The organism is Bradyrhizobium sp. MOS001 (genome assembly GCF_004634465.1).
Classification (GTDB): Bacteria; Pseudomonadota; Alphaproteobacteria; order Rhizobiales; family Xanthobacteraceae; genus Bradyrhizobium; species Bradyrhizobium barranii.
The window spans coordinates 1-50,184 of sequence record NZ_SPVJ01000052.1 but is presented as its reverse complement, the minus strand read 5'-3'; the positions used below and the strand labels follow the sequence as shown (position 1 = coordinate 50,184).

The 50,184-nt window shown below is 63.0% G+C and carries 52 protein-coding genes, 2 tRNA genes and 3 pseudogenes; 17 read left to right on the top strand and 40 right to left on the bottom strand.

The window, feature by feature from the left end; all coding sequences use genetic code 11:
* The coding region (locus tag CT676_RS37080) for a hypothetical protein (RefSeq protein ID WP_135216626.1) at positions 1 to 225 on the bottom strand (225 nt) is incomplete at its 3' end.
* A gap of 1,138 nt (positions 226 to 1,363) precedes the next feature.
* Between CT676_RS37080 and CT676_RS37070 the strand changes: the two genes are divergently transcribed.
* Positions 1,364 to 1,594, top strand: a complete 231-nt coding sequence (locus CT676_RS37070) for a hypothetical protein (RefSeq protein ID WP_135216624.1) — start codon at positions 1,364 to 1,366, stop codon at positions 1,592 to 1,594.
* A gap of 268 nt (positions 1,595 to 1,862) precedes the next feature.
* Here the strand turns inward: CT676_RS37070 and CT676_RS37065 are convergent, their stop codons facing one another.
* Positions 1,863 to 2,072, bottom strand: a complete 210-nt coding sequence (locus CT676_RS37065; RefSeq protein ID WP_135216623.1) for a hypothetical protein — start codon at positions 2,070 to 2,072, stop codon at positions 1,863 to 1,865.
* A gap of 795 nt (positions 2,073 to 2,867) precedes the next feature.
* Positions 2,868 to 3,125: a hypothetical protein gene (locus CT676_RS37060; protein WP_135216622.1), complete on the bottom strand. Its 258-nt coding sequence runs from the start codon at positions 3,123 to 3,125 to the stop codon at positions 2,868 to 2,870.
* An 802-nt stretch (positions 3,126 to 3,927) separates the two neighbouring features.
* Here CT676_RS37060 and CT676_RS37055 point away from each other — a divergent pair.
* Positions 3,928 to 4,647, top strand: a complete 720-nt coding sequence (locus tag CT676_RS37055; RefSeq protein ID WP_343287561.1) for a recombinase family protein — start codon at positions 3,928 to 3,930, stop codon at positions 4,645 to 4,647.
* 65 nt (positions 4,648 to 4,712) lie between these two features.
* Here CT676_RS37055 and CT676_RS44505 read toward each other — a convergent pair whose 3' ends face one another.
* The 11 genes from CT676_RS44505 to CT676_RS37000 all read right to left on the bottom strand — a co-directional run bounded on the left by CT676_RS44505 (position 4,713) and on the right by CT676_RS37000 (position 13,098).
* Positions 4,713 to 4,871, bottom strand: a complete 159-nt coding sequence (locus tag CT676_RS44505; protein WP_167768291.1) for a hypothetical protein — start codon at positions 4,869 to 4,871, stop codon at positions 4,713 to 4,715.
* A gap of 327 nt (positions 4,872 to 5,198) precedes the next feature.
* Positions 5,199 to 7,370, bottom strand: a complete 2,172-nt coding sequence (locus tag CT676_RS37050) for an AAA family ATPase (RefSeq protein ID WP_135216621.1) — start codon at positions 7,368 to 7,370, stop codon at positions 5,199 to 5,201.
* 50 nt (positions 7,371 to 7,420) lie between these two features.
* A complete protein-coding gene (locus tag CT676_RS37045) occupies positions 7,421 to 7,780 on the bottom strand; it encodes a hypothetical protein (protein WP_135216620.1) in 360 nt (119 codons plus the stop codon).
* Positions 7,781 to 7,812: 32 nt separating this feature from the next.
* Complete coding sequence (locus CT676_RS37040; RefSeq protein ID WP_135216619.1) at positions 7,813 to 8,115, bottom strand: hypothetical protein; 303 nt, start codon at positions 8,113 to 8,115, stop codon at positions 7,813 to 7,815.
* A complete protein-coding gene (locus CT676_RS37035; protein ID WP_135216618.1) occupies positions 8,112 to 8,297 on the bottom strand; it encodes a hypothetical protein in 186 nt (61 codons plus the stop codon). The genes CT676_RS37040 and CT676_RS37035 overlap by 4 nt, the downstream gene beginning before the upstream one ends.
* Positions 8,294 to 8,593, bottom strand: coding sequence for a hypothetical protein (locus tag CT676_RS37030; RefSeq protein ID WP_135216617.1), 300 nt, complete (start codon positions 8,591 to 8,593; stop codon positions 8,294 to 8,296). The genes CT676_RS37035 and CT676_RS37030 overlap by 4 nt, the downstream gene beginning before the upstream one ends.
* Before the next feature lie 417 nt (positions 8,594 to 9,010).
* Positions 9,011 to 9,235, bottom strand: a complete 225-nt coding sequence (locus CT676_RS37025) for a hypothetical protein (RefSeq protein WP_135216616.1) — start codon at positions 9,233 to 9,235, stop codon at positions 9,011 to 9,013.
* 105 nt (positions 9,236 to 9,340) lie between these two features.
* A complete protein-coding gene (locus CT676_RS37020; RefSeq protein ID WP_135216615.1) occupies positions 9,341 to 10,033 on the bottom strand; it encodes a hypothetical protein in 693 nt (230 codons plus the stop codon).
* A gap of 242 nt (positions 10,034 to 10,275) precedes the next feature.
* Entirely contained in the window at positions 10,276 to 10,566 is a 291-nt protein-coding gene (locus CT676_RS37015; RefSeq protein ID WP_135216614.1) for a hypothetical protein, read from the bottom strand.
* 64 nt (positions 10,567 to 10,630) lie between these two features.
* The gene (locus tag CT676_RS37010; RefSeq protein ID WP_244623392.1) at positions 10,631 to 11,785 is read right to left on the bottom strand and encodes a tyrosine-type recombinase/integrase; all 1,155 of its coding nucleotides are present in this window, start codon (positions 11,783 to 11,785) and stop codon (positions 10,631 to 10,633) included.
* A gap of 830 nt (positions 11,786 to 12,615) precedes the next feature.
* Positions 12,616 to 13,098, bottom strand: coding sequence for an anthrone oxygenase family protein (locus CT676_RS37000; protein ID WP_135216613.1), 483 nt, complete (start codon positions 13,096 to 13,098; stop codon positions 12,616 to 12,618).
* 94 nt (positions 13,099 to 13,192) lie between these two features.
* On the opposite strand from CT676_RS37000, the gene CT676_RS36995 reads away from it, so the two are divergent.
* From CT676_RS36995 to CT676_RS36985, 3 genes are all read left to right on the top strand, one after another.
* Positions 13,193 to 13,843 carry a TetR/AcrR family transcriptional regulator gene (locus tag CT676_RS36995; protein ID WP_135216612.1) on the top strand — a complete coding sequence of 217 codons (651 nt, stop codon included), beginning with the start codon at positions 13,193 to 13,195 and terminating at the stop codon, positions 13,841 to 13,843.
* Between the two features lie 104 nt (positions 13,844 to 13,947).
* The gene (gene argE, locus CT676_RS36990; protein WP_135216611.1) at positions 13,948 to 15,135 is read left to right on the top strand and encodes an acetylornithine deacetylase; all 1,188 of its coding nucleotides are present in this window, start codon (positions 13,948 to 13,950) and stop codon (positions 15,133 to 15,135) included.
* A 168-nt stretch (positions 15,136 to 15,303) separates the two neighbouring features.
* Complete coding sequence (locus CT676_RS36985; RefSeq protein WP_135216610.1) at positions 15,304 to 15,606, top strand: hypothetical protein; 303 nt, start codon at positions 15,304 to 15,306, stop codon at positions 15,604 to 15,606.
* A 192-nt stretch (positions 15,607 to 15,798) separates the two neighbouring features.
* Here CT676_RS36985 and CT676_RS36980 read toward each other — a convergent pair whose 3' ends face one another.
* From CT676_RS36980 to CT676_RS36965, 3 genes are all read right to left on the bottom strand, one after another.
* Positions 15,799 to 16,425 carry a LysE family translocator gene (locus CT676_RS36980; protein ID WP_135216609.1) on the bottom strand — a complete coding sequence of 209 codons (627 nt, stop codon included), beginning with the start codon at positions 16,423 to 16,425 and terminating at the stop codon, positions 15,799 to 15,801.
* Positions 16,426 to 16,634: 209 nt separating this feature from the next.
* Complete coding sequence (locus tag CT676_RS36970) at positions 16,635 to 17,693, bottom strand: phosphotransferase family protein (protein WP_063982562.1); 1,059 nt, start codon at positions 17,691 to 17,693, stop codon at positions 16,635 to 16,637.
* A 131-nt stretch (positions 17,694 to 17,824) separates the two neighbouring features.
* Positions 17,825 to 19,060 (bottom strand): acyl-CoA dehydrogenase family protein, encoded by a 1,236-nt coding sequence (locus CT676_RS36965; RefSeq protein ID WP_063982561.1) that lies wholly within the window; start codon positions 19,058 to 19,060, stop codon positions 17,825 to 17,827.
* Positions 19,061 to 19,269: 209 nt separating this feature from the next.
* Here CT676_RS36965 and CT676_RS36960 point away from each other — a divergent pair, with 209 nt between their 5' ends.
* On the top strand, positions 19,270 to 19,932 hold the full coding sequence (locus CT676_RS36960; protein WP_135216607.1) for a TetR/AcrR family transcriptional regulator: 663 nt from the start codon (positions 19,270 to 19,272) through the stop codon (positions 19,930 to 19,932).
* 212 nt (positions 19,933 to 20,144) lie between these two features.
* Here CT676_RS36960 and CT676_RS36955 read toward each other — a convergent pair whose 3' ends face one another.
* The 10 genes and pseudogenes from CT676_RS36955 to CT676_RS36905 all read right to left on the bottom strand — a co-directional run.
* Positions 20,145 to 20,537: a RidA family protein gene (locus CT676_RS36955; RefSeq protein WP_038942317.1), complete on the bottom strand. Its 393-nt coding sequence runs from the start codon at positions 20,535 to 20,537 to the stop codon at positions 20,145 to 20,147.
* 203 nt (positions 20,538 to 20,740) lie between these two features.
* Entirely contained in the window at positions 20,741 to 20,956 is a 216-nt protein-coding gene (locus tag CT676_RS36950; protein ID WP_014494475.1) for a hypothetical protein, read from the bottom strand.
* A gap of 233 nt (positions 20,957 to 21,189) precedes the next feature.
* Positions 21,190 to 22,419 carry a CaiB/BaiF CoA-transferase family protein gene (locus CT676_RS36940; RefSeq protein WP_085405399.1) on the bottom strand — a complete coding sequence of 410 codons (1,230 nt, stop codon included), beginning with the start codon at positions 22,417 to 22,419 and terminating at the stop codon, positions 21,190 to 21,192.
* Between the two features lie 177 nt (positions 22,420 to 22,596).
* The gene (locus tag CT676_RS36935) at positions 22,597 to 23,802 is read right to left on the bottom strand and encodes an MFS transporter (RefSeq protein ID WP_135216606.1); all 1,206 of its coding nucleotides are present in this window, start codon (positions 23,800 to 23,802) and stop codon (positions 22,597 to 22,599) included.
* A 133-nt stretch (positions 23,803 to 23,935) separates the two neighbouring features.
* Complete coding sequence (locus CT676_RS36930; RefSeq protein WP_135216605.1) at positions 23,936 to 24,763, bottom strand: 3-keto-5-aminohexanoate cleavage protein; 828 nt, start codon at positions 24,761 to 24,763, stop codon at positions 23,936 to 23,938.
* A gap of 120 nt (positions 24,764 to 24,883) precedes the next feature.
* Positions 24,884 to 26,281 (bottom strand): MFS transporter, encoded by a 1,398-nt coding sequence (locus CT676_RS36925; RefSeq protein ID WP_135216604.1) that lies wholly within the window; start codon positions 26,279 to 26,281, stop codon positions 24,884 to 24,886.
* 360 nt (positions 26,282 to 26,641) lie between these two features.
* Positions 26,642 to 26,845 carry a hypothetical protein gene (locus CT676_RS36920; RefSeq protein ID WP_135216603.1) on the bottom strand — a complete coding sequence of 68 codons (204 nt, stop codon included), beginning with the start codon at positions 26,843 to 26,845 and terminating at the stop codon, positions 26,642 to 26,644.
* A gap of 18 nt (positions 26,846 to 26,863) precedes the next feature.
* Positions 26,864 to 28,198 carry a sorbosone dehydrogenase family protein gene (locus tag CT676_RS36915; RefSeq protein ID WP_135216602.1) on the bottom strand — a complete coding sequence of 445 codons (1,335 nt, stop codon included), beginning with the start codon at positions 28,196 to 28,198 and terminating at the stop codon, positions 26,864 to 26,866.
* The gene (locus CT676_RS36910) at positions 28,195 to 28,647 is read right to left on the bottom strand and encodes a DUF2231 domain-containing protein (RefSeq protein ID WP_135216601.1); all 453 of its coding nucleotides are present in this window, start codon (positions 28,645 to 28,647) and stop codon (positions 28,195 to 28,197) included. The genes CT676_RS36915 and CT676_RS36910 overlap by 4 nt, the downstream gene beginning before the upstream one ends.
* A 63-nt stretch (positions 28,648 to 28,710) precedes the next feature.
* Positions 28,711 to 28,935 (bottom strand): annotated as a pseudogene (locus CT676_RS36905) (GDP-L-fucose synthase); the annotation flags it as partial.
* A 481-nt stretch (positions 28,936 to 29,416) separates the two neighbouring features.
* Here CT676_RS36905 and CT676_RS36900 point away from each other — a divergent pair.
* On the top strand, positions 29,417 to 29,773 hold the full coding sequence (locus CT676_RS36900) for a hypothetical protein (RefSeq protein ID WP_135216600.1): 357 nt from the start codon (positions 29,417 to 29,419) through the stop codon (positions 29,771 to 29,773).
* A 904-nt stretch (positions 29,774 to 30,677) separates the two neighbouring features.
* Here CT676_RS36900 and CT676_RS36890 read toward each other — a convergent pair.
* Positions 30,678 to 30,751 (bottom strand) — tRNA-Gly (locus CT676_RS36890).
* 330 nt (positions 30,752 to 31,081) lie between these two features.
* Positions 31,082 to 33,497 (bottom strand): annotated as a pseudogene (locus tag CT676_RS36885) (ATP-binding protein).
* Between the two features lie 319 nt (positions 33,498 to 33,816).
* Between CT676_RS36885 and CT676_RS36880 the strand changes: the two are divergent.
* A complete protein-coding gene (locus CT676_RS36880; protein WP_135216599.1) occupies positions 33,817 to 34,530 on the top strand; it encodes a transporter substrate-binding domain-containing protein in 714 nt (237 codons plus the stop codon).
* 10 nt (positions 34,531 to 34,540) lie between these two features.
* On the opposite strand, the gene CT676_RS36875 is transcribed toward CT676_RS36880, so the two are convergent.
* Positions 34,541 to 34,744 (bottom strand): hypothetical protein, encoded by a 204-nt coding sequence (locus tag CT676_RS36875; RefSeq protein ID WP_135216598.1) that lies wholly within the window; start codon positions 34,742 to 34,744, stop codon positions 34,541 to 34,543.
* Between the two features lie 26 nt (positions 34,745 to 34,770).
* A complete protein-coding gene (locus CT676_RS36870) occupies positions 34,771 to 34,980 on the bottom strand; it encodes a hypothetical protein (RefSeq protein ID WP_244623390.1) in 210 nt (69 codons plus the stop codon).
* Positions 34,981 to 35,147: 167 nt separating this feature from the next.
* On the opposite strand from CT676_RS36870, the gene CT676_RS36865 reads away from it, so the two are divergent.
* On the top strand, positions 35,148 to 35,528 hold the full coding sequence (locus CT676_RS36865; protein ID WP_135216597.1) for a YciI family protein: 381 nt from the start codon (positions 35,148 to 35,150) through the stop codon (positions 35,526 to 35,528).
* Between the two features lie 9 nt (positions 35,529 to 35,537).
* On the opposite strand, the pseudogene CT676_RS36860 reads toward CT676_RS36865, so the two are convergent.
* A pseudogene (locus tag CT676_RS36860) lies at positions 35,538 to 36,127 on the bottom strand (TMEM175 family protein).
* A gap of 128 nt (positions 36,128 to 36,255) precedes the next feature.
* Between CT676_RS36860 and CT676_RS36855 the strand changes: the two are divergent.
* A complete protein-coding gene (locus CT676_RS36855; protein ID WP_135216596.1) occupies positions 36,256 to 38,313 on the top strand; it encodes an ATP-dependent helicase in 2,058 nt (685 codons plus the stop codon).
* Positions 38,314 to 38,375: 62 nt separating this feature from the next.
* On the opposite strand, the gene CT676_RS36850 is transcribed toward CT676_RS36855, so the two are convergent.
* From CT676_RS36850 to CT676_RS36840, 3 genes are read right to left on the bottom strand one after another with little or no spacing between them, the layout of a single operon-like run.
* Positions 38,376 to 39,623 (bottom strand): amidohydrolase family protein, encoded by a 1,248-nt coding sequence (locus CT676_RS36850; protein WP_135216595.1) that lies wholly within the window; start codon positions 39,621 to 39,623, stop codon positions 38,376 to 38,378.
* Between the two features lie 12 nt (positions 39,624 to 39,635).
* The gene (locus tag CT676_RS36845) at positions 39,636 to 40,139 is read right to left on the bottom strand and encodes a GAF domain-containing protein (RefSeq protein WP_135216594.1); all 504 of its coding nucleotides are present in this window, start codon (positions 40,137 to 40,139) and stop codon (positions 39,636 to 39,638) included.
* The gene (locus CT676_RS36840) at positions 40,136 to 41,494 is read right to left on the bottom strand and encodes an MFS transporter (protein ID WP_135216593.1); all 1,359 of its coding nucleotides are present in this window, start codon (positions 41,492 to 41,494) and stop codon (positions 40,136 to 40,138) included. Before CT676_RS36840 ends, CT676_RS36845 begins: the two co-directional genes overlap by 4 nt.
* Positions 41,495 to 41,602: 108 nt before the next feature.
* Here CT676_RS36840 and CT676_RS36835 point away from each other — a divergent pair, with 108 nt between their 5' ends.
* Both CT676_RS36835 and CT676_RS36830 read left to right on the top strand, forming a co-directional pair.
* Entirely contained in the window at positions 41,603 to 42,532 is a 930-nt protein-coding gene (locus tag CT676_RS36835) for a LysR family transcriptional regulator (protein ID WP_275552137.1), read from the top strand.
* 144 nt (positions 42,533 to 42,676) lie between these two features.
* Entirely contained in the window at positions 42,677 to 43,708 is a 1,032-nt protein-coding gene (locus CT676_RS36830) for an LLM class flavin-dependent oxidoreductase (protein ID WP_135216591.1), read from the top strand.
* A gap of 25 nt (positions 43,709 to 43,733) precedes the next feature.
* Here the strand turns inward: CT676_RS36830 and CT676_RS36825 are convergent, their stop codons facing one another.
* A complete protein-coding gene (locus CT676_RS36825) occupies positions 43,734 to 43,925 on the bottom strand; it encodes a GIY-YIG nuclease family protein (protein ID WP_135216627.1) in 192 nt (63 codons plus the stop codon).
* Positions 43,926 to 44,354: 429 nt separating this feature from the next.
* On the opposite strand from CT676_RS36825, the gene CT676_RS36820 reads away from it, so the two are divergent.
* Positions 44,355 to 45,371 (top strand): hypothetical protein, encoded by a 1,017-nt coding sequence (locus CT676_RS36820; protein ID WP_135216590.1) that lies wholly within the window; start codon positions 44,355 to 44,357, stop codon positions 45,369 to 45,371.
* 109 nt (positions 45,372 to 45,480) lie between these two features.
* On the opposite strand, the gene CT676_RS36815 is transcribed toward CT676_RS36820, so the two are convergent.
* Positions 45,481 to 45,566 (bottom strand) — tRNA-Tyr (locus CT676_RS36815).
* Between the two features lie 206 nt (positions 45,567 to 45,772).
* Between CT676_RS36815 and rlmB the strand changes: the two genes are divergently transcribed.
* On the top strand, positions 45,773 to 46,603 hold the full coding sequence (gene rlmB / locus CT676_RS36810) for a 23S rRNA (guanosine(2251)-2'-O)-methyltransferase RlmB (RefSeq protein ID WP_167768290.1): 831 nt from the start codon (positions 45,773 to 45,775) through the stop codon (positions 46,601 to 46,603).
* Positions 46,604 to 46,726: 123 nt separating this feature from the next.
* Here the strand turns inward: rlmB and CT676_RS36805 are convergent, their stop codons facing one another.
* Entirely contained in the window at positions 46,727 to 47,263 is a 537-nt protein-coding gene (locus CT676_RS36805) for a hypothetical protein (RefSeq protein WP_135216588.1), read from the bottom strand.
* Between the two features lie 56 nt (positions 47,264 to 47,319).
* On the bottom strand, positions 47,320 to 47,805 hold the full coding sequence (locus CT676_RS36800) for a hypothetical protein (protein WP_135216587.1): 486 nt from the start codon (positions 47,803 to 47,805) through the stop codon (positions 47,320 to 47,322).
* A 307-nt stretch (positions 47,806 to 48,112) separates the two neighbouring features.
* On the opposite strand from CT676_RS36800, the gene CT676_RS36795 reads away from it, so the two are divergent.
* Positions 48,113 to 48,586 (top strand): hypothetical protein, encoded by a 474-nt coding sequence (locus CT676_RS36795; RefSeq protein ID WP_135216586.1) that lies wholly within the window; start codon positions 48,113 to 48,115, stop codon positions 48,584 to 48,586.
* A 122-nt stretch (positions 48,587 to 48,708) separates the two neighbouring features.
* A complete protein-coding gene (locus CT676_RS36790) occupies positions 48,709 to 49,413 on the top strand; it encodes a hypothetical protein (RefSeq protein WP_135216585.1) in 705 nt (234 codons plus the stop codon).
* A gap of 83 nt (positions 49,414 to 49,496) precedes the next feature.
* On the opposite strand, the gene CT676_RS36785 is transcribed toward CT676_RS36790, so the two are convergent.
* On the bottom strand, positions 49,497 to 49,760 hold the full coding sequence (locus CT676_RS36785) for a hypothetical protein (RefSeq protein ID WP_135216584.1): 264 nt from the start codon (positions 49,758 to 49,760) through the stop codon (positions 49,497 to 49,499).
* Positions 49,761 to 49,847: 87 nt separating this feature from the next.
* On the opposite strand from CT676_RS36785, the gene CT676_RS36780 reads away from it, so the two are divergent.
* Positions 49,848 to 50,084 carry a hypothetical protein gene (locus tag CT676_RS36780; RefSeq protein ID WP_135216583.1) on the top strand — a complete coding sequence of 79 codons (237 nt, stop codon included), beginning with the start codon at positions 49,848 to 49,850 and terminating at the stop codon, positions 50,082 to 50,084.
* Positions 50,085 to 50,184 lie beyond the last annotated feature (100 nt).

Below are 50,184 nucleotides of genomic sequence, written 5' to 3'. Positions count from 1 at the left end.
GAACCTGATATGCGAGCACCATCCCAGGGCGCTCTTCTCTGCCTCTTCCTTGGAGGGGCCAAACCCCACAAAGGTCTGAACGTGCCCGGCCTCGCCGTCCGCCGTCGATACGAGATTGATTTCCGAGATGTAGAAGGACGAACACTGGGCGGCCTGGGGCTCGGCGCGTGTCCCCTGGATCACCCCGAGAGCGACAATGGTCGTCATGAGGACGGCTCGCTTCATTTTCTCCTCCTACAAAGCGAATCCATTGCGGCTATCCATCTGATCGCGACAACTCTCCTGGCTGTCCGATCGGACAAGCCAACCAACGCCAATCGCCGCTCAGGGACTTGAGATAGATCAAGCTCGGCCCGACGACGGGACGCAGGTTTCGCTAGGGTCTGGTTGCCAAGGTGACAGATAATGAGTGACCGGATCCGCAGTCCTCTTTGCGTTGGCCTTGCCCTCGCGGCCAGCATGATTGGGTCAAAAGCGCCGTTTTGGCTACGGCCCGCGCACTTCCGGTCTGCACCGCTAATCGGACGTACTCGGTGTCGGCAGCCACTTCGCAAAAGGGCCACAACCGGGCCAATGCACCGCAGCGAATTGGAATGCTCGGCAGCAGCAGCGTGGGGTCATTTAAAGAATTCGGGCTGGTGATAAATCGGCTCCCAGCCCGAACTATTCGCAGGCTCCCCACATTACAGTGCCAAGGGGCACACCGTTATCGATCCAGGTTCATTGCCTGGGCCGTTCAGCCCGATGCGGCGCCGACTGATCAATTAAACGACGTGGGTTCGCACGGGGGTCTGGTGTAGGGGTCCGACGCATATGCGCCGACGTCCGGAGCGCGGACGCAGTCGCGCCCATCAAGGGCGCCACGCGGGGCGCTGACATCGGACCTCGCGACGTGCCGATATTCCCGAGCCATCAGGGGCGTGGTCAGTATGGATGCGGCGATCAGCCCAGCCGACAGAACTTTGAATCTGGTCAATTCAGTTTCTCCATTGGATACAGAAGCCAAAACATTTTGGCGTCTGCTTTGGAAATGGGTGGAGCGACCGGTGGCTTAAATTGAAATATTTGTTCATGGTCGTTTACCACTGCGCGAGGTCGGCGGAGGCATCGATCACAAATTCCGGCCCGCGCTCGTCACGCGCCGTTGCGCGTGTACGCGCCATCGGCGACTAAAATTCTATTCACAGTCCGGAGAGAGTTTTTCAACGGCTTGCGAAACGCGGCCGGTTGCCGACATCAGCATCACGCCGATCGACGAAGCGTGATTGCGCCACCCCTGCGCGAGGGGAATGCCAACGCCTAACTGTCATTCATGTCAATGGACAGCACGCGCATCGTGCACGCCAGTAAACAAGAGGATACCATGACCAGCTTCAACTTTTTGGGCGCAGCGCTCGTTTGTTCCGCGCTCCTTGCGACGCCCGCCTCGGCATGGGAACCCGCCGCGGCATTAGCCGCGGACCCGACCTTCTCCATCTATTCGGGCATGCGTGGCGACATCAATTCGGGCATGCATGGCGAGGCATCGGGACTGTCAGTACGGCCACATCGCGGAAATCATACCACCGGCGTCAAGCGCTTTCGATCGCGCTGATCGCCCGGATACCAAACCTGCACCAATCTTGTCCGCTATGCCCGACTGAGCAGACTTTAACGGGAGCCGCCGCCACTTGCGCTCCTTTCAGATCAATCCAATCAGGATGAAAAGAGCGACCTCTGTCAGGAAAGTGGCACTCATAATGGCGACCGTAAGGAACGCGTCGCCCGCTGGTAGAGGGGTCATAGCATGCCTCGCGCGCTGCGACGACTGGAACCGGTTCTGGCTCTCTGCCCGCGCCAACACCCTTGCCCATCGCGCTCCGTTAATAAGCACCACGCCGCACGGCGCGACGCGTATAGCGGTAATCGCGACGGTCGACACGACGCGCCGTCACGCGGGCGCGCCGGTACGTGACGGCCTGCGCTTGATCAACGCTTAACTCCAAGCCGCGCGGTGTCACCTGCGGCGAGACCGGAATGATCGCCAACATCACTGCTGCAAACAGCAGTCCGACAATCGAGGAGACTCTCATTGCACCTACTCCCTATTGTCCACCATGGCCGTGTCACCAACAAAAGCTGTCTGGTCTGTGTGCCTATTTGTCTTCTCGGCCTGAGATCGCCCTATTCCGCCAGGATAGAGCGCGAGAGGCTCCAACTGAGGTCGCCTTAGGGCCTGTTCCGGCAGAGAGAACCAAGCCGCCTAAGAGTGCATCGTCTCTTTCTGCGGCTCCATATCGGAGCTTGCAGCATTGGACACGAAAAGGTCGCGCAGGATGTTCTTTTTTATACACCCCGGTTGATTTTCTTGCGGCCAGCCGCCCGTTGCTGCGCGGCGAAACAACAGCCATCACGAGCAGGCGCGGCTTCCGGTTTGGGTCATTTGCGTCGGTTTAGGCGATGACTGAGGACTTCTGCTCCACCCTCATAAACAGACATCGTGACCGCCCCTGGCAGCGCCCTCACACTGGCCAGCAGCCAACGTTAGTGGCGGGTCGAAAAATGTTAGTCCCAGTCGCAATTACTTCGGTCGCCCGTCATGCCGGACGAAGCAGGCCTCGTCGCAACTCCGTGATTGTGGAAAGTCCAAGGATAGATGCGGCACTATTGGGACCGCCGTTGAACACCGCGTCTCAACGCGCTTATCGCCTCAATTATCTAGCCGCCTTATCGGAGCGAGAAGGCAGTCGGTGATTACTGACCCACCGGAGCTGCAGGCGGTCCGCGGGAGAGACCTTTGTCGGGGTTCGTGCGATTGTCAACGACGACGCGCGTCGGCCGCAAGCCACCACGCCCAACCGTTGAAGTCCAGTTGTGCAATCGTTGATTTACGGAACTTCGCGGCGCGAGAAGTGCGTTTCCAAATTGGCGCGCGGGATCATCTGATCTGCAATCGTGAGCGCCGGACCATGAGCAGCAAGAGTTTCAAAGGTCTCGGGCTGATATTGACGACCAGCCGCGTCAGTTATGTACACGTCCCAACCAGCGTCGTGGAGCGCGAGCGCGCGCTCGACTGCTGAACGAGAACCAATTCTCAATGTCTGTTGGACGTTTCCGTCCTTTGACGAGTGGATCGTGAAGGTCAAGGCCACCTCCTCGCTTCCCTGCAGATGGAGCCCAACACATCGAGCAAACAACAACAAGAAAATTGCATCTCGCAACGCGGTAGCTGATTGAGTAAGCGCAAACACCAACCGGCGCGGTAACGGCGTATCCTCCGTCGGGCGTGGGCGCCTTTTGTGCTAGAGTATGCGCGTGACGCCAGCGCTGGGCGCCGCCAAAAGGAGGGGGTAGGGTCACCCCGCACACCATTGCCCCGAAAGAAAGTCCCAACCGATTTGCGGTCGCTGGCGCGGGGGCACACCCGCGCTATGCGTCAAGGTGCTCGCCGGGATCGTCAGCCAAGAAGGCGTGCCACCGGCCGCGCGCGTGGCGGCGGCAGGTATTCTGTTGGATCGCGGCTGGGGCCGACCGATCCAGCCGCATACTGACGAGGCCGGCGGGCCGCATCGGATCATAATCCGTCAGATCACCGACGCCACCAGCGAGGCCGAGCCGGTAGAGCCTCGCCATCTCCCCTCGCACCCCGGCGAGCGTATCCAGCGCCATTGCATTGCGGGGTGTAACCGGTACAGGAGTCCCATCGACCTTCGATCCCGACCTATGGCCCCGGGGGTCACCCACCCCCTTGGCGATTTCGCGGAGCCTGATCCTAGCGGCGCCCCGGTTCGCCATCAAAATGCCTGATGAGTTCCGCCAGGCGCTGGCCAGCTTCGCCATCCGGTCGCACTGTGCAGCGCTGGTGGTCGGTCAGTGGTCAGTAGCTGCGCACAATGAGCACATCTCCCAAAAACCTCCACTCGGAGCATTGCCGGATCGCGCCAGCTATTGCATTTCGACCTGGCTTTGTACCATATGGAGGTTGGTTCACACGGTACACGAAGCGCCATGTCATCGGAGATTGTTGCTTACTACCGCGTCTCGACGCACAAGCAGGGCCGGTCAGGCCTGGGCCTTGAGGCACAGCGCAGGGCTGTCACACAGTTCGCCACCAGTGAAGGCCTGAAGATCGCCCAGGAGTTCATCGAGGTCGAGACCGGCAAAGGTTCGGACGCTCTGAACAAGCGCCCACAGCTCGCCGCTGCACTTCGTACGGCCAAGCGGCTGAGGACCGAGATCGTTGTTGCCAAACTCGACCGCCTGTCGCGCGACGTCGCCTTCATCGCAGACCTGATGAGCAAGAGGGTGCCATTCATCGTCACCCAACTCGGCAGGAACGTCGATCCGTTCATGCTGCACATCTATGCTGCCATGGCCGAGAAAGAGCGCGAAACCATCGCCCAGCGCACCAGGGATGCTCTCCAGGCTGCAAAAGCACGCGGTGTGCAGCTCGGCGACGCCGGGTTGGGGGCAAAGAACGCGGCCGCTGCAGCAGCTCGTGACGCTGGCCTGGTCGACATCCTGCACGAGATCGGCTGGGAACTACCCTACCGCGAGATCGCGGACGAGCTGAACGAGCGCAAGGTGCCTGCGCCTCGGCGCGGCACTTGGTCGGCAATGTCGGTGATGCGAATGTTGAAGCGGCTCGGCCTGCGCGACCAGGAGTGAATCCTTCGATGCGCCATATTAGGCGCTCAGAGGGAGGTGCTGGTTGGCTTGTCGGATGCCAGACGTCAATCCTGGTCGCGGCACTCGCCAATTTGCCGGATGATGACGCGGATGTCCTTGTCGTCCACGCCTGTGTGCGCTTGCGGCGGCTTACCCCAGCCGCGATCCAGCAGAACGCTGGCGGCCTGCACGCGCGCGGCGGGTGAATATTCTGGCTGGCGCATGATCGCGGCGAGGTGACGAATAGCCTCCGCCGAATATGTCCGGCACAATGACCGTATGTCCGTTGGTATTGCTTTGCGTGCCAATGGTTTACCGGGTGGGTACCCCTCCCGCTGATGCCCAAGTTCATTGGGCTCTAGACCCCAGTATAACTCAGTTCGTCCTAAGCCGCGAATGCTGTACAGCGTCTCGCGCACCGTTTTGAGTAGCCAGCCAGGGGGGCGTAGCTCACTGCGAACGAACGTACGAATGTGTGGACAAACGTTTGTTCGTTCGCAGTGGAATGCGAATTGTGCGAATTTTTCTCACAATAATTCGCGTTCGCACCTTCAGGCTCCAGTCCGCTTCAGCCAGTCAAGCTCGGTTTCCTCGACCAACCAGAGATAGTCCACGCCTTCGATTTCGCGTGAGCAAATCAACAACCGCTCCCGCGCATCCTTCATGGCGCGGTTGAAAGCACTGCGCTTGACGGCATCTCTAGCCCGCTGATCCTCATTATCAGCCGGATAGCTGGCAACGAACTCAGTCCGTACTTGCTCGAGGGTTACAGCGTGGACTTTCGGTCCGTCGTTGCCATAGGGGAAGAGGTCCCGGCAGTACTCGATGACCACAGTTTCCATGGCGCTGCGGAGGATCCGCAAGGTCTTGGTCCAGCTCTCCTTACCGCTGGTGCCCTTGCCGGTGTCGTTGCGCTCCGGCTTCCAATCGATGGCACAGGTGGTTTCGCCGTCGCCGAGATCGACCTCAACCAGGTTGAACGGAAATTCGACACCAGACTTGCCGTTGCGCAATTTTCTGACCTTCATTCTAGTGTTGCTGATGCTACCGCCGACGTCACGATCAGCCAGCATCGCCAGCACTAGGTCGCTGGCGTCTTCCTTGTTGCTGGAACCCTTGGTGCCGACTTCGATATTCTTGCCGAAGTGATCGACGACCAGCACGAACGCGCCGGTCTTCTGGCTAAGACCTCGCAGCCCGTTCATAACCTGCTGGGTTTCGGCGGCGCTGTTGGCATCCTGGAAATCGACTGAGGCCATCATGGTATCAATGATGATGCAAACCAACGGTACCCCGAATTTCTCGAGCATTTGATTGTTAACGGTCCCCGCAATGATAAGCAGCTGTTCAAATCCAGCCTTGGTGTTGAACCGAACCGGCTCCTCGATCCATACCAGCGGCAGATGGTTGACGTCGGCCTCGATCGGGTTGCCCGCAGCTGATGCAACAAACGCTGCGGCGCGAAGCTTGTGCTCGACACCCTTAAGCCGGGTGCGGACTTCGTCGCCACCTTCAGCAGCAACAAACAGCACGCCACCGGGCCGGGCGATCTCGCGGCCGGCGAACGGCATGCCCGATGCAATCGATGCGCTGAGATCGAACGCAGCGAACGTTTTGCAAGCGCCCCATTGACCGGACATCAGGCCGATTCCCTTTCCCGGGATCAGTTTCTCGACCAGCCAGGAATGGGCCGGCCGGGTGTCAGGTTCGCCGTGCCAGAAGAGATCGACGGTCGGCGCCGGATTGCTGGAAGGAGCAGATCCTGTCTCGTCAGTGAGATCCGGGTGGGGCTTCAGTTCTCCGCCGCCCAGGCCGGATGCCAACGTGGCACGCGTGGCAGCTTCGCCATCGTCGGCCACCAGCCGGCACGCGACGGCCGCCGCAAACAACCGGCTTTCAACCTCGTCTCGGTTGATCCAAGCGCGCGCGCACATGGTGCCAAGCCGGAACGCCACGGCATTGAGCTTGTCATTGCGGCCGGAATCCGGAGCCATGGCGGACAGCTCGGCGATGCAGCCTTGCAGCGCAGCCAGTGCATATTTGCGCTGGCGGCTGCCATAGATTGAGTCGAATTCGTCGTTGCTGTCGCCTTTAGCATGTTGCGCAAGGTTGGCTTCGCGTACTTCTTCCGTCCAGCCCTGCTGCGCGCGCATGATATCAGTAGCCTTGGTGACAAATTCCCGCGCTAGAGCTTCGGTGAGTTCCGGCAGATCGGCACGAGCCACATCGCCGGGTTCGCCGCCGTGCCAGGAATAGGGATTGCCGGTGCCTGGATGGGTACCGAGCACAACAATTTGCTGGCCGTTACATAGTACCTCGACGCGGTGCCGCGGCGCCGTCGGTGACATGAAGACCGGCGTCGAAATCTTTCCGAACGGGGTTTCGGTTCGAAACAACGCGGCACGTTTCGGCGCCTGACCAAAGCGCACCATGCCGCGAGTGCCAATCAAGTCCCACAGCATCATCTCGATCGCCTGCGCGACGTCCGGATCATAGACGTCGATATCTACCGCCGGGGTGGTGCGCGTCAAAATCCCGGTGTTCAAGGCCGTCGGATATTGATGAAACCAGCCGTCGATCTCGCCTTCGTCGGCGACAATATTTTGCCAACCGGCGATCGGCGGCTTTTTCCCTTCAGTCGGAAGCGGCAAATAACCAGCCTGTAGCAGGCGCTTGCGCTGCGTCGTGGCGGCGTCCAGAATCTGCCAGCCTGCGAGTTGCATAGAATTCTCGTCAAGAATGGGGGGCCGTGTCAGCACGGCCCCGCCAGATTTTAGAAATTGATCGTGTCATTCAGATCAGAAGTGCTGGTCGGCTTCAGCGGACGCACCCGCACGCCTTCTTTGCCAAGCGTCGTCATTTCAGCGTAGAGCTCGACTTCCATTCCGATCCATTTGGAATGGTCCTTGCCGTAGGCAGCCGCCAGCTTTTGCGCGTTGGTCTTGTTCAACACGAGCGCCTTTTCGACGCCGTCGAAGTAGACGAGGTATTTGCGCTTGGTACTGCCGTCCTTCTCCTTCAACTCGACCAGAGCTACCTTGCCGATCCGGCGGAGCCACGTTTCGCCATGCAGGTCGGGCGCAGAGAAGTATTTGCTCCCGTATAGATCATCGAAGTCAGATACGTTTGACATGTTCAGTTTCCTCTCATGTCGGGTTCAGGGTGCTAACATTGCGGCCGCGCGTGCACCCAAAGCGTGGTCGCATTCGCTTGCGCGAATTCCGGATTGCGGATCGTGATGGGTTCGGGAGGCCAACCGAACTGGCTGATCGTTTCCATCAGAAAATCGGCGATCGTTTTCGGCAGCCATCCGCGATGGCGGTCGCAGGTTGCGCAATGCAGGCTTGCGACATGCGGCCCGGCGGCTTTCCCGACCACGACGACGGCTTGGCCGCATACGCCACACGGAACGTCTTTCGACCGTTCGAGCCGAATGCGTAACCCTGCCAGCAGCGGCGCGTCCATCATCTCGCACCTCGAAGTAAGCGCTTGCCCGTCAATACCGCCAGCGAAGCCTCGGCGGTTTCGGCGGTTCGGGCCACGACCGCATCGCAGTCGCTCAACCTCGACTTCTCGAAGATCGCATCGGTGATTGCTTCAAGCGGCGCGCGCTCGTGGGCTTTGGCGAATGTGGTTTGGGCCTCGGTCATGGCACGGCATTCCAATGCCGCTTGACGATGTGGAAGTAGCCAACCATTCCCGGTGCGCCGCCGCGAATCTCAAAGTCGGTCCCAGCCAGCGCGTCGTTGATCTGGTGAATGTGATTGCGGACGTTGACGGCGCTTGCCCGGCCGTTGAAGCAGATCGCGTTGATGTCCTCGATCGTGATGCCGTTCGAATCGGCGCGTTTGATTACGTCGAAGATGTGCGCCTTGAGCGGCGATAGCCGAACCCCCGCGCGCAGTTCCGGCAGTGGCTGATGACAATGGGAACACAACTTCATCATGCTGCGCCCCCATCAGCGTCGTGGAAGCGTTCGGCGGCCAGGGCCTTGATGTCGGCGTGAACGATCGGAGCGGTATAGGTGGACGACATGACGCGCGTCTCCGTTCGCGCTCCCTGCGGAGCACGTGTTGCTGGGTTGATATTCCTTTCTGATTGCACTGCTGCTCGTGGACGGGATTAGAGCCGGGCTCTATAACCGAGGTCTTCTGACGTCCTCGTTTTCCGTCCTCGTCTTTGGACCGCTGCGCCCCTCCCTCTCCAGAAGGGGGCGCTCGCGGTTTTGGGGACACCTCCTTTCGTTGTGGTGATCGACAGCCGGCAAGGCGGCTGATCGGCGATAACGGGGACTCTCCAAGCACCCATTATCTCCGGCATGGCCCCGCACTCGCGGGTCAGCGCCGACTGGATTTCGCGCTTCTCACGCCGCCTCCGACTTGTTGATCGGCTGGATTAGCGCGCGCGCGTATTTTAGGAACGTGTCTGGAGTGAATAAATCTCGTGGGCCAAACCGTGCGGCCGGCTTGGGGCCGACGCCCTTCATGCAGTCCTTATCGACGCGGCTTTTAGTGAGCGGAATGCCTTCGGCGTTCGCTAGCTCGACCCCCTGCCGGCGCGTCACGAAGCGCTTAGTGGTTTCTCGCATACGCAGTCTCCTTCGCGGACATGAGTTGCAACGATGCGAAGGTAGATCGAAGTGTGTTGTGACAGAATAACTATGGACAAAACCTATCCCTCGCAGGGATAGGTTTCACCCATACAGGGCTTTGCGGACTGGGCGTTCCAAATTGGCGCCAATGCCTCGCTTCTCGAGCAGCGGCGCGAGAGCGGCTTGGCACAAGTCCAAAAATGGCCCGCTGGTTCTTTTGGTGAGGCCATCATAGCTCAGCGTAGGTTCGCGAACAGCGTACCGAGTCCAGATCTCGCGGAGATCGGTGATTGCCTGCTGGATTGCTTCCTGTTTCGGTCTGCCGCCCTTGCTTTTGCCGATGGCTTCTTCAACGTGAGGCACCCAGCGCGCGAGGCTCTCCACGCCGTCGAGCGCGCGACCGACGCGCCCCCTGGCCAAGCCGCTTGGCCACCCGTCAGGGGGCGGCTCCGTGTCCTGATCCCAGGGATCAGATTCAGCGGCAGCGAGGATGAGCTCGCTGGTGTCCGTGTCCAATTTGCTCAAGGCGACGCGAAGCTCGGATAGTGGCCGCGCGACAGCCTCGATCGCGGCCCGTTTCTCCGGGCTACCGGGGCGTCCTTCATAGTGTAGGGAGGCGTTCAGACGTCCGAGGGTGTTCCGCAAGGCAATCCCAAAGCGACGCAGCTTCTCGCCGCGAAGAGAACCTATGATGCCCGCCAATTCGCAAATCTTAACGTCACCATAGAGGGACGAGACATCCAGCAGTTCGATGCCTGCTGGCTGCCATTGGCTGGCCGGCCGCTTCTTCGGCATGGTGCACCTCGCAAGCGCTTCGCACGAGAGACGCGCGGCGACCGGGTGCGAAATCCGGCTTGTCGGCCCGTCGGCCTAGCCGCGCCGAGCGGGGATCTTAGGCAGTAACCGCGAGCCGCGCCAAGACGAGATTTGGCCGCAACGGGTGCCCCCACAGCGAACAGACTGTTCTGACGTGCCACACCGAACGCGCTCGACTTGACTGTCCGGTTCCGGCCGGAGAGCCAAAGTCGATAGGTGGCCTACTGCTCGCGCTTGGCGCGGGCTTTCTCGGGGGACGCTGTGCTGGCGGCTTCGCGCTCGGCACGCCATTTGGCGGCGGCTTCGAACGTGATCAGCGTCCGAGTTCCGATCTTCATCTCGCGCGGGGTAAGGCCCCGGTTTTGCTTTTTCATTTTGTAAAACATGCCCTCGGAAATTCCGTGGGCTTCGCAGAACTCGGGAATCGACAACGCCAGGCGGGGCGTTGGCTCCTTGGGTGCTAGTTCCTTGCCTGCACTCGGCTTTCGACCACAGACTTCCGGACGGGCCATCCTGTTGTCCACTGAACTGCGCTTCATGTGGCCAGATGTTTAAACGGGCAGAGTAAAACTCGATTTAACCAAGCTTTAAGGAATATGAAGCGGCTGCGAGATGGCTCGCCGCGCTCCCCGAGAGCGCGACGACATTCTCTCCGACTGGCGACTCGGGCCGCAACAGTGCGTGGCGCGAGACGTCATCGGAGTGCTCTGTGATATACCTCGAATAATGCTTTTCGATCATCGCGACGCTGGTGTTGTGCAGCGATGCCACCAGCCGGATCGGCACATTGGCCAACAACATCCTGACGATCGACGAATGCCGTAGCGCGTACATCGTCACCTCGGCGGGATCGAGCCCGATGGCTTTGACGACGTTGTCAACCTGCCGGTGGCAATTCTGGCCCGGGCTCTTATCCCACTCCCGGCCGTCGCTCTGCAGCAGCAAGGGCGCATCGTCGGCGCGGCCCTTCGCTGCCGCCTTCAGCTTGGCCGCGAGCTGCACGGTGATCGGCACCGAGTAGCGTTCGATCTTTTTCTGGCTGCGGTTTCTGCCGCCGCCCTTCGCGCTCTTCGGCATCGACAGTTTCGGCCGCACCGGATGGTCGTGCAGATCCTCGACGCGCAGGCGCACGGCTTGGCTCGGCCGCGCGCCGGTCACCGCCAGCGTATCAATCAGCAGACCAAACTCATGATCGATGCCGTACGCGGTCGCGACGAAGCCGCGCACCTGGTCGTCCGAGAGGACGACGTTGCGCACCTCTGTCGCGTCCGGCAGACCGGCGAGCCCGATCTCCCACGCATCGCGGTTCTTGATGCGCTCATCGTGCTCTGCCGCCAGCGTCAGCGCCGCGCACACGCACCGGCAGAGCCGGTTGATGGTTGACGGCACCATCTTGCCCAGCAGGCCGTCGCGCCATGACTTCAGGTCTTTCGACGTCAGTAGCGTCACAGGCTTCGCCAGCAGGGCGCTGGTGAGGTGCAAGCGTGGGTGCTCGGCGTTGTAGGGGTTAGCGCTGCGCGCCTCCAGATCGCGCTTGTAGGCCTTCAGCGCGGCGTCGATGGTGAGCGGCGCGGTGTCGGCGCTGCCGTCCTCGCCGCGCGCGAGCTTCTTGGCTGCGTCTTGCGCCTGATAGAAGGTCAGTACGTTCCTGCCGTCGGCATTTTCGAAGTCGTCGGCGAGCGCAAAGCCTTTGGTCCAGTAAGCGCCGTGGCCGTCGCTGGCCTTCAGCACCCATGTGCCGTTGGTCGCGTTGCGGCGTACATCAGCGAGATGCCGCGCGCTAGCGTCGGGCCGCTGTACGGCCTGCGGCGAATTTTCAATCGCAGTCGTGCGCTGCGACTTTCCAGTGCGCTGAAGCTGACCTTGCGTGCCAAGATGGTTTCCCCGTTCCCGCGAAGTGTCGCGATCGTGTCTGTGAAGCCTCATGGAGGCGCATGACACGTTATGGGGATATTGCGCGGTCTATCAATAGCTTGCGGACTCCACACCGCTCCATAGAACTTCATACGACTCTTTGTTTTTCCCTGCGCAGTGGCTGGAACGGCTTATGTCGTAGCTCTCCCCGGGGAGCGATGCACTATTGCCCCCGTCGCCGTTGCGGATGACTGATGCGCATGCCCGGTCGGGCTGCCACATCACCGCAAGACTTGGCGCACAGACCCCGGGCGCCAGGACGACACGATTTGGCCGTACGCCGATCACATCTGTCGTTGGCGCGAGGTCTTCGCTCACGGTCGCCCGCCCTGCGAAGCTTTTCGTGCCGATGTGACCTGCGTCCACCGCCGCCCGGCCCGCGTTCGTGACGATCGCGATACGCCCTCTTCCTTGGGCCGGGCTGCGGCGACGGATACGCCGTTTCCGAATTTCGATAAAGCGGAATATTTTCGCGAGTACACATTGACCGAGAGTTTGAGTGTTTTGCCCGACGGGCAACGCAAGGTCTTGTAGACTGAAGATCTTGTAGCCCGGATGGAGCGAAGCGTAATCCGGGGTTTGCGCCCCCCGGACATAGTGGCCCCGGATTTCGCTTCGCTCCATCCGGGCTACGATGCCGATTTGGCCTACGAAGCCAGCGCTGCGACAAACAACCCGCTTGCGACCGCCGACGCAACCGTCCGCACGTGGTTCCAGAACGTCCAGTCCTTCAGATACGTCGCCCACACCGCGCCAGCCTCCGGCGCGGACGGCTGCAACGCGGCGAGCGCGTTGTTGAGCGGGACGTTGAACACCATCGTCACGACGAACATGCCGATGACGTAGAGGCCGCCGCCGGCGATCATGCTCATTGCCCCCGGCTCGCTGACGCGCAACGTCCCCATCACCACCAGCGCCGCGCCTGCCACGGTCGTGCCGAGAAACAGCGGCATGAACAGCGAGCGTACGATGTCGACATTGATCGCGTTCATCGCCGCGATGCCGGCGGCCTGATCGAGCCGGTCAAACGCGGTCATGATGAAGGTCGAAAAGGCGAAATAGATTCCGGCCATGAGGCCGCAGCCGATCGCCGAAAACCAGAGCAGTCCGGTCGTAAAAACCTGCCTCATGCCGCAGCTCCCTCAAATACGATAAACTCTCGCATTTGATAAATGCGATAAACTCTCTTATTTCTAACGTCAAGCGCGGATGGCGGGAATCAGCATGCCGGAACGGAAAAGCAGGACGGACAAGACGACGCACGCGGCCGCGCGACGCACGCCGCTGGTGCCGACGCAGGAGCGAAGCCGAAAGCGTTTCGATCGCATCCTGACGGCTGCGGCCGAGATCCTCACCGAGAAAGGCAGCGATGCCTTCCGGATGAGCGACATCGTCGAGCGCACCGGCATCGCGTTCGGCTCGCTCTATCAATATTTTCCGGACAAGAGCACGGTGATCGGGACGCTTGCCGAGCGATGCAATGTCATCGGCCGCGAATGCGTCCAGCGCGACCTCGCCGAGATGAAGAAGCTGTCCGACCTGCACGCTGCGCTGTGCCGCATCACCGACGGCTATGACCGGATGTTCCGCGAGCATCCTGTGATGCATCACATCTGGCAGGCGAAGCAGGCCGACCGAAGCTTGCGGAAGATCGACGAGGAGGGTGTGGCCTTTCTCGCCGGCCTCTTGCGCGAGGCGCTCAAGCGCGTCGCGCCGAAACAGCCCGCCGCCGCCCTCACCTCCTTCTCGCAACTGGCGATGATCCAGATCGCCGCCGCGGTTCGTCACGCCATCGCCTTGCCGCCGGCGGAGGCGCGGCGTACGCTCGAGTTGTTCAAGCGAATGCTGCCGAAAGATCTCTCCGCGCTCGGCTGAGGTTCAGCGAAAGCACCCTTCGCGATCCGATTTGCCCGAACCGCCACTCCGTTGGTATGTTTCGTGCAGGCGGCGAAGCCATCCTCCATCTCATGGACGAGACAATGCCCAACCCGATTTTCCCGAGTTCACGACCCGATCGCATTCGCAACCTCCTCGCCGACCTCGTCGGCTTCGACACCGTCAGCGACCGCACCAATCTGCCCTTGATTGCCCATATCGAGAGCTATCTCGCTTTCCTCGGTGTCAAGGGCGAGCGCATCGTCGACGACACCGGCCAGAAGGCCTCGCTCTGGGTCACGATCGGACCGGAGGACCGTCCAGGCCTCGTGCTGTCGGGACACACAGACGTCGTGCCGGTCGTGGGCCAGGACTGGAGCCACGATCCGTTCAAGCTGGTCGAGCGCGACGGCAAGCTCTACGGCCGCGGCACCACCGACATGAAGGGTTTTGTCGCGGTGTGCCTCGCCATGGTGCCGGAGATGCTGGAAGCGAAGCTGACGACGCCGATCCATCTCGCCATCTCCTATGACGAGGAGATCGGCTGCGTCGGCGTGCGGCCGACGCTGCGCGAGGTCGCGAAGAAGAAGATCAAGCCGCTCGGCGCCTTCATCGGCGAGCCGACCGAGATGAAGGTCATCATCGGCCACAAGGGCAAGCACGGCGTGCGCGCGACATTCCGTGGTCTCGCCCGCCACTCCTCGATCGCGCCCGACGGCGTCAACGCGATCGAATACGCGGCCGAGCTGATCACCGAAATCCGTCGCCGTGCCGTGAAGCTTGCGGCCGCGCGATCGAATGACAGCCTCTACGACGTTCCGCATTCGACGCTGCTCACCAGCATCGTGCATGGCGGCGCCGCGCTGAACATCGTGCCCGATACCTGCACGGTGGATTTCGAATGCCGCGGCATCGGCATCACCGAGTCGCGCGAGGTGACGGATGCGATCGTCGCCTGGGCCAAGGCCGAGCTCGAGCCGGAGATGAAGGCGAGACATCCGGAGTGCGGCATCGATTTCGAGGAGATCCTTGATTATCCCGCGCTCGACACGGCGGCCGACGCCGCCATCGTCACACTGGCAAAAAGCCTCGCCGGCCGCAACGACCACGCCAAGGTCGCCTTCGGCACCGAGGCGAGCCTGTTCGCCAGCATGGCGGATATCCCGTCGGTGGTGATCGGCCCCGGCGCGATCGCGCAAGCGCATACGCCCGACGAGTTCGTGGCGATGGCGGAGCTGGAGAAATGCGCAGGCTTCGTGGAAAGGCTGATCGCGCATTGTGTGAAGGGCTGACCCGTAGGGTGGGTTAGCTTAGCGCAGCGTAACCCGCCACTTCTGTTGCGCCGTGCGAATGGCGGACAATGATGCGCCTTTGCCCACCCTGCGGGAGCTGATTTGCCCGACAGGCAAGGCTCCCTTCTGCTAGGCTCCAGACTCTCGCCTAACCGAAGGGAGAACTCCATGAAGGCCATCGCACTGGGCGCACTCGGGGCCGCGCTGGTTGCGGCCGCCGCTCCCGCCGCGCCGCTCAACGCAACGACGATCGGCTCTGCCGAAATCTCCGACGTCGACCAAGTCGGTCTGATCTGCAACGAGTATTATGGACGCTGCTGGCGGACCCGGGGACGCTATGTCCTGCGCTACTTTGACGACCCCAGCTACTTCCCCGGCAGGCGCTACAACTACTACGCCGGTCCCGGCTATTACGATCGCGGATACGGCGGCTACTACGTCGGACCGAGGTTCACCATTCGCGCCTGGTAGCAGGCCAATCGCCATCAGAGCGGCGCCGTCGTGTCGAAGAAGAAGGGCATGAACAGCGAGCGCAGGATGTCGACATTGATGGCGTTCATCGCCGCAACCGTTCAGAGCGTAGCCCGCATGAGCGTTAGCAACATGCGGGACCGCCGTCCCGGGTGTCGCTGCGCTCACCCGGGCTACGGGAGCACGCGTTCCTCATCGCTCCTGCAACGCCAGCCGCACGCCGACAACGCAGTAGATGGTCCCGACCACCTTGCCCTGCCATTTCACCACGGCCGGATGGCGGCGCAGGAGATTGCCCAGACGACCGGCGCCGACGGCGAACACCACGGTGCTGACGAGACCCAGCAGCACGAAGACGATGCCGAGGATCGCAAGCTGAAGTGCGATCGAACCGTGCTCCGGCCTCACGAATTGCGGCAGGAAGGCGAGGAAGAACAGCGCGGTCTTGGGATTGAGCACTTCAGTCAGCACAGCCTGCCGGAAGGCGCGACCCGCGCCGATCGCGGGCGCGCCGCCGTTCAGCTCGACCGGCGCCTTGTCGAGCATCGCGCGAATGCCGAGATAGATCAGGAACGCAGCGCCCGCATATTTAACGATGCTGAACAGCAGCGCAGAGGTCGCGATGATCGCCGAAAGACCGACGATCGCCATCGAAGTGTGGATCAAGTCACCGGCCGCAATCCCCGCGCCGGTTGCGATGCCGACCTTCGTTCCCGAGCTAACCGCGCGCGTCATGGTGAGCAGCGTCGCAGGCCCGGGAATGAAGACAAAACCGAGTACGATGAGGATGTAGGTGATGAGGGTGGCGTGATCGATCATGTGGCTGGCCGTTCTTTCACTGATGTCGCTACGACAGCGGTGTCATGCCCCGGGTTGACCGGCGCATCCAGTACGCCGCGGCTCCTCTGCGTCCACGCGCTGTCTCTGGGATACTGGATTGCCCGCTTTCGCGGGCAATGACACCGAAAGTGTGGAGACGGCGAACCACAAAGCGAAAAGGCGCGGCCATCAGCCGCGCCTTTGTGTGTCTAAACCGCGCCCGCCTTCTGCGCGTATTCCCATGAGGCCTTCGACAGCGGCACGGTGCGCTTGGCGGACTCCAGAGCCTTGGCGTTGGCGGCGGTGCCGTCGCGGACGCGGCCGGCGATGCCTTGGGTAATGCCGGCGAGGCGGAACAGGTTGTAGGCAAAATACCAGTTGAGATCAGGCACCGTCATCTTGGTGACGTTGCAATAGATCTGCGCGGCCTCCTCCACGCTTGGGATGTTGAGCGCCTTGAGGTCGGCGCCCTCCAGGCCCGGCATGATCCACTGCATCAACAGATAGGTGAAGTCGGCCATGGGATCGCCAAGCGTCGACAGCTCCCAGTCGAGCACGGCCTGCACGCGCGGTTCCGTCGCGTGGAAAATCATGTTGTCGAGGCGATAGTCGCCGTGGACGATCGAGACGCGCGCCTGCTCCGGCACGGTTTTGGGCAGCCATTCGGCGACCTTCTCGAACTCCGGAATGTGCTGCGTCTCGGACGCCCGGTACTGCTTGGTCCAGCGATCGATCTGGCGCGCGAAATAGTTGCCGGGCTTGCCGAACTCGCCGAGGCCGATCGCGACGGGATCGTACATGTGGAGTTTTGCCAGCGTCTCGATCTTGCTGGTGAATATCTTGCGGCGGTCCTCCGGCGTCTGGCTCGGCAGCGTCGGATCCCAGAACACCCGGCCGTCCTCCATCGACATGATGTAGAAGGCGGCGCCGATGATGCTGTCGTCCTGGCACAGCGCGTAGGCGCGCGCGACCGGAAAACCCTGCTTTCCAAGGGCTGCGATGACGCGATATTCGCGATCGACCGCGTGCGCCGACGGCAGCAATTTGCCGAACGGCTTTCGGCGCATCACGTAGGAGCGGTTCGGCGTGTTCAGCCGGTAGGTTGGATTGGACTGGCCGCCCTTGAACTGGAGCACGACCAGCGGGCCCTCATAGCCTTCGACGTTGTCGCGCATCCAGGCCTCGAGCCGCATCTCGTCGAAGCGATGACGCTCCTCGACCGGCTTGGTGCCCGAGAATTCTTCGTCTTTCCTGACGCCGTCAGCCACGATGACGCTCCCTCTTCAGTCCGAACATGATCCTAATCGGTAACCGCTGACGCACTTGCGTCAAGCGGTCACCGAATGCGGATCAGCCCTGTCGTCTTTTTCAAGTCGGGAGCGCCGCAGGGCTCTCCCTCTTAATGCTTGGGAGAATTGGCATACTTCCGAACTTCGAGCCTTGCAATGGCGCGATTGTGCACCTCGTCCGGACCGTCGGCGAGCCGCAGCGTGCGGATGCCGGCGTAGTCCTTGGCAAGACCCGCTTCGTCGGAGACGCCCGCGCCACCAAAGGCCTGGATCGCCTCGTCGATGATCTTCAGCGCCATGTTGGGTGCTGCGACCTTGATCATGGCGATCTCGGCCTGCGCGGTCTTGTTGCCGACCTTGTCCATCATGTCGGCGGCCTTGAGGCAGAGAAGACGCGTCATCTCGATGTTGGTGCGGGCCTCGCCAATGCGCTGCTCCCACACCGAATGCTCGACGATCTTCTTGCCGAAGGCGGTGCGCGACATCAGACGCTTCACCATCTTCTCCAGCGCCTCCTCGGCCTTGCCAATGGTGCGCATGCAGTGGTGGATACGGCCGGGACCGAGGCGGCCCTGCGCGATCTCGAAGCCGCGGCCTTCGCCGAGCAGGATGTTCTCCTTCGGCACGCGCACGTTCTCGAGCAGCACCTGGGCGTGGCCGTGCGGCGCATCGTCGAAGCCGAACACCGGCAGCATCTTCTCGACCTTGATGCCGGGAGTGTCGAGCGGAACCAGGATCTGCGACTGCTGCTGATGCTTGGCCGCCTTGAAATCGGTCTTGCCCATCAGGATCGCGATCTTGCAGCGGGGATCTCCGACACCGGACGACCACCATTTGCGACCGTTGATGACGTAGTGATCGCCATCCTTCTCGATGCTGGTCTCGATGTTGGTGGCGTCGGACGAGGCCACCGCCGGTTCCGTCATCAGGAACGCCGAGCGGATCTCGCCGTCCATCAGCGGACGCAGCCATTTGCGCTTCTGCTCCTTGGAGCCGTAGCGCATGAACACTTCCATGTTGCCGGTGTCGGGCGCCGAACAGTTGAACACTTCCGAAGCCCAGGAGATGTGGCCCATCTGCTCCGACAGCAGCGCGTATTCGAGATTGGTCAATCCCGCGCCGCGGAATTCATCGTCCTCATGCTCGTTCGGCGGCATGAACATGTTCCAGAGGCCTTCGGCCTTCGCCTTCTTCTTGAGGTCCTCCAGAACCGGGATCACCTTCCAGCGCTCGCCGCTGTGGTCCTGCTCGTTATAGATCGGCACCGCCGGACGCACGTGCTTGGTCATGAACGACTGCACGCGGTCGAGCCATTCCTTCTGCTTGGGGGACAGATCGAAATCCATGGGACGCTCCTCGGTCTCTCTTTGCAAAGCTGTTTTGCGCCGGACTGTCCTCCCGCCGCACGCGACCCGCAAGCGCGAATGCTTGCGGACGCCTCGGAACCGGCTCGCGCGTTGCGAACGAGTCTCGATTGCGGATTGACTTTCTCCGGCCTTCAAACGATAGTTTCATACAAGTGTTTGAATTGCAACTCCCTCCCCGAGGGGCATCCATGGCCAGCGATCATACGAGGTCTGCCATTCTCGCCGCCGCCGAACGGCTTTATGCCCATCGCGGCTTTGGCGACGTGACGCTGCGCGACATCGTCGCGGAGGCCAACGTCAACCTCGCGGCGGTGAATTATCATTTCGGCTCGAAGGACGAATTGATCGCAGAGTTGTTCGTCTCGCGTTCGATCGCCACCAACCGCGAACGCCTGCGCGAATTGAAGGCTGCGGAAGAGCAAGGCGGTGGTGGCGCGCCGATCGAGGTGATCTTGCGTGCCCTCGTCGGCCCGACCTTGCGCGGCTGCCTGGGTCCAGAAAACCAGCGCTCCACCGCGGCGCGCTTCATGATCCGCGCCTCGATCGAATCCGTGCCGCCGATCCGCCGCATCAAGAATCGCGAGATCGACCATTTGCGGAAATTTGCAGGCGCCATGCGGCGCTCCCTGCCCGACCGCAGCGACGTCGATATCTATTGGGGCCTGAACTTCGCGCTCGCCATGGCGCACCACACCATCCGCGAGAGCGAGCGGTTGACGAAGCTGTCGGAAGGCAAATGCGATCTCGACGACGTCGACGACGTCGTCGCGCGCGTCGTCAGCGTCGCGACGATGGCGCTGACGGCGGGGCGGACCGAGACGAAGGCGCCGTCATGGGTTGTCGCGCGTTAGTCAAAAAGCCGTAGCCACGCCGGCGCTGCGCTCCCTCGCCCCGTTCTTACGGGGCCGCGATGAGCTTCGCTCGCGCTGAGAGGGTTGGGGTGAGGGGCCTCTCTCCTCGTGCGAGATTGCCGAAGGACCTGTGCCCCCTCACCCGGATTGCATCTTCGATGCAATCCGACCTCTCCCCGCAAGCGGGGCGAGGTAAAGTAACCGCCAGTCCCTCACATCATCGCGATGCAGTCGATCTCGACGTCGAAGGGGCCGAACCATTCCGGGGTGCAGACGAAGATGCGCGCCGGCGGATCGATCGGGAAGTAGCGCGCATAGATCGCGTTGAAGACGGCGAAGTGTTTGGTCGAGGTGCAGTAGACGTTGCACTTCATGACATTGTCGAGCGAGGCGCCTGCCGTTTCGAGGCAGAGCTTCATCTGCTCCATGATGATCTCGCTCTGCCGCGCGATTGGCATCCCCCCGATCTCGCCCGTCTCGGGGTCGAACGGCGGCAGGCCGGCGACGAAGATCATGTTGCCGGCGCGCGTGACCGGCGAGGTCGGCGCCTTGACGCGGTCGAGAAAGGACGAGATCGGTTCGACGCGGAGCGCTTCGCGTTTCATCGGCGGCCACCTTCGGTTCGAGCGAGACTGGCGCCTTGCTACATTATTCTGCAGCCGGCATGCTTCGCTAAAGCTCGAAGTGTGGTTGCGGGCCTAGAGCGCGATCAGATCGCGCTCTAGTGTTGTTTGAGCATGATCTCCGCGCAAACGCGTTCCGCGTTTGTCGCGAGGGAAAACCGCTGCGCAGTTTTCCGGATCGTGCCTTACACCCGCTGCGGCATCTCCTCGGCCTCTTCCTTGGCAAGCAGCAGCAGCATCTCGATACCCATCTCGCCTTCCTGGGGCGAACGGATGAACTTTATTTCGTCGGCGCTTTGCCGCAGCGCGGCGATGATGGCGACGGCCTGATTGGCCGTTGCTGCCTCGGTCGCCAGAATTGCCTTCTGGTCCTTGGCTTGAAACCCGATCGTGTAAGACATGCGTTCCCTCCCGGACTTGCGTCGGGATGATCGCATCAGAGTCGCGCGCAAAGCGGAAGCCTGTGCGAGACGGACCGGGTTTATCTGGGGGTGCGCGCAAGCCTCGGGCAAGGCCGGGCATGGCGCGCGCGTCGTCCGCGGTCGCAACCGTCGCTCCCAGGCTGGTCAGGATCGCTGTCGCATGCGCGCCAGCATTGGTCTTCGCCGGCACGCCCTGGGATCAGGAAGCGAAGCTAGATGATCCCTTGCTGCTTCAGCTGCTCGATCTTGCCGGCATCATAGCCGAGCTTGCCGCCGAGCACCTCCTGGGTGTGCTCGCCCAGCAGCGGCGGGGCACGATAAGTCTCGATCGGGGTCTCCGAGAGGGTCAGCGCGTTGCGGATCAGCGAGAGATCGGGCTCGAACGGATGATCCACCTTCACCCGCATGCCGCGCGACTGGACGTGCGGATCGGAAAACACCTGCTCGAAATTGTTGATCGGGCCTGACGGCACGCCGGCCTCCTCCAGCTTGTCCAGCCAGTAGGCCACCGGCTGCTTCAGGAACAGGCCGGCAAAGATCGCCATGATTTCCTTGCCGTGCACGACGCGGTCGTTGTTCTTGACGAAGCGCTTGTCGTTGGCGAGCTCGGGCTCGCCGAGCACGGCGCAGGTGCGCTGGAACTGGCCGTCATTGCCGACCACCAGCATCAGCTCGCCGTCGGTGCAGCGGAACACGCCGGCCGGCATGCCGCCATTGCCCCAGGTGCCGCGGCGCGGCGGCATCTTGCCGTTGACGAGGTAGATCTGGAGCCAATGCGACAGCGATGCGATGACGGTGTCGAACAGGCAGACGTCGATGTGCTGTCCCTGCCCGTCATTGGCGTCGCGATGGTACAGCGCCGAGAGAATCCCGATCGAGGTGTTCATGCCGGTCATGTAGTCGACGATCGACGGGCCGACCTTCATCGGACCCTCGCCGGGCTCGCCGTCGATATGGCCGGTGACGCTCATCAGGCCGCCCATCGCCTGCAGGATCGCGTCATAGCCGGCGCGCGGCGCGTAGGGGCCGGTCTGGCCGAAGCCGGTCACCGAGCAATAGATGATGCCGGGGTTGATCGCCTTGATCGTCTCGTAGTCGAGGCCATAGCGCTTGAGATCGCCGACCTTGTAGTTCTCCATGAAGACGTCGACGTCCTTGGCGAGCGCGCGGATGATCGCCTGCCCCTCGGGCTTGGCGATGTTGACGGTGACCGACTTCTTGTTGCGGTTGGCGCAAAGGTAGAACGAGTTGTTGTTGTTGGCCTTGCCCTCGGGATCGGTCAGGTAAGGCGGGCCGAAGGCGCGCGCGTCGTCGCCGGTGCCCGGCCGCTCGATCTTGATCACCTCCGCGCCGAGATCGCCCAGCATCTGGGCCGACAGGGGCCCGGCCAGCACGCGGGTGAGGTCAAGGATCTTGATGCCTGAGAGCGGCAGAGCCGACATGTCGATTTCCTCCGGGAACTGGATCTTGGCGCGGCGCTCGAAGCGGGCCTGCGCCTCCTGCGGATACACTATTTTCGGGCGCTGAGCACTGCACGCTGGGCATACGGCCATCCCCTGCCCCGCAGCTGAGGTAGCCCGCGGCGGCGAATTCCGCGCTACGAAGATTACGTCGACGGTTCAGGTCGCGGCCGCCGCAGCCACCTGCGGCCGCCGTCGGCCAAGCAGGACCAAAATCAGCACCGTGGCGCAGGAGAAGACAAAGGTGAGACCGAGCGCACCACGGCTGCCGAACTGGGTGAGCAGGCCGACAAGGAGCGGCGGCGAGATCGCGGATGCCAGATTGAGTGGCAGCGCGATCATCGACATCGCCTTGGCGAACTCGGCCTGGTCGTAGAACACCAGCGGGATCGTCGCCCGCGCCACCGCCATCGCACCGCTGCCGGCGCCATAGAGCAGGATGAAGACCGCAACCGCCCAGGTCACCCCCTCGCTCGTCATCAGCAGCAGCATGGCCACCGGCAACGCCGTGCCCGCGACGAGCCCGGTCGTGATCCCGTCCCATCGCCCGCCGCCGAGGAAGTCCAGCCCGCGGGCGCTGACCTGGATCACGCCCAGCATCGAACCGAACGCGAGCGCCTGCGCGGGCGCCAGCCCCTCCGTCCTCAACAATTCGATCATGATGGCGCCGATACCGAAATTGACGAAGGCATTCATCGTGATCGCGGCGACGACGAGGCCGAAGGTGCTCTTGGGAATCGCGGGCGGCGGCGCAGCCTTGACCGGCTCGCCACCATCATCCCCAGCCGTTTTCCGGCGGGGTGCGAAGAACGCATAGAAGGGAAGATTGATGACGAGCATCATCGCTGCATAGACAAGGCACGTCCCGCGCCAGCCGAGCAGGCCGCTGAGGAACGACGTGGTCGGCCAGAAGATGCTGCTGGAGAGTCCCGTCACCAGCATCAGCGCGCCGATCGCGTCCTTGGCCCGGCGACCAGCGACCTCGTTCAGCATGATATAGGCGCCGGTGGAGAGCGTGGCGCTGCCGGCCATGCCGAGCACGACCCAGGCGGCGAAATAGAGGATTGGCTCGCGGGCGAAGGACAGCAGAATGTAGCCGGGGATGGCGACGGCCGTACCGGCCATCATCACGTTTCGCGCACCATGCCGCGCAAAGGATTTTGCCAGCCAGGGAGCGCATAGCCCCATCGAAACGTAGAGCACCGAGGTGCCCGCAAACACCATCGGCAGACTCATGCCGAGATCGGCCGCAAGGTCGCGGCCGACGATGGGCGGAAGACCGATCGTGCCCCATCCAACGAGCTGGGTGATTGCCAGCACCAGCAGGACCCCAATGAGTCTGCTGTCAGATTTCAAGAACCGCATTCCACTCGTCGCCTGCCCAGCAGGCGCCGATCACGCCTGTGACACCGTCTTACCCGGAGACTCAGTGCAGCGGAACGCCGGCCGCCGAATGGCAGAAGGCGGCCGGGAGCATGTCAGCAGGGGGCAGTAGCCTCTACCCCGCGAGCCCGAGCACGGATCGCGCCTCGGCTGCGGTCGCGACGCGCCGGCCGTGGCGCGCGACAGCCCCGGCGGCGATGGTCACGAGCTCGGCGTTGCTGGCGGCCAGGCGGGTCTTGTCGATCCTGATATTGTCCTCGAGCCCGGTCCGCACCGCGTCGGCGCCGCGCGCAAGCGCCCAGCCCATGACCTCGGCCTGATGGCGTCCGATCCCGGCCGCCGTCCACGTCGCTTTCGGGATCAGCCGCTTCAGCTCTCCCAGGAGGATGTCGAGGACATGCTCGTCCGCAGGCATCGCGTTCTTGACGCCCATGACGAATTGCACGTGCGGACGCGAGTCCATCAGCCCCGCCTCGATCAGACGCCGCGCACCGTGTAGATGCGACAGATCGAAGATCTCGATTTCCGGGCGGATGCCATTTGTCTTCATGCCGGTCGCGAGAGTCTCGACCAGGGCGGCGCCGTTCTCATAGACGATCGTCGGAAAGTTCACCGATCCAGTCGACAGCGAGGCCATGTCCGGCTTCAGATAAAGCGATGATCCCCGCGCCGAGGGATCGCGGCCCCGCCCGCCGGTCGAGAACTGAACGATCATCCCCGGACAATGCTTTTTGATCCCCTCCTGCACCTGCGCGAAACGCGCGGGGTCGGAGGACGGCGTCTCGTCATCGTTGCGAACATGGATATGGGCAAGCGTGGCGCCGACCTCGAAGGCCTCCTGCGTCGACTCGATCTGCTCGGACGGCAAGATCGGCACCGCGGGATTGTCCTTCTTGCGCGGAACGGAGCCGGTGATGGCGACAGCAACAACAACGGGGTTCATCCCTTGACCTCATGATGATCGCGCTCGCGCGCACGGAGTTCGAATAGGCAATCAAGTAACGCATCGAGCCCCACCGCTGCAAACATCATCGATCGCAGCGGCAGGCTCCTTGCGTGCCCTTCAGGTCGGAATTGCGGCCGCACCGCTCGCCGCCTCCGCACGCTGCCGCTCATAGTCGGCCCGCGGCATCGGAACGGCCTTGGGATTGCCGAGATCGTCGATATTGACCCGATAGGTCTCCCGGGCCGTGACGGCCGCCAGCGCCGCGATGACAGTGATACCGAAGGCGATCGCTCCCACCGTCAAGGGGATATTGTCCGAGCCGGGAGGTGCCACAGTCGCAAACAGGGCCGGAAGCAATGCGGTGATGGTCGTTCCGATGTTCTGCGAGATCGCCATCGCCGACACGCGGGTGCGGGTCGGAAACAGCTCGGGGTAAAAGCTCGGGAAGATCGCGTTGTAGCCCTGATAGACGACGCCCCACATCAGCAGCGACACCAGGATCGCCAGCGGCACATTCCTGATGCTGATGGCATAGAGATAGACGAAGGCAAGCAAGCCTGAGAGCAGCGCGCCCACGATGATCGGAGGCTTGCGACCGACCTTGTCGGAGAGATTGCCGACGAAGGGAATGACGAATATGGCCAGCATATTTCCGAGGACCGGGATCCACAGATAGACGTCCTTGGCAAAACCGATGCCATAGGCCGGCTGCACCGCGTAGGCCGCACCGAAGATGGTCGCAACGACCGGAATGACGTTCATCAGAGCCATGCAGATCACCCTGAGCATGTCGCGCCAGCTCAGCTTGATGGCCTGAACAATGGGCGACCGCGGCGTTTCTCCCCGTGCGCCCTCTTGCGCAAAGGCAGGGGTTTCGTCGACTTCGCGACGAATGATGTAGCCGGCGACGATGACGAAGAAGCTGAGCAGGAACGGAATCCGCCATCCCCAGCTGTTGAAGGCGTCGGTCGGCATATAGGCCGCCAGCGGCAGGAAGACGGCTGCCGCGAGGATTTGTCCAGCCTGCACGCCTTGAAGGGCGAAGCTTGCATAGAAGCCGCGCCGGCCGAACGGCGCATGCTCCAAAATCATCGAGCTCGCGCCGGAGATTTCACCGGCCACGGCAAATCCCTGCACGAGGCGCAGGATAACGAGCAGGATCGGCGCCAGGATGCCGACCTGCTGATAGGTCGGCAGGATACCCACCGCCATCGTCGAGATGCCCATCAGGAACATGCAGACGATGAGAACAGTCTTGCGGCCATGGGTGTCGCCCCAATGTCCGAGGACGAAGGCCCCGATCGGCCGGGCCACATATCCCACACCATACGTCGCCAGCGATGCGACGATGGCGACGGTGGGATTTTCCGACGGGAAGAAGATTTGCGGGAAGATCAGCGACGCGGCGGTCGCGTAGATGAAGAAGTCATAATATTCGAGAGCCGAACCGATCCAGCCGCTCGCAGCAGCCTTCCTGGACTGACTCATGTGACGGATCGTGCGAGTCGTGGTCATCGCAGAAAATTCCTCCACTGGGTTTGCTGACGTCCCGTTGTCGGGCTTCGCTAGAAATTGGGCAGTATTCTCCGGGCGCTCTGCCGACTTCCGCGAGCGCTTGTCACTGCCGATGGGTATCCGATTGGTCGCGACAATAGGCTTTCGCCGGGCTAACACAATTACCCAGTTATGCGATAAACCTAACATGATGTTATTTTCGCGCGGGGCGCGCGCCTCCGCCCGGCGGTCACGCGCGCGGACCGGCTCGACATGCCGTCACAGGAAATCACTCGGACGGATTGAAAATACGCGCGACATACCGCGTGCCGTCGATCGCCCGCGGGGCGCAGGCGGCCGAGGTGACGAAGTTAGCCGAAGTTAGCTTCCCAGCGCGGTCTCTCCCCGCTCGCGCCCGGGGACGCTGACGTGAACCTCATGCCCCTGGCGAAGCGCCAGTGAAGCGGCGGCAACTGCCGACTCGAATGCGGATTCCTTGGTGGCGTATTTGCCGTTGACGTTGCCGTCGTGCAGCACGCCCCATTCTCCGTCGACCGGGATGATCGCGTATTGAGCAAGGCCCATGGTGCAACTCCTCGATATCTAGCGCTGCGTGACCTGCGGATGGGCTGCCGTCACCCGCCACACGGTGTTGCCACTGTCGTCGGCGACCAGCAGTGCGCCGGTCTTGTCGATGGCGACGCCGACGGGACGGCCGCGTGCCCGATCGTCGCTGTTGAGGAAGCCGGTGACGACGTCTTGCGCAGGGCCACTCGGCTTGCCGTCCGCAAACGGCACGAACACGACCTTGTAGCCGTTCAGCACCTGCCGGTTCCAGCTGCCGTGCTCTCCGACGAAGGCGCCGCCGCGGTAAGCGGCCGGCAGACTCGTGCTGGTGTTGAAAGCCATCCCGAGCGGCGCGACATGCGAGCTCAGCGCGTAGTCCGGCACGATGGCCTTGTCGACGAGGTCTGGCCGCTGCGGCTTGACGCGGGGATCGACGTGCTGGCCGTAATAGCTGTAGGGCCAGCCATAGAAGCCGCCGTCCTTCACCGACGTCATGTAGTCGGGGACGAGATCGGGACCGAGCTCGTCGCGCTCGTTCACTACCGTCCACAGCGCGCCCGTCTGCGGCTCGAAGCTCAGCCCATTGGGATTGCGCAATCCGCTCGCAAAAATGCGCCAGCGGCCGCTGGCGCGATCGACCTCGAGGATGACGGCGCGATTGTGCTCGGCCTCCATGCCGTTCTCGGTGATGTTGCTGTTGGAGCCGACGCCGGCATAGAGTTTCGAGCCGTCGGGGCTCGCGACCAGGCTCTTGGTCCAGTGATGGTCGATCGGGCCGCCAGGCAGCGGCGTCAGCACGGTGCCCGGCGCGGTGATTTTCGTATCGCCCTCCGTGTAGGGATATTTCACGATCGCATCGGTGTTGGCGACATAGAGGTCGTTGCCGACCAGCGCGACGCCGAACGGCGAGTTGAGATGGTCGAGGAAGACGCTTTGCATATCTGGCACGCCGTCGCCGTTGGTGTCCCGCAACAGCGTGATGCGGTTGCTCGGGCCCGTATCACCGCCGGAGGTCGCCCAGGACTCGACATAGCCCATCACGATCTCCTTGGGCCGCTTGATCGCGGCGCCCTTCGGCGCCTTGGACTCCACCACGAGCACGTCGCCGTTGGGCAGCACATAAAGCGAGCGCGGATGCTGCAAGCCCGTCGCAAAGGCTTTTGCCTGCAGGCCCTGCGCGACGGTCGGCGTCTCGTCCTTCTTCCAGCCGATGATGCGCGCGATGTGAATCGGCGGCAGCAGATATTGCTGAATGTCAGGCAGCTTTGGATTGGCGCCGATCTGCGCTTTGGGATCACCGCTGCCGTCATCGCAACCGGCAAGACATAGAAGCGAAGAGCACAGCAATATCCCGACAAGCAAGGACGTCATCGCGCAACTCCGACGCCGTGGCGGTACACCATCGCCCAGCCGAGCCAGCCGGTGACCGGGAGGATCAGGACGGTGATCACCGAAAGAATGAGCCCGGTCGGCCACACCGAGGTCCACGCATCACGCGTGTGGATCAGCACATTGACAGTCGCCAGGATCAGCGCCACGGCGTTGCCGATCAGATGCGGCCAGGCCGGAGCCTGCGCCCGCACCAGGCGATTGCCGAGGAAATCAGTCAGGCCGGCGATCGCCGCCAGCACACCGAAGATGACGCCGACCACCAGAAGCCAGGCGGAGAAATCCGCCCACATGATCTCGGCGCTGACGACATAGGCAATGTCGGTCACCAATGCCCCGATGAAGCACGCGATCGGTATCGGCACCAGCATCGGATGAATCGGATGACCTGCGATTTGCGCGGTGGAGCGCACGCGCACGGCTTCTTGCACGGTCGGCCTCGTGTGGCTTTTCGCCCTGCCCGACCGGCCAACTCTTGCTTGCGGTGAAGGTTCCTACTCTCGCACCGCCACCGGCGCGCCGGCCTGATACGCCGCATAGGCGCGCCTCAAGCCATCGTGAAGCGACGTCGTGGCACGCCAGCCGAGCTTTTCGAGACGGCCGACGTCGAGCAGTTTGCGCGGCGTTCCATCGGGACGCGAGCTATCGAAATTGATCTCGCCGCCGTAACTAACGATGTCGGTCACGACGAGCGCGAACTCGGCTATGGTGTAGTCTTGGGGTGCCCTACTACTGTCGGCATTGTGGTCGCGCAACCGTAGCGATCTCGCGTCTTCGCTGGATGACATTTCACCGCCCTGGCCGACCCCGGATGGGCATACGTCTTCGATGACAGGCTCGAAGAGGAGATTGTCGGCTGCACCACGATCGATGCGGGCGCGAGCCGTCCCGCGTTCCTTGCGCCGGTCACCGTCATGAGGCCGATAGCTTGGTCGAGAGGAATGGAGCGGGTGAAGGGAATCGAACCCTCGTCATCTCGATACACCTCATCGAAGATCACCCAACCGCACAAACTGTCATATTTTCAGCAGCATAGCGGCAGTTAGCACATAACCGGAAATCACCCGAAAACGCCTCCCTACCGGAATTGCCCCCCCGCGAGCGACCCCAGAAACTGGGGCAAAAACTTCCGTCTGCGGTTGTTCTAGGCGCCCTCTGCACGCATTCTGTTTGCAAAATCTACTGCAAGGGGTTGGGCAAGTGGCCGAGGAATTTGAATACGACGTTGCTTTCAGTTTTTGCGCCATCGATGAAGGTGTGGCTACGCAACTAAACGATTTTCTGTCCCCGCGCTTGAAAACATTCATCTATAGCGAACGGCGACGAGAGATTGCCGGAACAGACGGGCAGGAAAGCTTCAGCCAAGTTTACGGGAGAACCGCCCGTCTGGTTGTGGTGCTATTCCGACCGGAGTGGGGCGAGACACCCTGGACTCGCGTTGAAAGGGACGCGATCAAGAACAGGTCCTTGGATGACGGCTGGGACTTCACGACCTTTGTGCCAACGGTCGATCGCCCGCAATGCCGCCTTGGCTACCGAAGACGCGGCTGTATGTAGGACTGCAGCGCTGGGGCATCGAAGGGGCCGCTGCAGCAATTGAATCGCGAGCTACGGAGCGGGGCAGCAACCCACACGAAGAAACCGTCGCGGAGCGTGCCGATCGTCTTCGCAGATCCCGGGATATCAAAGAGAAGTGCTCATTTGCTATTTGATGTATTTAAGGGGTTTCCATAAAATCGTTGCGCTATTCCTACCAACTCGTGCGACCAGATTACCACGCGTGGGTTGGTGTAGATGAGAAGGGACGTGATTTTGCGCCACAACAACTCGCGGACCATGTCCTTCGCACATACATGGACATCGCCGAGAAGACCAAGACCGATTACTAGCCGGCGCCTCGATCGACCCGAGCGCACTCCCTCAACTCCTTCCGCACTCGCTTCCGCTCATCCTCTGTCTTCGCCTCATCGACGTGCGATTGGAGGATGCGGCGCATCTGTCCTCGGCCGACTCCTTCGTCTGGACAGCAGGCTCATGTCGCCAAGGTTGGGAACGTCAGGGTAGTGTTGAGCAAGAACAGCCGATGGAAACGGCTCAATTCACCAGCTATGAGGCGCGCCACCCGAGATGGTGCCAAGCAACGCTCGCAGCCTCAATGCCCGAGCAAACACTTCCGTAGTTCCTATGTAGTGAAGCCGCGTTGTTTCGTGGCTTGTGATTTTGCTTTCACGGATTCTAGTCGAATGAGGATTCGCGTGACAATGCGTGACAAAGAAAGAACGCGCGCCACTCAGTGAGGGCCGATTGGTTGCCTCATCATCGGCCTCTCAGTCTCATGACGACGGTTGCGCCGGAGCGCCCCAAAGAGCGCTTCTTGGTCGCACGACGGACTCTTGATATGCCTGAGCGCGTTACGTAACGCCTTGTCCCGCAACCGCTTCTGCTGCTGCATGTTGGTGGTTGGAGCGGGTGAAGGGAATCGAACCCTCGTATTCAGCTTGGAAGGCTGCTGCTCTACCATTGAGCTACACCCGCATCACTGGCTCCCTAACACGACCGGGCGGCAGTCTCAACTGCTCCGAACCGGCCTTTCCCGTCTCGCGGACAGGCCAGTTCCCGCCCCCGGGGCGCCCTTAACGGCGGCGGGATTTCGTCCTATATTCAGAGTCCCGAAACCAACGAAAGGAGGTGATCCAGTGTCTTATCTCAAGCGCTGTCACCTCGCTGGGATCGCCCGCTAGGCTTTGACGAAAGGCCTGGCATCGGGGCGCTCTCAGCCCTGGACCAGCGAGCAAGAAATCGGGCGCGACGGGGCCTCCCCGCCGCGCCTTTTTTCGTGGGTGGCGCCGCATGGATGAGTTCCGCTCAGGCCGGCGGCTCGCCTGCAAGCACCTCACGGATCTTCTGCGACAGCTCCGATTTCCGGTACGGCTTCCTGAGCAGCGCCAGGCCGGGATCGAGATGTCCTTCGTGGACGATGGTGTCGTCGGTGTAGCCGGAGGTGTAGAGCACGCTCGCCCCCGGCCGTCGACGCCGGACGGCTTCGGCCAATTCCCGTCCGTTCATGCCGCCGGGCATGATGATGTCCGTGAACAGGAGATCGAATTTGACGCCCTGGTCGACCAGCGCAAGCGCGGCTGCGCCGTCGCTGGCGGCGAGCGTGCGATAGCCGAGGGTGCCGAGCCGGGCGATGACATAGCCCTGCACCAGCGGATCGTCCTCGACCACGAGGATCGTCTCGTGCCCGCGTGCCGACGCGGGCGGTTGAACCGGCGCCGTCCTGGCCGGCGCCTCGCCCTTCGACCGCGGCAGGAACAGCCGCATCACCGTGCCGCGCCCCTCCTCGCTCTCGATGACGACGGTGCCGCCGGTCTGGCGGGCAAAGCCGTAGACCATGCTGAGCCCAAGTCCGGTGCCTCGGCCGACGCCCTTGGTGGTGAAGAACGGCTCGAACACGCGCTCGCGGATGTCGGCCGGGATGCCGTGACCGGTGTCGGCCACCGCGATCATCACGAAGGCGCCGCGCATGACGTCGCCGTCGCCGGCACCGCTGGTGCCGTCGAGCTCGCGGTTCGCGGTCTCCAGCGTGAGCCGGCCGCCGCCCGGCATCGCGTCACGCGCGTTGACGGCGAGATTGACGATCGCAGACGAGAGCTGCGACGGATCTGCCATCGCGGACCAGGCGTCGTCCGCGAGCCGGGTCACGATCTCGATATGCTCGCCGAGGATCGGCTTGAGCAGCTTCGCCGTTTCGACCACGAGTGCGTTGACGTCGATGTCACGGGGCTCCAGCGGCTGGCGGCGCGCGAAGGTTAGCAGCTGCGAGGTGATCTCGGCGCCGCGCGCCGCCGCATCGTCGATCAGTTGTGCGATCGCGGCGAACTCGGGTTTGTCGGCAAGCCCTTCCTGGATGATCTCGATGGTGCCGGTGATGACCGTGAGCACGTTGTTGAAGTCGTGAGCGACGCCGCCGGTGAGCTGACCGATCGCGTCCATCTTCTGAGATTGGCGCAGCCGCTCCTCGGCCTCGTGCTGCGCCGTGAGGTCGGTGGCCGACCCGCGATAGCCCATGAAGCGTCCGTCCGCCGCGAAGATCGGCTGGCCGTTGACATTGAAATGATGCATGCGGCCGGCCACGTCGCGCCCGCGATATTCGAACTTCCGGAACGGCTCGTGGCGGTCCAAGGTCGCCACGTGCGCGCGCCATTTCTCAGGCTCGGCGTCGCGGTCGGAGGCGGCATCTGTGCGGTGCTTGCCGACCAGCGCCTTGTTGTCCATGCCGAAGGCGCCGGCCCGGTCGGATACGTAGGTGAACCGATGATCCGGTCCGGTCTCCCAGAACCAGTCGGACGCGGTCTCGGCATAGTCGCGGAAACGCTCTTCACTGGCACGCGCGTCCTCTTCGGCGCGCCGGCGGATATTCAGGTCGCGCTCGAGATTTGCGTTGGCCTCGCGCAGCTCGCCATAGGCGCGCTCGAGGTTCGCGCACATCGCGTTGAAGGCGTCGATCACCTTGTCCAGCTCGTCGGGATCGCGGGGCGGCCGGCGCTCGAGGTGCAAAGGCGGCGGCGGCCGCGACAGGCTGTATTGGCCGACGAACTCGGCGATGGCGGCCAGATGCCGCGTCACCAGCAGATGGAACATGTAGATGATGAACAGCGAGACGACAAAGGTCTTCGCGGCCTCGCTTGCCAGGATGACCAAGGCCCGGTTCAGCAATTGCTGATAGACCTCGGCCAGCGTCGCCTCGACATGGAGCACGCCGATCGGGCGTGACGTCCCCTGGACGCTGTAGTTCAGCGGATAGTCGCGTGTCACGGCTGAGCGGGTGCTCGGCTCGCCGACCGCGACACGGATCGGATTGGGACGATCGGCGATCTCGCGCACCTCGGCGGCGCGGATGTCGGGCAGCCGCAGGATGCCGTCGAGCTGGAGCTTGAGCTGGTTCTGGTCGAGATTTCACAGGCTCTCGCCGAGGCTGCCGGTCGTGCTGCGGCCGATCTCGTCGAGCCGCGTCTCGATGACACCGACCTCGCGGTCGTAGTCGAGATAGAGCTGAAGCGCGGTCAGCATCAGCGTGACGATCGAGGAGAACAGCAGCACGGCGGCCAGCAGGCGCCGGCCCGACGCCACTGCGCGACCAGTTGAAGATCCGCGACAGCAGCGCTCCGATCATCCCTGGCGCAAATGCAGCGCCGATCCCGCTCAAATCCTGCTTCGCGGCCGCCGGGGGACCGGCGCGACTGCTGCGCTTGGAGTCCTCGTCGCCTGCGTTGCCCATGCACCACGTCCCCGGAATGGCGGCACCCTGCTCCGGACGGCGGGTCGCAGCCGCGAGCAATTCGACAGTTGAAATTCTCTCATCACGCGACCTGCGTGGCGATCCTGCCGGCCCATGGGCGGCTTGGCGGGGTCTTGTCTTGCGCCCAGCAGCAGGATTCTCGCGCAAACTATCACTTCGCGTACTGGAATGACATTGGCTAAAGTCCGCAGTCGCCTGCAAGACAAGCGAGCGTTGCGGCCGCCACACGGGTGCCACCCCAGGTGGATCGCGGCCATCCGAATCCAATGGTAGCCATGCAGGGTAAAGGAGACGCGTCATGTGGCGGATCATCGTCGCCTGCCTGTCATTGCTCGCCGCCGGTCCGTCACAGGCGCAGGAGCTGATCCGGCTGGCGCGGATCGCCGACATCCCCGATCAATATGTCGGCGGCGAGATGCTGCGGGCCGTCTACGCCAAGCTGAATATCAAGCTGGAGTTCGAGGACGTCCCTGGCAAACGCGCGCTGGCGTTGTCGAGCGCCGGCGAGGTCGATGGCGAGATCCAGCGGATCGGAACGCTCTCCAGCGACTACCCGACGCTGATTCAGGTCACGCCGGCGATCAACTACATCGAGCCGGCGGTCTTCGCGACGAAACTCCGTTTCGACGTCGCCGGCTGGAATTCGATCAGGGAGTACAGCATCGGCATCGTCCGCGGCGTCGGCTCCTCAGAGGCCGGGACGCGCGGCATGGCCCGCGTCACCACGACCACCAGCCTCGAGAACATGATCAGGATGCTCGACGCCGACCGTTTCAAGCTGATGGTCACCGATCTCTTCAGCGGGCTCGTCGCGGTGAGGAAACTCAATCTGCAGACCAGAATTGTCCCGCTCTCGCCACCGCTGGAGCGCATCCACATCTACCATTATTTGCACGAACGCCATCGCGATCTGGTGCCGAAGGTCGGCAAGGTGATCGCGCAGATGGAAGCGAGTGGCGAGCTGGCCACGCTGCGCGAGGCGTTGGTCAAACAGGTCCTGAGCGCGCCGTGACGGCGCCGGGTCAGCTCGCGCGATGCCGCTCACCCAGGGCAACGGCGGCAATCAGCACGCCGACGCACCAGGCCATGACCGCCCGATGAGGCTCGTCGCCGAGCAGCACGGTGATGATGCTCGTCAGCAGGCACGGCGCGATTGCCTTTCGCGTCCGGCTCATCAGCGCAAGCAGGAACGGCATCGCCGCGATCGATATTTGCAGGACGTCCATGTTGAAAGACGGTATCGCCGAAGGCGTCAGAAGCCACACACATTGAACGCGCGCGGGCGTTTTCCGCGGCGGCTTTCGACGATCCGCTCACCGCCGTTCTCGGCCGAGCTGCCGTAATAGCGGTGGTGGCCGGACTGGTCGTGCAAATCCGCGGCTTCCGACTTTCCCGCCCGACGCGCGTCGCAGATGATCTTTATGGTCGACATGGCCGCCTCCGAAGTGTTCTTGGTGGCCATCAGTCGCCTCGGCTTTGGGAAGCGTTCACCTCCGAGGGCGGCAATCGGGTTTCAGGACGGTTTCGTCGCAACTTGCGCGACGCAATATGTTAGTCTCCGGGATTGTCGGTATCGACGGCGCTCATACATCCTTCCGACTGCGAGCTTGAAAAACAAACGAGGTGACGATGCTTTACGCCATCCTGGCCTACCACGTGGAAGACGAGATTTTGTCCTGGACGCCCGAGCAGGACGCCGCGGTCGTGGCCAAAGTGATCGAGGTTCAGGCGCCCTTGAGGGCAAGCGGACACCTTGGGCCGGCCGCCCGTCTGGATGAGACCCGAAAGGCGCACACCTTGCGCGGCCCCGGCGCGGGCATGGTGCTGGACGGCCCGTTTGCCGAGACCAAGGAGCAGCTTCTCGGCTTCCATCTCGTCGACTACGATACCGATGAGGAAGCGATCGCAGCGGCGCGGAAGCTGCGCGAGGTCAACCCGTCGGCGGTCTACGAAATCCGCCCGGTCAAGCTTTACGTGCCGGTCGACGGGTTCGGCGCGACAAAAGGGTGAGCCGCCGCCTCACGCGCCTGGCCCGGTCGGTGCGACATAGAAGCGCTGGATCAGCAGCCCGCCAAAGGCGATGAACCACACGAAGGGCGCGACGTGCGGCGCGAAGGCCGCATCGATCGTGCCCGGAATGAACACCAGCAGCGGAAACATCGAGGCCATGATCTCGTGGCGCCAGCCGCCCAAAATCGCCACCACAGCCAGGCATTGAGGCCGGCGATCGCGGTCAGATGCAGGCCGTACAGCACGGCCACCGCGCTGCTCATGCTGTAATTGATGTAGAGGCCATTGGTCACCGGCAGCAGCACGATCGACAGCAGGAAGAACAGGTTGAGGATCACCATGCCGCGGCTGCCCACGGGCTGGCGCGCGAGCCGGCGGTGGTGGCTGATCCAGAACACGCCGGCGATGATGAAGCTGAGCGCGAGACCGGCGAGCTTGCCGGAATAGACATGGGCGAGATCGCTCCAGCTCGGGGCGCTGGTGAACACCGCGGCCTTGGGCAGGTCGTAGGCGAGTAGCGTCATGGCGACACCAAAGATGGTGTTGCTGAGCGACTCCAGCCGCCGCATCTCGAACTGGTCGGGCTTGAGCTCGGTCATGCCGGTTGCGCGCTTCTCGGGCTGGAACTTCGGGCCGTGTTGTCCCTAGGTCTTAACATTGGTTCCGTCCAGCCGCATTGCGATTCGCACCGGGATCGCCGACTCTCACCCTTTCACCGGGGCGATTCGTGGCGACATATCTGGACACGCTCAATGCGGAGCAGCGCCGCGCCGTGGAGCATGGCGTCGCCGACGGCGCGACCGTGGGCGCCCCCCTGCTCGTCATCGCCGGCGCGGGCTCCGGCAAGACCAATACGCTCGCCCATCGCGTCGCGCACCTGATCGTCGCAGGCGCCGATCCACGCCGCATCCTCCTGATGACGTTCTCCCGCCGCGCCGCGGCCGAGATGGCCGGCCGGGTTGAGCGCATCGCCCGAAAGGCGCTGGGCGAGAACAATGCCGCGATCATGCGCGACGCCCTCACCTGGGCCGGCACGTTCCACGGCATCGGCGCGCGCCTTCTGCGCGAATATGCCGAGCGGATCGGCGTCGATCCAGCCTTCACCATCCACGACCGCGAGGATTCCGCCGACCTGATGAATCTGGTCCGGCACGAGCGCGGCCTGTCGAAGACCGAGAGCCGCTTTCCCGCCAAGGGCACGTGCCTGTCGATCTACTCGCGCTGCGTCAATGCCGAGATGGAGATCGAAAAAGTGCTCGGCCAGCACTATCCTTGGTGCGCGGGCTGGGCCGCCGAGCTGAAGGGCCTGTTCGCGGCCTATGTCGAGGCCAAGCAGACCCAGCACGTGCTGGATTACGACGACCTCCTGCTCTACTGGTCGCAGATGATGAGCGATGCGCTGATCGCCGAAGAGATCGGCGGCCGCTTCGATCACGTGCTGGTCGACGAATATCAGGACACCAACCGGCTGCAATCCTCGATCCTGCTGGCGCTGAAGCCGGATGGACGCGGGCTAACCGTGGTCGGCGACGACGCGCAGTCGATCTATTCGTTCCGCGCCGCCACCGTGCGCAACATCCTGGATTTTCCGCAAAGCTTCTCCCCCCGCGCCGAGATGATCACGCTCGACCGCAACTACCGCTCGGCGCAACCCGTGCTGGCGGCGGCCAACGGCGTCATCGGGCTTGCGCGCGAACGCTTCACCAAGAACCTCTGGACCGACCGCACCTCGTCGCAGAAGCCGCAGCTCGTCACCGTCCACGACGAGGCCGACCAGGCGCGCTACATCGTCGAGGAGGTGCTGGCCAACCGCGAGCAAGGCGCGCTGCTCAAGCACCAGGCGGTGCTGTTCCGGACGTCCTCGCATTCCGGTCCGCTGGAGATCGAGCTGACCCGCCGCAACATCCCCTTCGTCAAGTTCGGCGGACTGAAATTTCTCGATGCCGCGCATGTCAAGGACGTGCTGGCGCTGCTGCGCTTTGCCGAAAATCCGCGCGACCGCGTCGCCGGTTTCCGCATCCTGCACCTGTTGCCCGGCGTCGGCCCCGCCACCGCGCAGCGCGTGCTCGACCAGATGGCGGAGAGCACCGACCCGCTTGCCGCGCTCGGCCAGCTTGCGGTGCCGCCACGCACCGGCGCCGAGTGGACCGACTTCGTCCGCACGGTCGGAAATCTGCGTTACTCGGAATGGCCCGCCGATCTCGAGCGCGTGCGGCTCTGGTATGAGCCGCATCTCGATCGCATCCACGAGGATTCCGAGACGCGCCGCGCCGATCTCATGCAGCTCGAACAGATCGCGAGCGGCTATGCCTCGCGCGAAAAATTCCTGACCGAGCTCACGCTCGACCCGCCGGATGCGACCAGCGACAAATCAGGTCCTCCGCTCCGCGACGAGGACTATCTGATCCTCTCCACCATCCACTCCGCCAAGGGCCAGGAATGGAAGTCGGTGTTCGTGCTCAACGTCGTCGACGGCTGCATGCCGTCGGATCTCGGCGCCGGTACCTCGGCCGAGCTTGAGGAGGAGCGCCGCCTGCTCTATGTCGCGATGACGCGCGCCAAGGACGATCTGCATCTTGTCGTGCCGCAGCGCTTCTTCACCCACGGCCAGCAAGCCAAGGGCGATCGCCACGTCTACGCCTCGCGCACCCGCTTCATCCCGGAATCCCTCGTCTATCTGTTCGAGCGCACCGCCTGGCCGAAGGCGGCTTCGGCTGCGGCCCGCGCTGCGGCGCAGGGCCCGAAGATCGATATCGGGGCGCGGATGCGGGGGATGTGGCGGTAGCGCAGGCTTGTTTAGACGTGTGTTCCTAACGCGAACCGGTATCCTCTTCGCTCGAAAACGCTTTAAGCGTTCAGCCGGTCGAACTGGACCTTGCCTGCCTTCATCACCATCGGGATGTGCTCGCCTTGGCCGAGCAGGCAGGCCACATCGCGCAGCGGGTTGCCGTCGACCACGAGCAGGTCCGCAATAGCGTCGGGCGCGATCCGGCCGAGCTTACCCTCCATGCCGAGCACTTCGGCGCCGATCAAAGTCGCGCTGGCGATGACGGAGCGCGCTCCCAGAATTTCGGCGCGAAGGCGGAATTCGTCGCTCTGGAGGCGTTGAGAAGCTCCAAGCAGATCGCTGCCAAATCCCATCTTTACCCCGGCGTCGCGATAGATCGCGAGCGAACGCAGACCGGCGTCGCGGACATCGGCGATCTTGGCCACGCTCTCCGGCGGCAGGCCGTATTGGGCGCCCTCGTTGGCCAGCGCCTCGTAGGTGACGAGGGTCGGCACCACATAGGCACCCTTGTCGGCGATCAGGCGCGCGGTCGGAGCATCGACCAGATTGCCATGCTCGATGGTGCGCACGCCGCAGCGAACCGCGCGTTCGATGGCGGCAGCGGTGTAGGCGTGGGCGAGCACGTAGGTCTGGCGCCCGCGCGCCTCCTCGACGATGGCGCGGATCTCGTCCTCGGAGTAGCCGAAGGCGCCGACCGGATCGGTCGGTGAAGCGACGCCGCCGGACGCCATGATCTTGATCTGGTCGGCGCCCATCTGGAGCTCCTCGCGTGCTGCCCTGCGCACGCCATCGACGCCGTCGGCAACGCGCGCCAGCGCCCCGACACGCACGCAGCAGGGACACGGGGCGTCGCTCGCGAGGTAATCCGAGCGCGCCCGCATATCACCATGGCCGCCGGTCTGGCTGAGCGCACGGCCGGAGACGAACAGCCGCGGCCCGTCGGTCAGGCCGGTCTCGATCGCCTGCTTCAGCGCATGGCCGGCGCCGCCGGCGTCGCGGACGGTGGTAAAGCCACGCCGCAGCATGCCGCGCAGCAGCAGCGTCGAGCGCAGCGTCACCAGCACGTTCGGCATGTGCACCTGCTGCGCCAGGTTAAGCTCAACGGCGATGGCGTGCACATGCAGGTCGATCAGGCCGGGCATCAGCGTCCTGCCCTTGAGATCGATGGTGCGATCGGCGGTGGCCTGGATCGGCCGGTCCGAGACCTCCTTGATCAGGCTGTCTTCGACCAGCACATCATGGCCTGCCAGCAATTCCGCCTGGAGCGGATCGAGCAGCGCGGCGTTCTTGAAGAGGATGCTGGACATCGCGGAATCCTGTCAGAAGTCGACCGGCGCAAGCAGCGCCGGCAAGGTGAGCTGGGCAAAGGGAAGGCACGCGGCGATATCGTCCTCGCCATACCAGCCCGCCTCGTGAAGCAGATTGAGCGAGCCGAGCGTACGGCCGCGCCAGCGCACGGGCATGTTGAGCACGCTCGCGCAGCCGAGCGAGGCGATCAGCTCGTGGTCGGAGAACACCTTGCGCAGATCATCCTGCGTGCGGCCGATATAGGCCTCGCCGCGATCAAGAACCGCCTCGGTCCACGGGCCCGGCGCGAGGCGCTTGCGTCCGCCGGTCGGGTACGGACCGGGAAGATTGGAATAGACCCGCGCCGCTTCGCCGCTGTCCCCGTCGTAGGTCAGGATCGTGAACAGCTTGTGCCCGATCGCCGACTTCACGGCTTCGTCGAGTGCCGCGAATAGTGCATCCGGCTGATCCGCCCTGCTCTGCGCCGCCGCGACGGCGCAGAGCCAGGGATCAGCGGTAACTTTCGTCCGCGTCATGCAACTTCACCCGCCGCGATCTCTTCCAGCGAGCGGCCGCGCGTCGGCACGCCCATCAGCACGACGGTGACTGCCCCGAGCAGCAGCACAGTGGTGGTGACCCCGAATACGCCGGCGAAGCCGAAATTCGGATAGAGATAGCCGACCAGGATCGGCGAGACGATCGCGCCGATGCGACCGATTGCGGAGGCGAGCCCGGCACCCGTGGTCCTGACCGGCGTCGGGAATACTTCGGCGGTATAGGCATAGACGCCCGCATAGGTGCCGTTCATGAACAGGGACAGGAAGATCCCCGCCGCCATGATCTGCTGGTCGCTTTGCGCGAAGGCGAGCCCGAGCGCGCTGGCACCGCCGAGCACCATGTAGGTCGCGATCGTCGCCTGCCGCCCGATGCGCTCGTTGAAATACGCGGCGCTGAAATAACCGGGGATCTGCGCGCAATAGATCGCGATCGAATAGGCGAAGCTCTTGGTAATGCTCATCCCGTTCTGGACCAGCAGGCCGGGGATCCAGACGAAGAAGGAATAATAGCTGAAGGTGATCGCCAGCCACATGATCCAGGTCATGATGGTGATGCGCGCCTGGCGGCCGGCGAGCAGCGCCGCGAAATTGGCGAGCAGCGTTCCGGTAGCTCCGGCCGGCGCCGTCGCTTCGACGACCGGCTGCGGCAGGACATGGCCCGCGCGCGCAAAGCCTGCCTCGATCCTGTCGAGGACGGCTTCGGCTTCCTTCTCCCGTCCCCGGCTTTCGAGCCAGCGCGGCGATTCCGGCAGCGCCCGGCGCCACCACAGCAGCATGACGACCGGCACCGCTGTGATCACCAGCACGATGCGCCAGCCGTTCTCGTAGGCGGGAACGATGAAGTAGCCGAGCAAGGCTGCGGCGACGAAGCCGAAGGAGAAGAAGCCGGCGAGTGCGCCGGTAAAGCTGCCGCGATAGCGCCGCGCGACGAACTCCGCGAGATAGGGCGCGATGATCGCGCTCTCCGCGCCGGTCCCCATGCCGGCGACAACGCGGGCGGCAAAGAAGGACGGCCAGGTATCGACCATCGCGCTCACGATCGATGCTGCGCAGTAAAGCGCCAGCGCCGACATCATCACCGCGCGGCGCCCGATCAGGTCGCCCAGCGTGCCCGCCAGCAGCGCGCCGAACAGGAAGCCGATATAGGTGCTGCTGCCGAGCACGCCGATCTGAACGCTCGACAGGTTCCAGGCAGTGCGCAGCACCGGCAGGATGAACGCCAGCACGGCTGCGTCCATCGCGTCGAATGCGTAGCCGAGCCCGCCCATCAACAGCAGATGCGTGTGGAAACGCGCGAATGGAAGGCGCTCGACGCGCGCCGAGATCATCGACATGAAAGTCCCCCTCTGTCTGGCGGCCCGGCACTCCGCTCATCCCTTGGAGGAACCATAGACAAAGAGATATTATCGTCATAATTTATAATTATGATCTAGTACATCACTGTGGTGAATGTTCTGTCGTTCCGATCGCTCGACCTCAACCTGTTGAAAGTCTTCGAGGCCCTGATGACCGAAGGCAGCGTCACGCGCGCCGCTAATGCGCTTCTGATGACGCAGCCGGCGGTCAGCAACGCGCTCGCGCGCCTGCGCGACGCGCTCGGCGATCCCCTGTTCGTCAGGTCCGGCACCGGCATCCGCCCCACCCAGCGCGCCGTGGTGCTGTGGGAGCCGATCGGCGAGGCGCTGGAACGCGTTCGCGGCGCGCTCGACGAGCAGGTGTTCGATCCGCGCCGCGCGCAGACCGAGTTCAGCCTGTCGATGTCGGACTACGTCGCCTCGCTGGTGATGCCGAACCTGCTGAACCATTTCGGCAGGGTCGCGCCCAAGGCGCGCGTCCATACCGTACCCAACACCATTCTGGAGATCGCCGACCAGCTCGAGGACAACAGGGTCGATTGCGTGCTGAGCGTATATGTCAACGAGGCGCAACAGCCGGCCGCCATTCGCTCGCGCTCGCTGTGGACCGTCGACTACGCCTGCTTCATGCGGCGCGGCCATCCGCTCGCCGCGATGAAGCGGCTGAGCACGCGCAGCTTCCTCAATGCGGGGCACTTGGACGTGAGCCTCGCCGGCAAGACCTTGCCGTCCTACGATCTTTTCCTCGCCTCGCGCGGGCTGTCGCGCAACCTGGTCGCGACCGTCAATCATTACAGCGCCGCCTACGAGGTCGTGCGCCAGACCGACCTGATCGCCGTGCTGCCGAGCGAGCTGCGCTCGCAATCCCGACACGCGCCGTTCCTGCACGCCATGCCGCTTCCGCTCAAGGCGCCACCGCGCATCGTCAGCCTGTTCTGGCACCAGCGCAACGACACCGTACCGGCGCAACGCTGGCTGCGCGAGACCCTGGTCGAGACGTTCGCCAAGTCCGACTGAGCCGGCGGGGCGATGAAAAACCGGAAAACCAGCCTTTCCCGGAGCAGCATTGTCGAAGCGGTCTCCGCGCCTTAGCTGCACAGCAAACAATTTCCCACATGCGGGCGCTGCTCGCACCCCCCTCCCCCCGCAGAGACCTGATCGATGACCTCACCGCTTCAATTCGGACTGGATACCTTTGGTGACGTCACCAAGGACGGCACAGGCAAGACGCTCGCGCATGCTCAGGTGATCCGCAACGTCGTCGACGAGGCCGTGCTGGCTGACGAGCTCGGCCTCGATTTCATCGGCCTCGGCGAGCACCACCGATCTGATTTTGCGATCTCCTCGCCCGAGACCGTGCTCGCCGCGATCGCGTCGCGCACCAAGCGCATCCATCTCGGCTCGGCCGTGACGGTGCTGAGCTCGGACGACCCCATTCGCGTGTTCCAGCGCTTTGCGACTCTGGATGCGCTCTCCAACGGACGTGCCGAGGTGATCCTCGGCCGCGGCTCCTTCACCGAATCCTTTCCGCTGTTCGGCTTCGACCTGCGCGCTTACGAGGCGCTGTTCGAGGAAAAGCTCGATCTGTTCACGGCTCTCTTGTCGCAGCAGCCGGTGACCTGGGAGGGCAAGCTGCGTCCGCCGCTGAAAGAGCAGCTGGTCTATCCGCCGGTCGAGAACGACCGGCTTAAGGCCTGGATCGGCGTCGGCGGCAGCCCGCAATCGGTGGTGCGCGCAGCGCATTACGGCCTGCCCCTGATGTTCGCGATCATCGGCGGCGATCCCACGCGCTTTGCGCCTTACGTCGATCTCTACCATCGCGCCTTCAAGGAGTTCGGCCGCCCGGCACAGCCGATCGGCGTGCACTCGCCTGGCTACGTCGCCGAGACGGATGAGCAGGCGCGCGAAGAGCTGTGGCCCGACTACAAGGCGATGCGCGACCGGATCGGCAAGGAGCGCGGCTGGCCGCCGATGGGCCGCGACGAGTTCGTCAATGAGGCGGAGCACGGCTCGCTCTATGTCGGCTCGCCGGAAACCGTCGCGCGCAAGATCGCCAAGACCGCAAAGGCGCTTGGCATTTCGCGCTTCCAGCTGAAGTATTCGGCGGGGCCTTTGCCGCACGAGAAACTGATGCGGAGCATCGAGCTTTACGGGAGGAAAGTGGTGCCGATGGTGCGGGAGATGATGGAGTAAGGCGATAGTCCGTTTTTGCTTTCGCTCACCAGAATCTCTTCTTCGCGAAGGCGTGGCCCGAACCCGACTTCAAATAACGTTCGAAGGCTCTCGCCTTCTCGATATCTGAGAAGGCCACATAGGTAACCAGCCTCCAAGGCATGTATTTGGAGGTATGCGGAGAGTTGCCCGCGTTAAGATCCGCTAGCCGCTTTTTGAGGTTCGCCGTCAGGCCAATATAGCGCTGACCTCATCTGCATCGCGCTCGAAAATTTGCTGACGGCCCACGGTCCGCAGCCGGTCTCCCTCACGCGAACCGAGCTTCGGCAGCGGTTGGCCGGGCTGGTGGGATCGCAGCAAGAGCCGAATTCGCACACCTGACATCCGACAAGGTCCGGACGGCCTAGTTCGTTGCGCTGGATGCCCCGCCCCACGTACTCGGCCGCATTGCCAGCAAACGGCCTCCCCTGCGTTGCTCTCGTATGTCTGCTGAGTGCGCCCGGCTCGCTGCCCGTCTCGCGTACCGGCCAAGTCTGGTACCCATTGGCCGAATGGCGGTCGTTGGCGCTCAAACCGATTTCTAACACCTAGTAACCGACTAGGTGTTAGCTGCCCTTCCGACTTGCCGGGCCGTCGCGGATAAAAACCTCAACACGAGGACATCCGCATGGGACCGCAATTCATTCGCTTCGAAGTGTACGGCAGGGTCGGAGCGCATCACAAGAACAGCCGTCGACGCAAGCGATCGATGCACGGGATCGCTGCTGAGCAGGTGCGCGAGCCGCATGCCTGCCCGCATTTGGCGGATCCGAAGCCGCACATTCAGCGCTTTGGCTGCGATCCCCGCGACGCGGTTGCATTCGCCGACGAGCTTGGGCGACAGGCCGTCGATGTGCGAGGCCGTCGCCTTCGATGCGACGCCCCAATCATCCTGGCCGGCGTGATCTCCTGGCCCGAGCCGCTGGCCCCCTGTCTTGATGATGCTGAAGCAATGAGCCGCTGGGCCGCGTTTCGCGACGACAGCATCGCATGGCTCCGCCAGTACTGGGGCGACCACCTGATGAGCGTCGTCGAGCACATCGACGAGGCCCAACCCCACATTCAGTTTATCGCCGTGAGCCACCTCGATGCGGACCGCCGCCTCCACCTGACGAGAATTCATCCAGGCCTGCGGGCCGGGCAAGCGGCAGCCGAGCGCGGCGGCTCCAAGCGCGAGCAAAAGAAAGCTCATCAGGCCGCGATGAAGCAGTTCCAGAACAACTTCTACTACGACGTGGCGTCCCGGCACGGACTGAAGCGACTCGGGAAGAAGCGTCAGCGCTTCGAGCGCAACGAGTGGATGGCCCGAAAGGCGGATGCAGAGGCGCTTGCGGAAGCCGGCCGGCGACAACGCGCAGAGGCGATCAAGTTGGTCGAGCAGGCTGAATTCTGCGCGAACGAAACCATTGCTCTGGTTCAGCAGGACGCGCGGGTCCAGATCGATGCGGCTAAGGCGGAAACTGAGAGCCGAGTGGCGGTTGTGAAGGAAAAGGCCACCAGATACGCAAACAATGTCGCGACCGAGTTCGCCGCATTGCAGCACAAGCTTCAGGAGCGCGATGCAACTATTTCCGCCCAGGCAGAAGAAATCGAGCAGCTTCGAGAGGCGCTGAGGAGACACGAGGCAACACCCGGATTGCCGTGATCAGCCTCTGACACAAAAAGTGACCCACCCCTGACCCAACGTCAAAATCGAGCGCTCTCGCCATTTTACGAAATCTGGAAAAAATTGATTTTTACCAGCAAAATCAAGATGGTGGGGGAGGCAGGACTCGAACCTGCGAAGCCATGAGGCGGCTGATTTACAGTCAGCTCCCTTTGCCACTCGGGACACTCCCCCGCTCGACGGCAGCACAATCGGGCCGGACCTTGCCGGCGACCGAAGACGGCCATGGAACGTGAAGGCCGCGACAGCCCGGATGGGGGCGCGACCGGGCGCGTTTATGGGCGATGCGGTGGGGCAAAGTCAACCGAGGCGAACAGCTAAAATCGCCCCCGACGCCACCCAAATTGCCATATTCCGGGACCCGTGACACAAGCAAGCCCATGAAGGATCGAAAATTCACCCCAAGGGGCCCCCGCGGCGGGGCTAAGCCCTTCAACAGGCCCGGAAAATCAGCCGGCCGGCCGGCCTGGCGCGACCGCGATTCGCAGTCCGACGGACCGGTCATCCTCTATGGCTGGCACACCGTGACCATGGCGCTGGCCAACCCTCAGCGGCAGATCCGCAAGCTGACGCTGACCGAGAACGCCGCAAAGCGGCTTGCGGACGAGAACATCGCGACCCGCGTCACGCCCGAGATCGTCCGGCCCCAGGAGATCGACCGCCTGCTGTCGCCCGACGCCGTGCACCAGGGCCTGCTCGCCGCGGCCGACGCCCTGCCCTCGCCCGACATCGAGACCCTGGACCAGGAAGGCATGGTGCTGGTGCTCGACCAGATCACCGATCCGCACAATGTCGGCGCCATCCTGCGCTCCGCAGCAGCTTTCGCGGTGAAGGCGATCGTCACCACGGCACGGCACAGCCCCGAGGCAACCGGCGTGCTGGCCAAGGCCGCCTCCGGCGCTCTCGAGCTGGTGCCAATGGTGATCGTGCAGAACCTCGCCCGCGCACTCACCGCGCTGAACGAGCGCGGCTTCCAGACCGTTGGGCTGGACAGCGAAGGCAGCGAGGACCTCTCGAACGTCACGCTGCGCGAGCCGCTCGCGCTGGTGCTTGGTGCCGAAGGCAAGGGCCTGCGGCAACTGACCCGCGAGACATGCAGCGTCGTGGCGCGGCTCGACATGCCCGGCGAGATCAAGAGCCTCAACGTCTCCAACGCCGCCGTGCTCTCGCTCTATGTCGGCGCGAGCCGGCTCGGGCTGATGAAGCGGTAGAGCGTTTTCGAGCGAGTGGATACCGGTTCGCGTCAAGAAAACGCGTCAAACTAAGGATCCAAAAAACAAAACGCCCGTCCGCATCGCGCGGGCGGGCGTTTCTCAATTCAACCGGTCAAACGATCAGTAATAGCGGCGCAGCACGCGGTGGCCGCCGTAATAGTACGGCGCGGCGCGACGGGCGTAGCCGTAGCGGGGACCGTAGCCGTAATGCACGCGCGGCAGATAGCCGTAGCGCGGGCCATAGCCGTAGCGATACGGACGGTAGTACGGGCGCTGATAGGGATAGGCGGCCGGGGCTTCGACCGCGGCGGCACGATAGCCATAGCCGTTGCCGTAGCCATAACCACGGCCGTAGCCGTAGTTGGCGGGCGCGACGACTGCGTCCTCACGATAGGTCGGGTACGGCGCGAATGCGCCCGGCCCGGTGTAGGTCGGCCCCTGGTTGACGTAGTAATACTGCGTGGCTGGCTCGGCGAGGTGCTCAAAGCCCCATCCGCCATAACCCGGGCCATAGCCCCAGCTACCGCAACCCGTGTTGCAGCCGCTATAGACCGGCGCAACCGGTGCGCACGTGCTGAAGCCGCAAGCCGCGGCGGGCGCGGTGGCGACGAACATCACGGCAGCCGCCGCAACCAGTCCCGAAATCGTCTGACGCATTACTCTCTCCTGTTGATTTTCGTATCTTGGATTTTTTCTTGAATTTTTGACGTTTCTTAAGTTGGCGGCCTTCCGGGCGCCTGTGCATGCGGCCGCGGCCGAGGACGCCGCGGACGGTCGTTGATCTCAGGCGCAAAGATCACCGCCGGCGGATTGACGGGCACGTCCATCTGCGGCGGCAGCGGCGCCGATTGCACACCCCAGCTCTGGTGATAGCTCTCGGCGGGCCTGGGCAATTTGCGGTTCGCGGGCGGCTCGACCTCGAGCCGGCCGTAGCCGGGCCGCAAGCCCATGGTCGGATAATAATGGCCGACGTCCTCGGGCTGCCGCTCGGCGATGTAGCGCCCGCCATAGATGGTCGGCTGCACCTGGACGTTCTTGCCGAGACCCCAGACACCCTCGACCACGCTGTAGGACACGTCGATGTTGTCGATGATGATGGGCACGCCCGGGCGGCCAGGAACGACGATATCGAAGCCGCCGCCGGCAAACGCCGTCGCGGGCAATCCGATCAGAAAGGCGGCGAGCGCGAGAGCGCGCATGGAAGGATCCCGGTTTATCCGACGCTCAACCTATCCGATCGCCACGCGGAGAGGGTTAAGGCCCGCTCATCAATTTCCGGTAAGCCTAACGTGCAAGGGTCGATAGCGGCTCAAATGCCGCAAGCTGCGCTAGCGAAGCGTTAACGGGACACAAACCCGCCGCACATGCCGGATCGCACGAGGTTGCGTGGCACAAACTGTACATCCTCGGCGGGCTCACGTCGATGTGACCCCACATGCGAGAAGCCGCGGAACGACTGCCGGATGGCGCGCTTAGCACAGGTCTCAACAACATGGAGCAAATGCCATGACGAGCCTGAAGTTTCTTGGCTTGGCCGCGATCGTCGCGTCCACGCTGGCAACACCGGCCTTCGCGCAAACGACAGTCGACAATTCGGGCCGCTGCACGGGGCTCTTCCAGGATCCCAATTGCCAGAATCTCACCCCCGGCAATCCCACCACCGATCGCGCCTATCGGCGCCGGCACATGGCCCGCGGCCAAGTGAATCCGGATGACGGAACTCGATCGCGCTTCTGGCCGGTCGACACCGCAGGCGCCGTTGCTGGCGCCGCCGTCGGCACCGCGGCAGCCGTTGCATCCGCGCCGTTCCGCGGCTGGGACAATTCCTACGCCTATGACAATTCCGGTGGATATGCCGGCGGCCGTAGCGAAATGGGCTGGTACGGCAATTGGGATACCTATGCGGCCCGCAACGGCATCGTTTGCCGGCCCGGGACCTGGTACAAGGGAGCGAACGGCCTCCAGCACATCTGCCAGTAACACGGCACAAGTCGGGTGAAGAGGATCAGGCGGCCCTACGGGCCGCCTGTTTCATGGCGGCGAAACGCACCTCTGGAAGCATGGAATGCCGAAAAGTTCACTTCGCGGATATGAGGTGACACATGAAACGACTACCCGGCACCGCCGCCATCGTCCTAGCCTCCGCAACACTGCTCGCCCTGACCGGCGCCGCGCACGCGGTCGATCACGGCAAGGCCGCCAGTGACTACGGTTTTGCGAACGCCTCCCTCGAACTCTATTGCAAGGGTATCCTGACCGTGGCCGATGCGAAGGAGAACGCCAAGCTCGACCGGATGTACCGAAACAATTCACGATGGAAAAAGGACTACGCCGAGGGTTACGACTACATCGCCAATCGTGAGCGGCGCGACATGTCCAGTCTCTGGTCGATCTGTGTCGATGCAGCCTCACGACACAAGTGGTTAAGGATCGACTCGGAGGTACGGGTCATCCTGCAAGACTACGCCAACGGAAAACTTAAAGAAAACGAAGCGCAGGAACAATTGAACCAGAAGAATGCGGCCTTGTTGGCCGTTCCTGCGACCGAAGAAGCATCCGACGTGGAAAGCACCAAGATCAGTCTGGCAATCAGGATCGCGTTGTACGAATCGGTCTGCGAGATCAAGCTGTCCCCGACTGTCGAGCAGGCCAAGGAGCTATTGCTGAAAAACGTCGGCAAGAAAATAGTGATGATAGGCAGCGCCGCTATCATCGGGTCGTGGAACCGCGACAAGGCTGCGATGGCCAAGTGGTGCGCTGGCGCTCCCAAGACGCTGCGCATGATCGAAGAGGGTATGAAGCCATGAAGTTTGCGCTCACTGCAATGCGTAAGCGCAGACGATGGAGGAAAAGGTCGCTAGTGCTTTAGCGCGGCGCGTTCGCTAACTTCTTAGCGACCCTTTCCCTTCATGATCTCGTCTATCATCATGAGCGTATCTTTATACGCTTGATCCATCACCGGGCGGCAAGTTCCCTCGAATTGATCACGCAACACTTTGATGTTGTCGCACTTGCGCGACATCTCGTTTGTCATCTTGTCGTTGGCGATAGTAGCCAAGGCTCCAACCGCTTCTTTGGAAACGCCAGCCTGCGCACCTATGCGAATGCTGCGACCGTGCAACACGCCTGCTGCAGTCTTGAGTTTGCCGAGCAAAGGGTCGCTTGGGTCTTTTTGCTCACGACAGACCGCATCAATAGTGGCGTAATTCGCGCAGTTGATTGCATCGTCAAGAGGCGCCGCATGAGCGTCGGCGACGGCGAACGCAGCGGCGATGGCGAGAAAGCGTTTCAGGTCTCGTCCTCACTCCAAAGGGACGTATTTGGTTCCGAGACCGCGCAAGGCTTTGACAGCTTTGGAGCACCATTCGTTTTGTCAGCTTTAGTCTTCCAAGAATTGATTGACGGTTGCGCCGACGATCATCCGCTCTTTTGGTCTGACATCCTTCGCCCGTACGTGCTTGAAACGGAGCAGTCTTGACCTTGCCCCGCGGGTTTAATCCAGTTTGAAGTTCGTTCTGGCCCACGACAAGGACCAGAGCATGAAGCGCAGCCGCTTTTCGGAAGAGCAGATCATCGGG

Coding starts and splice junctions, on each gene's coding strand:
- CT676_RS36870 (WP_244623390.1), bottom strand. CDS start 34,980: ATGGCCACCAAGAACACTTCGGAGGCGGCCATGTCGACCATAAAGATC.
- CT676_RS36795 (WP_135216586.1), top strand. CDS start 48,113: ATGACGAGCCTGAAGTTTCTTGGCTTGGCCGCGATCGTCGCGTCCACG.
- CT676_RS37040 (WP_135216619.1), bottom strand. CDS start 8,115: ATGATGGACGCGCCGCTGCTGGCAGGGTTACGCATTCGGCTCGAACGG.
- CT676_RS36840 (WP_135216593.1), bottom strand. CDS start 41,494: ATGTCGATGATCTCGGCGCGCGTCGAGCGCCTTCCATTCGCGCGTTTC.
- CT676_RS36935 (WP_135216606.1), bottom strand. CDS start 23,802: ATGCGGTTCTTGAAATCTGACAGCAGACTCATTGGGGTCCTGCTGGTG.
- CT676_RS36955 (WP_038942317.1), bottom strand. CDS start 20,537: ATGAAACGCGAAGCGCTCCGCGTCGAACCGATCTCGTCCTTTCTCGAC.
- CT676_RS36915 (WP_135216602.1), bottom strand. CDS start 28,198: ATGACGTCCTTGCTTGTCGGGATATTGCTGTGCTCTTCGCTTCTATGT.
- CT676_RS36850 (WP_135216595.1), bottom strand. CDS start 39,623: ATGTCCAGCATCCTCTTCAAGAACGCCGCGCTGCTCGATCCGCTCCAG.
- CT676_RS36805 (WP_135216588.1), bottom strand. CDS start 47,263: ATGCGTCAGACGATTTCGGGACTGGTTGCGGCGGCTGCCGTGATGTTC.
- CT676_RS37050 (WP_135216621.1), bottom strand. CDS start 7,370: ATGCAACTCGCAGGCTGGCAGATTCTGGACGCCGCCACGACGCAGCGC.
- CT676_RS36820 (WP_135216590.1), top strand. CDS start 44,355: ATGGGACCGCAATTCATTCGCTTCGAAGTGTACGGCAGGGTCGGAGCG.
- CT676_RS36960 (WP_135216607.1), top strand. CDS start 19,270: ATGGCCAGCGATCATACGAGGTCTGCCATTCTCGCCGCCGCCGAACGG.
- CT676_RS36995 (WP_135216612.1), top strand. CDS start 13,193: ATGCCGGAACGGAAAAGCAGGACGGACAAGACGACGCACGCGGCCGCG.
- CT676_RS37025 (WP_135216616.1), bottom strand. CDS start 9,235: ATGCGAGAAACCACTAAGCGCTTCGTGACGCGCCGGCAGGGGGTCGAG.
- CT676_RS37000 (WP_135216613.1), bottom strand. CDS start 13,098: ATGAGGCAGGTTTTTACGACCGGACTGCTCTGGTTTTCGGCGATCGGC.
- CT676_RS36965 (WP_063982561.1), bottom strand. CDS start 19,060: ATGGATTTCGATCTGTCCCCCAAGCAGAAGGAATGGCTCGACCGCGTG.
- CT676_RS36930 (WP_135216605.1), bottom strand. CDS start 24,763: ATGAACCCCGTTGTTGTTGCTGTCGCCATCACCGGCTCCGTTCCGCGC.
- CT676_RS36940 (WP_085405399.1), bottom strand. CDS start 22,419: ATGTCGGCTCTGCCGCTCTCAGGCATCAAGATCCTTGACCTCACCCGC.
- CT676_RS37045 (WP_135216620.1), bottom strand. CDS start 7,780: ATGTCAAACGTATCTGACTTCGATGATCTATACGGGAGCAAATACTTC.
- CT676_RS37020 (WP_135216615.1), bottom strand. CDS start 10,033: ATGCCGAAGAAGCGGCCGGCCAGCCAATGGCAGCCAGCAGGCATCGAA.
- CT676_RS44505 (WP_167768291.1), bottom strand. CDS start 4,871: ATGCGCCAGCCAGAATATTCACCCGCCGCGCGCGTGCAGGCCGCCAGC.
- CT676_RS37065 (WP_135216623.1), bottom strand. CDS start 2,072: ATGAGAGTCTCCTCGATTGTCGGACTGCTGTTTGCAGCAGTGATGTTG.
- argE (WP_135216611.1), top strand. CDS start 13,948: ATGCCCAACCCGATTTTCCCGAGTTCACGACCCGATCGCATTCGCAAC.
- CT676_RS36920 (WP_135216603.1), bottom strand. CDS start 26,845: ATGGGCCTTGCTCAATACGCGATCATCCCGGTCGACGGAGAATGGGGC.
- CT676_RS36925 (WP_135216604.1), bottom strand. CDS start 26,281: ATGACCACGACTCGCACGATCCGTCACATGAGTCAGTCCAGGAAGGCT.
- CT676_RS36980 (WP_135216609.1), bottom strand. CDS start 16,425: ATGATCGATCACGCCACCCTCATCACCTACATCCTCATCGTACTCGGT.
- rlmB (WP_167768290.1), top strand. CDS start 45,773: ATGAAGGATCGAAAATTCACCCCAAGGGGCCCCCGCGGCGGGGCTAAG.
- CT676_RS36830 (WP_135216591.1), top strand. CDS start 42,677: ATGACCTCACCGCTTCAATTCGGACTGGATACCTTTGGTGACGTCACC.
- CT676_RS37070 (WP_135216624.1), top strand. CDS start 1,364: ATGACCAGCTTCAACTTTTTGGGCGCAGCGCTCGTTTGTTCCGCGCTC.
- CT676_RS36865 (WP_135216597.1), top strand. CDS start 35,148: ATGCTTTACGCCATCCTGGCCTACCACGTGGAAGACGAGATTTTGTCC.
- CT676_RS36800 (WP_135216587.1), bottom strand. CDS start 47,805: ATGCGCGCTCTCGCGCTCGCCGCCTTTCTGATCGGATTGCCCGCGACG.
- CT676_RS36790 (WP_135216585.1), top strand. CDS start 48,709: ATGAAACGACTACCCGGCACCGCCGCCATCGTCCTAGCCTCCGCAACA.
- CT676_RS36880 (WP_135216599.1), top strand. CDS start 33,817: ATGTGGCGGATCATCGTCGCCTGCCTGTCATTGCTCGCCGCCGGTCCG.
- CT676_RS36950 (WP_014494475.1), bottom strand. CDS start 20,956: ATGTCTTACACGATCGGGTTTCAAGCCAAGGACCAGAAGGCAATTCTG.
- CT676_RS37030 (WP_135216617.1), bottom strand. CDS start 8,593: ATGATGAAGTTGTGTTCCCATTGTCATCAGCCACTGCCGGAACTGCGC.
- CT676_RS37015 (WP_135216614.1), bottom strand. CDS start 10,566: ATGGCCCGTCCGGAAGTCTGTGGTCGAAAGCCGAGTGCAGGCAAGGAA.
- CT676_RS37035 (WP_135216618.1), bottom strand. CDS start 8,297: ATGACCGAGGCCCAAACCACATTCGCCAAAGCCCACGAGCGCGCGCCG.
- CT676_RS36780 (WP_135216583.1), top strand. CDS start 49,848: ATGAGCGTCGGCGACGGCGAACGCAGCGGCGATGGCGAGAAAGCGTTT.
- CT676_RS36985 (WP_135216610.1), top strand. CDS start 15,304: ATGAAGGCCATCGCACTGGGCGCACTCGGGGCCGCGCTGGTTGCGGCC.
- CT676_RS36845 (WP_135216594.1), bottom strand. CDS start 40,139: ATGACGCGGACGAAAGTTACCGCTGATCCCTGGCTCTGCGCCGTCGCG.
- CT676_RS36875 (WP_135216598.1), bottom strand. CDS start 34,744: ATGGACGTCCTGCAAATATCGATCGCGGCGATGCCGTTCCTGCTTGCG.